This is a genomic window from Mariniphaga sediminis (assembly GCF_003573545.1).
Lineage (GTDB): Bacteria > Bacteroidota > Bacteroidia > Bacteroidales > Prolixibacteraceae > Mariniphaga > Mariniphaga sediminis.
Genome location: NZ_QWET01000011.1, coordinates 115,344 through 173,014, shown reverse-complemented (window position 1 = coordinate 173,014; position 57,671 = coordinate 115,344). Strand labels below are relative to the sequence as shown.

Sequence of the window (57,671 nt, the reverse complement as noted above, 5' to 3'; positions counted from 1 at the left end):
AGCTACCCTAAACAGAAAGAAAGCGACATTTCTAACACTCCTATTTGATTTCTAAAGGCAGAGCACATTAAAAATGTTAGTGGGATAAGAAGATTAAAGAATAATATGAATCAAAAGCTGAGATTCGCTGATCATCAAAAATTCAACCCACTTCGGGGTTGCATCTTTACCCCGCATTGCCTTCCCCGAGCTTCGCACGGGGCTATTTTTATTTATGTCCTTCGGACATTTCTTTATCCCGAAAGGGATTAAACAATAATAGCCACGGGTAAAACCCATGGGAATGAAGCGGGTATGAAAAGAACCCCGAAGTGGGTTCAACTCTTAATTTGCATGAATAGATCGATTTTCCTTACCGGGGGTCTTCATCTTTGCCCTGACGCAAAGACGAAGCAGAAAATTCAAGGCTGTTTTTCAGGTGAGCCGGAATTTCTCTAAAACCAGTTCAGTTTTCGGGTAGGAATACCCGTTTTACCCGGATAACGTGACCTGTTACTTTTTTCACTGCGGAGAATTTTATGTGAGTCATCATCACTTCTGCCTTATATTTACTGGTTATTTTTAATTTTGCCAGAGCCTCGGAAAAATGAAGAAATGATTGATAAAATATACTTTGTCGTAACAGCACTGGCCAGCGGCGGAGCATTGGTTTTAGGCCTCTGTTTTCTCTTTCTGTATATCCCCGAAAGTACGTTTTTAAATGGGTACCGGATTGCCCGTAAAACGGCGGCATCAGCATACCTGGGGCTATCCTTGCTTTATCTGGTCGAAATTATTTTTCATAATCCCGACATCAGTTATCCGCTTTCAAAATCAATCAAACTGATTGTGGGTTCTTTGCAGGCAGTGTTTTTTACCTACACTTTTATTTCCCTCATCAATACCCATTTTGTGAGCCGAAAAAAAATACTTTGGGAGATTGCCCCCATTTCAGCCTTCGTTGTTGCCTTGCTGGCAAGCCATATTTGGGCTGCCAATACGGCTGCCTTCCAAATAAGTTTCTACTTATTTTTGGGATATTACGTGTCGCTACTCATTCGTTACCTCATTTTATTTCTAAAAGAATACCGTGCATGTTTCAATAGGGCAGACAACTATTATTCCGGGGAAGAATCCCTGCGCCTGCGCTGGATCTACTACTCCTTCTTTGGTATGTTTACCGTAGGGTTAATGTTGCTGCTGTTGCTTATACTTCCGGAAAACGATTTTTTTTATTCCGTCTTCTTTTTAAGTTTCGTTCTGCTTTATTCGTATTTCGGGATAGGTTTTATCAACTATTCTTACCGTTATAAAATTATTGAACCGCTGGCCACTACCGAAAAGCCAAACGAAATTTCACCGGAAAACAGCAACGACAAAAAGAAACAAGCTGAAATGATAGGAGAAGCACTAACCCGTTGGGTTCTTCAGGAACGGTTCGTACAACAGGGACTTACCATTGAAGACCTGTCCACCGAACTAAACACCAACCGAACGTATCTTTCTGCATACATCAACCAGGTAGAACAGCAGTCGTTTCGCTCCTGGATTAACCGCCTGAAAATCAGGAAAGCCCAAAAATTACTGCTGAACCATCCGGAAATGCTGGTGGTTGAAGTAGCCGGCCTGGCCGGTTATTCCGACAGCAGTAACTTTAACAAGCAGTTTGTAAAAATAACGGGAAGCTCGGCCCAGGTTTGGAGAAAGCGAGAACTTTCAAAAAAACGGAGCTCGGCAAAGTAGCGGTGTAAGGGCTTCCGGGCTTTCTTGCAACGCTAAATCCGGAATCAAAGCTGTCTGCAGAACTTTGAACAGGTCCCTGCGTTGGCCAGCACACAAAAATGGCATGAATGTCCTCCTTCCCGGTTGGAGATAATAAGTGAGACCCCACCGCTTGTTTTCCGGTTTCGCCGCATCGGTATTCCCGTCTCAAAGTGAGCAGACAGTTGGGCAAAGTATGCCTCCTGTTTCTCTTGCCTGCTAAAATCATACTCACAGGCGATCAGGGCATTGCTGCTTCTACCCCCTGTATTTGCTGTTTTTACCCCGCATTTTTGTTGATTCAACCCTAATTATTTGTCATTCCTACCACTCCCCCAAACAGAGTTGCCCCTATTTTAGCATACATCTTTAATACGTTAAAATAATGTTAAAATCATTCACTAAACACCCGCTTCTCTTATACCAATTTGCTCTTCTCCCTGGCCATTTTCATTTACCTGTTTTAGTAAGAACAGATAGAAAAATAAACAGAAAGAGACGAGCTGTTTTGCTACCGTTCTTAAAAAGCTGCTGTGAAGATGAAAATCCTGTGCTGTGAAAAAAAATTCCTGTGCCGTGAAGATGAAAATCCCCTGCCGTGAAAAAAAAATCCGCACGGCAGAAAAATGAAAGGCGCAGGGGAAAGCATTCTGAACCGTCATCGCAAGCCAGTGATGACAAAGAATATCGGGAGAAACCGGATACTAGCCACAGGCTACCGAACTTCGAAACGCAAAAACTTTAAACATTAAATAATAATGAAACATATTTTACTTTTCTTCGCATTTATAATGGCTGTAACAGCCGTTAATGCACAACTGCCAATTTCCTACACTCTTTCCGGCCCTGAAGTTGAAATAGAGAATGGCTGTATAACGAGCTGTAAGCCATTGCCTGGTTTACTTATTAATCTCACCATTCCCAAAACAATATATAAAAACGGGCAGGCCATTACCATTACCAGTATAGCCGACAATGTGTTCAGTAACAAAAACTTAATAAGCCTCACACTTGCAAATAGTTTGATAAGTATTGGTGAAAACGCATTTGCCAATAATTACCTGGTAAGTGTAACACTTTCTGAGGCACTGAGGCACATTGGCAAGAGTGCATTTTACGGTAACAGCAACCTTACATCCATCAATTTGCCCAAACATACCTCAACCCCCGGCTTCGAAGGATGGATTGACGGCTTCGGGGATAAAATGCAACCAGACGAAAATGGCAACTATATCCTAAGCAATACTTTTCGTGCTTACGCTGCCATATTGCCGTATACCCTTACAGACGATGATGTTGAAGTGGTAAATGGCCACATCGTCAGTTGCAAAACCCTAAAAGGCACTAAAATAACCATCCCCCAAATACTAGACGGGCAAACAGTTACCGACATAAATGGCTACCAATTTGCCCGAAGGATGCTGGTAAGCGTAAATCTTCCCAATAGCATTATAAACATTGGCAGTAATGCATTCCTGGGTAACAGTTTAACAAGCATAACGCTTCCTGAAGGGGTGCTACGAATTGGAGCCTATGCGTTTGCCTTTAACAACTTAACAAGTGTAACACTTGGCGAAACAATTATAAGTATTGGAGAAAACGCATTTGCCAAGAATAATGATCTTTTGTCAATTAACCTGCCCAAACACGAGTCAACACCCGGTTTTGAAGGATGGATTGACAGCAACAGGCAGCAAGTTGCAAAAACCGAAGACGGCAACTATCCCATTAGCAATTTCGATATCTCTTACACTGCAATAGTACCCTATACCCTTACTTCCGACGACGTAACACTGGATAACGAGGGCTGCATTATAAGCTGTAAACCACTAACAGGCACCAAACTATACATACCAAAAACTTTAAATAAAAATGGGACAGAAATCACCATTACCGGGATAGGCCTGACTGTGTTTAGTAGCAGGGGGCTCATGGAGATTACGCTTCCAAACAGCGTAACAAGCATTAGCGAAAGCTCCTTCTTCAATAACAGCTTAACAAACCTAATTCTTCCTGAAGGGCTGATAAGTATCGGAGAATCTGCTTTTTCAGGAAACAAGTTAACAGAAGTAACATTCCCGAACAGCTTAACAAGCATCGGAAAAAGGGCATTTTATAATAATAACCTAACGAGCGTAAAGTTATCCGAATCGCTGACATTTATAGACGAATACGCTTTTTACAATAATCCCTTTGCATCCATGAACCTGCCCAAACATGCGGCAACTCCAGGATTTACAGGATGGGTTGACGGTATGGAGCAGCCGGTGCCGCTAACAGACAACAACTATACTGTAAACATTTTTTCAACCTCTTACACTGCCCAAATAAATTCTAACTTCTACACGCTTACAGCTGCCGATATTACAGTGGATGAAAACGGTGTGATTACATCCTGCAATATCACCGATTTTAATACCAAAGACTACGCATTTGGGAATATCGTTATCCCCCAAACCATCAATAAAGAGGGCGTTGATATAGCCATTACCGGCATTAACGATGCCGTTTTTATGCTTCGTAGTATGGCAAGTGTAGTAGTCCCCGAAGGAGTAAAAAGCATTGGAGATAAGGCTTTTTATAGCTGCCATTTAACCAGCGTTACACTTCCCGAAGGATTACAAAGCATTGGAAGCTGGGCATTCGGCTATAACGACTTAACAAGCGTAACGCTTCCTAACGGACTACTAAACATTTGCGACTACGCGTTTACCTATAACAAGTTAACAAGTGTAACTCTTTCGGGAACATTAATTATCATTGACGAAAGTGCATTCGCCAACAATACCAACCTTACATCAATTAATCTGCCCAGGCACGAGTCAACCCCCGGTTTCGAAGGATGGATTGACAGCAATAAGCAAAAGGTGACAAAGACCGAAGAGGGTAACTATACCATATCAAATTTCTATGTTCCCTACTACGCCATAATACCCTATACTCTTACTGCCGACGACGTAACAATTGACAACGAAGGGTGTATTGTAAGTTGCAATATACTGAAAGGCACAAAGCTAACCATACCCCAAACCCTAAATAAAAATGGGACGGAAATCACCATTACCGGGATAGGTAATAGTGTGTTTGAAAACAGGGGGCTGGTAAGTGTTGTGTTTCCGCACAGCATAACAAGCATTGGCAAAAACGCATTTGAAATAAACAACATAGCAAGCATAACACTTCCGTCCTCACTGACAAGCATTGAGTACCGGGCTTTTGCTTATAACTGGCTAACAAGCATAACCCTTTCTGAAACGGTAACAAGCATTGGCGAAAGCGCCTTTAGCAGTAACTTCTTAACAAGCGTAACGCTCTCTGAAAAACTGGTGAGCATGGGTGAAAACGCATTTGCTTATAATGGTAACCTGGCCTCCGTCAACCTGCCCAAGCACGATGCAACACCCGGTTTCACCGGATGGAAAGATGGCAACGGGTCGATGGTACCTCTAAACGGTGGTAATTATACCGTAAATGTTTTTACAACTTCGTACACCGCCTTAATCTCAGACCGCCCGGCCCCTGCTGCCCCAACTCTGGCAGGAAAAACACACAACACCATTACCCTTAATGCAGTAGAAGGTTGCGAATACAGTATGGATGGCGGAACAAACTGGCAGAGTGAAGTTTTGTTTGATGGGTTGGAAATCAATACAACCTATACCTTTGTGCAACGCTATTTCGAAACCAATACAGATTATGCGTCACCGGCAAGTGAACCACTGACTGTTGTAACCGACAAAGCGCAGCAAGCAACTCCTGCTGCTCCAACACTCGCTTCAAAAACCCAAAGTAGTATTACACTAAATGCTGTGGAAGGTTGCGAATACAGTATGGATGGCAGTGCAAACTGGCAGAGTGAAGTATTATTTGATGGGTTGGAAATCAGTACAGCCTATACGTTTGTACAACGCTATTTCGAAACCAATACAGATTATGCGTCCCCGGCAAGCGAACCACTGACCGTTGTAACCGACAAAGCACAGCAAGCAGCTCCTGCGGCACCCACACTCGCTTCAAAAACCGAAAACAGTATTACACTAAATGCAGTGACAGGTTGCGAATACAGTATAGATGGCGGTGCAACCTGGCAGAGTGAAGTTCTTTTCGATGGACTGGAAATCAATACAACCTATACCTTTGTACAACGCTATTTCGAAACCAATACAGATTATGCATCACCGGCAAGTGAACCACTGACCGTTGTAACCGACAAGACTCAGCAAGCAGCTCCTGCGGCACCCACACTCGCTTCAAAAACCGAAAACAGTATTACACTAAATGCAGTGACAGGTTGCGAATACAGTATAGATGGCGGTGCAACCTGGCAGAGTGAAGTTCTTTTCGATGGACTGGAAAGTGGCACATCGTATACTTTGCTGCAACGTTATGCAAAAACCAATACAAATGATGCGTCCCCGGCAAGTGAGCCATTAACCGTTGTCACAGATAAAGCTCAGCAAGCAGCTCCTGCGGCACCCACACTGGCAGGCAAAACCGACAGCAGCATTGTTCTGAACGTGCTGGAAGGGTGCGAGTACAGCATCGACAACGGAACAACATGGCAGGACACTCCTCTTTTTAAAGGATTAGATGATAATACGGAGTATATGCTTATCCAGCGCTATGCCGAAACGGCCACATCCAATGCTTCCCCGGCAAGCAAGCCCCTAATGGTAACAACCGATATCTCGACGGCAATTGACGAGCTTGAGACCGGAAGTATTAAGTTATATCCGAACCCTGCAAGCCATAAAATTACCATTGCCAATGCGCCAGAAGGTAGTTGCCTGATTATTTATAATATTTCAGGAGGAATAGTACTGCAAACAATCATAACCGATAACCTGCATCCAATCGATATAAGCGCTTTGAATACCGGCGTTTATCTTGTACAAGTTGGTACAATAACCCAAAAGCTGGTAGTCCGGAAATAAATATACGAACGGTTCACTTTGAACCGAATATAAAGTCCGCCTGAATGGCAGGGTTGCCTGCCAAAAAAGAGGTTACAAGTCAAAATGTAAAATAAACCACTATGGACTTTTATCCATAGTGGTTTATTCAATGGTACTGAGAACCTAAACAGAAGGGATGATTAAACACTTTTCGAATTGACAAAGAAAAGAAATTACAATAGTGAAGGCTTCCTTCAAACAAAGTGACACGGCTTTAAAGCCATGTCAAAAAGCTCCTACTTCTTCCTTATAATATCTCATATATTTTTTAAAACGTTCCAGGTATCCTTCCATATCCAGCAACTCCTCATCGTATATGAGGTAAGACATATCTGCTGTGCGAAATGCAAAATGGCGGGCGCGATCCTGTTGGAAAAAAAATTCCTTGTCAGGTGTTGACATTCCTTTGGGTAACCGAGTCTGTTCCCAGGTTTCAACCAAATCATTATAAACTTTTTCTCTTCGGTTTATACTTGTTTCAATAAGTTCCTGTGCCTGTTCCAGGTGCTGATAGGCCTGTTGTTTATCAATAAATGTAAGGCTATGCGCCCTGGTAATGGTATTTTCCAGTTCAGAAAGATCAATATATGTCAGGCAAGTATGTTCTATTAACTTGGCAAGAGTTCTGTATAATTCAAAATCATATACATTTTTTACACCTGCATTTTTATTGTTTTCAATGATAGACAGCGCCCTTTTCATTTTGCCAAGCATCTGCCTTGATTCCTGAATTTTCTCCGAATATTCTTTATTCCAATATGGATCATACTCGATATTATCGTTACGGGGAATATCAGGCAAATGTGTTTTTCCTATGGTACCATGGTGCCAAACATTCCTTTCCAATGTCCAGGCATAATAATAAGCCCCTTCATTGAGGAGACAATAAAGTTCTTCTAAGTCTATCGCTGAAGAACCATAATAATTTTTGTAAAAGGAATGTTCGAACTCTTCCAGGGTTGGTTTACTGCCACTCCATGAATATTCGGCAGAAGTAACAAAGCTAAGCATCCACATTTGGTTGTGTAATCCCGAATCATCCCAAGAAGTATTGATCATTCCATCGAATGCCCCAGACATGGCTGCAGAAGTTAAAAACTGATACGAATTTTCCAAACTTCCGGCAGTCTTGTTTCCAGCCTTGAACTTAAATTTATATGGAAGAAAAAGTGGCTCAATTCCCGGGTTTGGGTCATAAGCATAAACCTCATATCCCAATTCTTTAGACTCTTTAACATATTCAAAATTGGAGGTACCATAATTGTAGCTCTCGGTTAGCACTAATCCTTTGGCCAGATCGAAATTTTTCACCGGAGACGAATTTTGTTTCCATCCCATTGGGCGTTCCCATACCATCACTTTCCGGTTCAATTTCTGTAAGTGCTCTGCTGCTCTTTTTACAAATAAATGATATACTCCGCTTTTGCCAATCTCCTTTGCCCGAGCCTGACAATGCTCACAGGCAGCCAATTCATAAGTTTCATCCGAACCGATGTGTATATATTCAGAACCAGGAGTTGCTTCAATGGCTTCTTCCCAAAGATCAAAAAGCAAATTATAGGTACCTTCTTTTAGCGGACAAAACTCCCAGTTAGAATCTGCAATCTCCCTCAAATGCTTGTATTGTGCCCATTTTAATATAAAACTCACGTGCCCGAGGCCCTGAACAAGCGGAATAAGTTCAACATGATATTTTTTTGCATAACGGGTAATTTCCTGCATTTCGGCAATTGTGAACGCACCTGGGGCGCCAATTTCTGGATGCTTTTCATATGCCAGTTTGTCTTCCCACTCCCACACCAGTTGATTCATCTTGTATCTCGCTAAATCTTTTATAAAACTTTCAACATATGAGCGTTTATCCTGATGATGCTTGGTATCATAATGAGCTGCACGCTTTTTAATATCAGGCCAATCATTTATTTCCATACCGGGAACCTGAAATCCTTCCCTCACTTTTTTAATCAGCTGTAAAAAAGTTTGGGTACCATAAAACAATCCTGCTTCACTTTTTGCACTAATGAAAAGTTCATTGCCCGATGTTGTTATTCGATAACCTTGCTCTTTTAACGATGCAGAAGCGTGAGTACGCGACAAGACAATGGATTTCCTGCCTTTTTGGGTAGCAATTTTTGCATCAATACCCCACTCTTTTTTGAGATCACTAACCAATTCTTCAGCCGCAAAGCGGTCGGCTTCCGAATGGTTATTTTCGACAACAATCGTTAATTCTTCAGAAAAATTAAAATCGTCTCCTCCCAGCTGAACCTGCTGAGGATAAGGAATCACGTTCAGTTCTAGATCCTTAAGCTCACTGGAATAGATGTTAGTGCCCGAAAAGAAAAGGACCAAAAGAATCAATAATGTCTGTCTAAAGAGAAAAGCTACTGTTTGCATTTTGCCGGCAAAAATGTTCATCTTGTTTAAATTTAAGCGTTTATAAGTATCTATGTTAATCATTATTATCTTACCCAACGAAATGATAAAACCAAAGTAATTATTGACATCATGATAATTGTTTCTCTTACCCCAATAACTCAGCCCTAATAACTCATTAACTTCTAATACCAGAACCATAACTGCAAGAAGTGGCTCAAAAACCCTGCTATTTCAGCAACATGAATCCATCAGAAAAGCAAAAAAAATCAAACTCAAACCACTTATAAATCGAAAATCCACAGCTCCATTATAAGAAGCAAGGCCTTCCCTCTAATCTTACAGCTTCATTTTTAATGTCCTTTCTCCAGTGAGATGAAGAATTTCGGTTTTACTTTTGCCGTTATTCTCTACTTTTATTTCAAAAGGGCTAAGTTGTTCTTTTGTCAGTGCCGCCACCGTTTCCGACAATGAATGACGGTGTGTCCCTTTATTCCCGTAAAAAAAATAAGCAACCGGATATTTTTCAAGGGACGAATTATAATCTTCCTGAGAAAAAATGGTTGAGAAACATTCCGACAGAATAAACAATGCAACAATCATTGAAATTTTTATTGTAATATTCATATTGAAAGATATATAAATCCATATTAAAATACAAGTTAAATATACATCAAAAAAAATGCTACGAAACAACAAATATAAAAAATAAAACAAAATATAGTATTTTATAATTTCAATACAATAGTTTATTTTTCCATTTATTTCTATTAAAATCTATAACAAACTTAAATACACTCAGAAAGAAATCAAAAACCACAGCAAAAATCAACACAAAACACTAATAAACAACAACTTAAAAACAAGACATTCAAAATAATATAATTCCTTTGAAATATAAAATCAACAACCAACCAAAACAATTAAATCTTACGAAATCTTACTTAATTTAATCTAACAAAGAAACCGGCTTACTTTTAAACAGTAAAAATGCATTAATTAAATTCTCAGAAAACAATTCATTACTGATACAAGTAAGTTTGACAGAAGAAAGTTTGCCTTTATTGGACCTATTTCTGATGTAGATGTAGTTATTACTGATTCAGGACTAAAAGAAGAGGATAGAATAAGGCTTGAAAAAAATGAGGTTAAGGTTATTATTGCTTAGCAATGTCATTCAACCGCATTTCACTTCTCTTCTAACTATACCCTAACAACTGAAAACAGACAGCCCCCTCTCCCTTGTGCTATATATTAGCTTATTATTTTCTACGATTTGCTCTCTCATATTATTCAACGAAATTGTATATCATGAGCAATTCTTTCAAGTCTTCCTTAGTTTCTTTGCAATTGGCACAATTCAATAAAGTGGCCTGGCGTCATCCGGTAACTGTCTTCTGCTCTCACTTCTATAATCCGTTGTATTCTATTACTGAACATCCAGACAGTTGCAGGGCGCAAGTTCATTTCTCATTATAAATAACACCTCCAGTTTACTACTTGTTCCGTCTCCTTTTCACAATTCTTTTTACCACTTCTGACTCAATCATAAACCACATCAAGGTTTAATTCATCGTTTTTTGGTAACAACTCCTTTTAAATTGCCCGTTGAGCGAAAAGAATTCATTACTTTATGGCACCCCCTTCTCTTTTTTTACATTATTACTATAATACTAATAATCAAAAGCATGAACATTTTTCTCTTTAGACTGTTGGTACTTTGAAGACAATAAGCACAACTATATCACATTAAAAATCAAACAGTTAATCAATTATGCTTTTATAATTTGAAGTAGAAACAAAAAAATGTTAAAAAATGATAAGTTTGTACTTTTTGTTAATGGGGTAAGATAAAACAAGATGTCAGATAAAAAACTATGGTTAGACTTTTTATCAGGTAGCGACGAAGCATTTAGGCTAATCTATGATTCTCACGTACAACATTTATTTAAATACGGTTGTCATTTTACAAACGATGAGGAACTAATAAAGGACTGTATGCACGATATGTTTATCGATTTGCATTACTACCGCTCCAATCTTGGTACTATAGACAATATAAAAGGATACCTGCTGGTTTCGTTAAAACGAAAAATCATCAATAAACTTGACCAGAGAAAAAAAATCAAAACCATTAGTCTGGAAGACATTCCTTTCGATTTCATTTTTACTGGCGAAAATGACTTCGACAATGAAATAGAGAACGATAGAGCCAACCATCTAAAAAAAACAATGCAGGAACTTACCCCAAGACAACGGGAAGCTATTTTCCTTCGTTATATTTCCGGACTTGATTATCATGAACTATCCAACATACTCAAGGTAAACTACCAAGCCGCAAGAAATTTGGTTTACAGGGGGATGGAAAAGCTAAGAGAGAATATGAATAAAAATTCGCTTTTCCTTTGGTTTTTTCTGCAAAAATTAACCATGGGCAAAAAAAATTGAAATTTACTGATTACAAAATCGACATTTCTCTCTCATAGGTTTGTTTTATCATCCATTTGTATGAATCAGAAATCAAAATTTGATATCAATGCGCTCATCGATAACCAGGATTTCATAAATTGGATTCTTCATCCAGAAAAAGAATCCTCTTATGATTGGGAACAGATTATCGCAGATCATCCCGACAAAAAGGAAATAGACAAAGTTTTTTGGGTTGTAAAAAATCTTCAAAAAGAGGGAAGATCCCTGGACCAGCGCTCAGTATCACACTTGTGGAAAAGAATTGAAAAGCAAAGCATTGGCAAAAAGAAAATAAATTATTTTGCCAGATGGGTTGCAGCGGCCTCTGTAATACTTGCTTTATCAATTGGTGGAGTACTGTTGTATCAGCTTAAATTTTCCAATTCTTCCGGAATTGATTATCATTCAATTGCAAAGGTTGAACCAACCGGCAACGAAGTAAAGTTGATACTCTCGGATCAAAGTGAAAAACTTCTGAAGAGCAATGATGCAGAAATAAAATACGATAAGGATGGTAAAATTGAAATAAATGAAACAGAATCTATTTCGGATGAAGAGATTGATAAAGCAGCGAAAAAAGAACAATTGAACCAACTTGTTGTGCCCTTAGGTAAACGCTCTTCACTGACTCTTTCAGACGGCACAGTATTATACCTGAATTCAGGTTCCCGGGCTATATATCCTGTCGTCTTTACCCGGAAAGAACGGGAAATTTTTGTAGAAGGAGAGGCTTTTCTGGAAGTAGCTCATGACTCAGAAAAGCCGTTTTTCGTAGTAACAAACCACCTTAAGGTAAGAGTATTGGGTACAACATTTAATATAAGTGCCTATCCTGATGATTCAAAGACCTCTGTGGTACTGGTTGAGGGGAGCGTAGAGACCCTGTTTTCATCTGAAAAAGTGTTGATGAAAGAAAACCAGTTATTCACGCATGAAAACAGTACCGGTAGAACATCGTTGAAAGAAGCCAATGTCCTGGATTATATCTCCTGGAAGGATGGATGGATGTATTGCAATCAAAAGAAGATGGAAGATATTACGACCAAACTATCAAGGTATTACGATGTAACGATTAAGTATAAGGATGACAATGTTAAAGATATGACCATTACAGGGAAATTGGATCTGAAGAATAACTGTGAAGATGTTTTTAAAGTTATTCAATCTACTGCCCCTATCAAATATGAGATTAACAACGGAACATTCATCTTGTCAGAAAAACGATAAAACAGCCTGAATTTTTATGCCTATGGAAAAAAACGAAATCTAACCCAAGCAGATCTTAAACGAAAAGACAGGCTATAATGCCGTATAACCTGTCTCCGTGTTTAAATCGCAAATTACTTCTTCTAAGTTTATTTAAGTGCAATTTAAAATCAAAGACAAATTTATGAAAAAAAAAGTTGCTTGGGTACCTATAAACAGGTACCTGATGAAATTATTGCTAATTATGAGATTATTTTTGTTTCTGTTATTGGCCTTTGTTACTTCGGTAACTGCCAATGTTTATCCGCAAAGTACCAGGCTCTCGGTAGATCTTCAAGATGCTACTATCAGTCAGTTAATTAATGACATAGAGAAGCAGAGCGAGTTTATTTTTATTTACTATGATGGTGCAGTTGATCTGGGCAAACATATAACAGTTAAAGTATCAGATCAAACTGTGGATAAAATCCTCGATATAGTATTTGATTCGACCGATAACACATATGTCATTTTTGACAGGCAAATAGTTATTGGCAAAAAAGAATCACTACCTCCTTTGGAAACAATAAAAAAGCCGATTATAGAAGTTCTGGAACAGTTGAAAAAAGAGCTTCACGGGAGAGTTACAGACTCCTCAGGCCAACCCCTTCCGGGCGTTACCGTAGTAATTAAAGGCACCACCCAGGGGACTATTACCGATGCCGATGGGAATTATTCATTAACCAATATTTCTGATGATGTAACCTTGGTCTTCTCATTTGTTGGGATGAAAACCCAGGAAATATCAGTTGATGGAAAAACTTCTTTAAATGTTACATTGGATGCAGAAACCATCGGAATTGAAGAAGTGGTAACTGTAGCATATGGTACTCAGAAAAAGATTACTATTACGGGTGCCGTTGCTGCAATTAAAGGCGATGAACTGGTAAAATCTCCGGTACCCAACTTAACAAATGCGTTAACAGGTCGTGTAACAGGTATCACAACCATACAAAGCAGTGGTCAACCTGGTGACGATGACGCAACCCTAAGAATCAGGGGTATTGGTACCTTATCTAAAGATGCTGCCGCGCCGCTTATTTTGGTCGATGGGATTGAAAGATCTTTCAGTCAACTAGACCCAAATGAAATTGAGTCCATCTCTGTTCTTAAAGATGCCTCCTCAACGGCAGTGTATGGTATTCGTGGTGCAAATGGTGTTATTATTGTTACTACGAAAAAGGGGCAGGAAGGAAAAACACAGATTAGCTATAGTGGTAATTATTCTATACAAACCCCTACCCGACTCCCAAAATTTCTTGACGGATACACATTCGCAAAACTTTACAATGAAGCCCTTATTAATGATAACCCATTGACTAAGTTAACTTTTACCGACGACGAATTGCAAAAATTTAAAGATCAAAGTGACCCTTTGTTTTATCCTGATACGGACTGGTTAGATTTAATTATGAAAGATTATGCCGCTATGAATCAGCATAATTTAAGTATAAATGGTGGTACTAAACTGGCAAAATATTTCGTCTCTTTAGGATATTTAAATCAGGATGGTCTATATAATGAATTCCAGTCAACCAGTGGAATTAGTAACAATAACACCTATAAAAGATATAACATCCGATCAAACATTAACATTGATGTAACGAAAACTACTAAAATTGATTTTCAATTAGGCGGTATATACTCTCAAACAAATTCATCAAAAGGTGCGGAACACTACAATGTAAACATTTCAGGTTCAACCCCTTTATATCGGGGAATTTTAGATTCTGCGCCTACAGCTACTATTGGATATTATGATGGTAAAATCATTACGCTTGATCGCTCAGGAAACAGAAACATGATTCAGACTAGCCTGGCAAATGGTTTTGTTAATTTTATGGATAATAGCCTGAATGTAACTGTTGGAGTGAAGCAGAATCTAAGCTGGTTGCTCAAAGGATTATCAGCCAGAGCAAAAGTGGCTTATGACAATAAATATACGAGGACCAGAATATTTGACCGAAATGTGGAAACCTATACTCCTGTGCGGGTACATAATGAGGAGGGTGAAGAAGTTGTTGTATTACGCCAGAATGGAGAAGGAGCTGATATAATAAGCGCCCCATCGACCCGCTTTTCGAGAAACCGGCAATTTTATATGGATTGGGCACTTGAATATGCTAATTCATTCGAAAACCATAATGTTGGAGCTCTATTGCTTTATAACCAAAAGAAAAAATGGTATCATTCATCTTCTTATCCGGGCATCCCTTTAGGTTATCAGGATTGGGTTGGGCGTATTACCTATAATTATGCCCTAAAATATATATTGGAATTTAACCTGGGACGAAACGGTTCTGAGAATTTCCCAAAACACAATCGTTTTGGTTGGTTCCCCGCCTTATCTGCAGGATGGATTTTGACGGAGGAGCCATGGGTTAAAGAGAATGTTAATGCCGGTACTTTGTCCTATTTAAAATTGAGGGCTTCTTACGGTGAAGTTGGAAACGACAGGTTGGGCTCAGAACGATTCATGTATTTCCCGTCAGAGTATGAAGAGGGAAGTTACGGATATTTAGGAGAAGATCCTGTTAAATATATATCATTTATAGAAGGAAAAACCGGGAACCCCGATGTTACCTGGGAGAGGGCTAAAAAACTGGACATTGCACTCGATTTAAAAATGTTTAAAGATCAATTCTCTTTATCATTTGATTATTTCTATGAAAAGAGGGATAATATTTTGGCAAGCTTAAACACCGTTCCCTATTATGTTGCTATCCTGTTACAAGACGCTTATAATATTGGTATTGTTAAGAATAGAGGTGTTGAATTTGAAACAGAATGGAGAAGTAAAATCAACAAATTCAATTATTGGATAAATGGAAACTTCTCATTTGCCAGAAACAAAATTGAGTATATGGATGAAGCCAAAAATTTAGTCTACCCAAATTTGAACAGAACAGGTTTAAGAGTAGGTGAAAATTTTGGTTATGTATTCGATGGTTTCTTTAATACAGAGGAAGAAATATTAACTGCCCCTTTATATTTTGGTAAACTTCCATCATTAGGCGATACAAAATATAAAGACATTACTGGTGATGGCTATATTGATTCGAATGACCAGCAAGCTATAAAACACCCCTCTTTCCCCGAGATTTCTTATGGGTTCACATTTGGCTGGGAATACAAAAACTTTGATTTCAGCGTGTTATTTCAGGGGGCAACAAATTATGCAGTAATGGTTTCAGGCAGGGTATACGAACCTTTCGCAGCTTTTGGGTCAGCCATGGAATTAGTTGAAGGCAGATGGCATGCTGATTCACCAGATGGAAATGCAAATGCTACATTTCCTAAACTGTCTGTTAGTTATAGTGATCTTCAAAATTACTACAATTCAACATTGAATATTAAGGATGCTTCGTTCCTACGTGTTAAAAATATGGAACTTGGATATACCTTGAAAAAATCAAAGTTAGAACAATTTAAAATTTCGAGTTGCAGATTTTATCTCTCTGGTCAAAATCTTTATACCTGGGATAAGTTGAAGATAATCGACCCTGAAGGAAATCCGAATGCAAATCTGAAATATCCACAGTTAAAGGTTTTTAATATTGGATGTAGAGTACAATTTTAAAAAGAAAAAAGATGAAGATGAAGAATATAATATCCATACTTTTTCTGGTAAGTGCATCGTATTACTTTACTTCATGCGACGATTACCTGGAAATGCCGGCACAGACCAGTTTTAATCAAGACTCCGTGTTTGTAAACTATCGAAATGCAGAAACATATCTCTATTCATTATATGAAAGAGTACCTTCTATCGTTCTTGGGTGGACAGATATATTAAACGGACCCTCCCGGGTTTCTTTAACAGATGAGGCTGGCTCATTGGCTTTACAAAGTTCATACCGTTCCCATAAAGTATATGGGGGGAATGTTGACGCAACCTGGTTTACTACCAGTTTGGGGGAAGACTATTATTCGAGACATTGGACATCCATCCGAAGAAATTTTATAATGATTGAGAATATTGACAATGTCTCTGATATTACAACTACTGAGAAGGAACGAATAAAGGCTGAATGCAAAATTTTAATCGCTCTGGAATATTTTGAGTTGTTTAAGAGGTATGGAGGAGTACCCTTAGTGAAGGAGAGCCTGACTGCTGATTATCCTATTTTAGACAGGGAATCTATCGAAAACGTAGTAAACTATATTGTTGAACTATGCGATGAGGCCATTGCAAGCCCTAACCTTCCGGCAAAAGTTACCAGGTCTATAGAATTTGGAAGAGCAACCAAAGCTTTGGCTTATGGGCTGAAAGCAAGGACTCTCCTGTATGCTGCCAGTCCATTATTTAATACGGCAACTCCTTACATGAGTTTGGGAGAGAACAACAAATCTATTTGTTATACCAATTACGATAAAAACCGGTGGAAACTAGCAATGGATGCTGCTTCTGAAGCTATTAATTTCTGTGAAAGTAATGGTTATGCCATTGTTACGGATTATGGTATCGACAGAAATTATGTAGTGGCATGTTGTAAAAGACCAAAGGATGGAAATACTGAAATTATGTTTGGTACGATGAATTCAAATAGCAGCGCGACTGTTAGGTATACCTGGAGTTTCCGTGGCCGCCAAAGAGGGGCAGCTTGTAACTCACCTACACATAATGCCGTTGAATTTTATCAGAACAGAGATGGAAGCAAAGTAAACTGGGATCAGGTAATACGAACTTCTGCCGGAAACCCGGATGAACCATACGAAAATCTGGACCCTCGTTTTGATCAGACAATTGCCTACAACGGAAGTGTTTGGAGAACCAACCCGACAATGATTGTAGAGTTTTTTGATGCCGGGGAAGATGGTGTTACGGATGGTAAGGAAGGGAAAAAAACAGCAAAAACTGAATACTATTACGGCACACGAAAATACCTAAACGGCTATGAAGAAACCTCTTCCGGCTTCCTGCCAATGAGCCCCGTCATGCGTTTGGCTGAAATGTACTTTATATATGCAGAAGCATCAAACGAATACCAAGGGCCTAATGCAACTGCATTTGACCTTCTTGATGCAATTCGATTACGTTCCGGCATGCCCGAGGTTAATCGTTCATTTTCACAGGAAGAATTAAGGGATTTTATTGTGAATGAAAGGGCTGTCGAATTTTACGCTGAAGACCATCGCTATTTTGATGTGAAGAGATGGCTGGTACAAAATCCATTTGTAAATATCTACAATGTGAAGGTCTTAAAATGGGCTGATGATACTTACACATACGAGAAGTATTTGCACCAAGAAAGAGCCTGGTATGACCATTGGTACTTGCATCCGTTTCCGCAAGCAGAGATCAACAAAAACTATGGTTTAATTCAAAATCCCGGATGGTAATCGGTATTTGTAAATTTAAAATTGATTAAGAATGAATCAACAATATATATATGCCAAATATCCAAGGATTGTTTTGTACACCTTGCTTATTTTCATTGCTACAAATGCATATTCTTTTGGCGGTAAAAAAACAACTATTCAGGAAATATCAGATCCTGATAGCGTAACAGTTAAAGATGAAGTTATTTTACCAGATAGCAATCATGAAATAATTTCATACAACACGGTACGAAATGATGACATAATAAAAAGTTCTACTTATACAGTTGGAAATGCCCTTTTTGGTCTGATCCCGGGATTGATTGTGAGGCAAGGATCCGGCGAACCGGGAGTTGACTCTCCTAACATCACGATAAGGGGGTATGGAACCTTTGGAAATTCGAATGCACCATTGGTTTTAGTTGATGGATTTGAGCATGACCTTAATTCAATCTCCATTGAGGATATTGAGTCAATAACGGTATTAAAAGATGCCTCTGCTGCTATTTTGTATGGTGGCCGGGCTGCAAATGGAGTGATTGCTGTCACAACCAAACGCGGTAAAATAGATAGATCTAACATTGAAGTTAATGTGTTGCAGGGAGTACAGACCCCTCTTTATTTACCTGAGTTTGTTGGCTCCGCCGATTATGCCACTATTTATAACCAGGCGTTGATAAATGATGGTCTACCTGCATTGTATACAAATGAAGAAATTCAGAACTACAAAACAGGTGATCCCATATATTATCCAAGTACAAACTGGCTTGACAAGATGGTTAAAAACGTTACACCCGCAACCAAGCTAAATGTTAATGCAACAGGGGGAAATGATAAAATTCAATACTATGCATCCATTGGCTATTTAAGTAATACCGGAATTTATAACCATACAGAAAAGCATGAAGGATATTCTACAAATATCAAGTATGAAAGTTTATCATTTCGTTCTAATTTGGATATAAAATTAAATGATGAGTGGAATGTTAAAATTGATATGCAGGGAAAGCTAGACAATAAAAATGCGCCGGTTGATTCAACCAGCAGTATTTGGAACGCTTTATATAAGTATCCAACATATATCCCTGTTTATGCAAAAGATGGCCTCTTGGGAGGAACCTCCTATTATCCTGAAAATCCAATGGGCCTTATAAATGAAAAAGGACATATGAATATCCATAAACGGCACCTTTTAACAAATATCACTACAGAATATAATTTAGAAAGACTTGTTAAGGGGCTAAAGATTGGAGGTCGTTTTGGGTATGATAATTATTATACGGTTACCGATGGATGGCAAAAAAGTTTTGACTCTTACTCAGTATTGGGTAAAGATGAAATTACCGGTGAACCGATACTTAGTTCGGCCTATGGTGCTAAAACCGTTCTGACTTATTTTGAACCGGAAGACGAGAGGCAGTCTTTACGGTTAAATGTTCAGGGATATATAGATTACTCGACTGAACTGGGAAGTTCCAATCAGCTAAATGCCAAAGTACTGTATCATCAGGATGAATTAACCTTAGGCTCTGAAAGTCCATATTACACCCAATCAATTGGTGGTATTATTGATTATAGTATAAAGGATACTTACTTTGCCAAAGCAGGGATGACTTACAGTGGAAGTGAGGCATTTAAGAAGGGGAATAGGTTTGCATTATTTCCAAGTATATCAGCAGGATGGATACTATCAAATGAATCGTTCTTAAAAGATAGTAAAGTAATTGACTATCTGAAACTAAGAGCATCAGCCGGAACGGTTGGCCGAAGTGATTTAGGTTTAAGATTTGCGTATCGGGATTACTACAAATACTTCGGGAGCTACTCATTTGGCACAAGTGGTATTTACGGCGGTGGCCTTATACAGAGTGATGCTTCCAATCCGGATTTAACCTTTGAAAAGGCCGATAAATTTGAAATAAGTTTTGAATCCGTAATACTTAAAAATGTAAACTTTTCTGCCACTTACTTCCTGGATAATAGAAGAAATATACTGGTAAGCCGAAATAATATTGCCCCTTCAATTATCGGAATAGAATTTCGTGATGTGAATGCAGGGGAGGCAAAAAGTTACGGACTGGAATTGTCATTGGGAATTAATAAATCAACGAATAACGGAGGATATTTTGCCCAGTTGAATTATACCTTAATGGGAAGTGAAGTTCTTTACAATGCAGAGTTGCCTGTTCCGGAAGGAAGTGAATATTATTACAGAACAGGGAATCAAATAGGACAGGCATTCGGACTTGAGTTCGCAGGGTTCTTTGATTCCCATGAAGATATCGCCAATAGCCCTGTACAGCAATTTGGAGAAGTAAATCCTGGTGATATGAAGTATAAGGATAAAAACAATGATGGCTATGTAAATGAATATGATAAAGGGCCCATCGGAGATACCGGTTTAAAATCAGAGTTTGGACTTATATTGGGGTCCAACTACAAAGGCTTTGATATTCAAGCCGTGATACAAGGTCGGTTAGGAAGCTCAATGTATATGGGGGGATACTCCCAAATATACTGGCCATTAATTAATGAAAATGGCGTTTCAACTTATATTTTGGACCAAACACCCTGGACAGAGTCCGATAAGGCTCATGCCAATTATCCAAAATTAACAACTGTAGCCAGTTCAAATAATTACCGGTCTTCTTCATTTTGGTATAAAGATGCAGATTTTGCCAGGTTACGTTCAGCAGAGTTAGGTTATAACTTTTCAGAATCTTTAGCATCAAGATGTAAGGCAGAAAAAATTCGCGTGTTTTTGAGAGGTACCAATCTTTTCACTCTTACCAATCTTGAATATGGCGATCCTGAAAGGATGACAAGTTATCCGGCAATGAAAACCTATAATGTGGGGGTTAATGTTCAGTTTTAGCTATATGAATAGAATATTAATGCATATCATGAGTAGGTATAACAATAGGGAAATGTTGTTTTCTTCAATAAAAGAAAAACTAAAGCTTGAAAGAATGAAAAATATCAAATATTCAATTTTAATTATTTTACTGGCATTTGCATCTTCCTGTAACTTTGTTGATCCGGAAGAATTTACCATAAGGTCAGAAGATCAGATTGCAGGGAACTGGGACTATATAAGAAGTCTGCATATGACCCCTTATAGTTTTATGCCAAAGGGATACAATACAATAAGTAATTCATGGCTGGCTTCAGCATCTGATGAGGCGGAGGAAGTTGATGAGAATAAATCTATTCAAAGATTTAATGTAGGAAACTGGAATCAATACAGCAATCCGGATGATCGCTGGGAAGATATGTATAAAGGAATAAGGGCAGCACATGATTTTATTCGGCTAACAGATACTATTACCTGGAAATCATATCGTTTAAGTGATCCAAGTAAATACAGCGACAGGGTTTACTATACTAAAATGTACAGGAAGGAGATGTTCTTTTTACGTGCATTCTTCTATTTTGAATTAATAAAGAGATATGGAGGAGTACCCCTGGTTACAAAAAAACTGGACGTACAAGACTTAGATGATGTCAAAAGTTTACAACGGGACAGTTTTTCGGATTGCGTTGACTACATTGTAAATCAATGCGATACAGCGGCCAGATATTTATTAACTACGCAAAATTCATCCGATTATGGTGTACCAACCAAAGGGGCTGCCCTGGCATTAAAAGCAAGAACCTTGTTATATGCTGCCAGCGATTTGTACAATAAAAGCGGAAATACCGATCCAACCTTGGGATATACAGATGACAATAGAAGTGAAAGATGGTTGAAAGCCGCTGAAGCATGTAAAGAGGTATTGGATATGTCTCCGGGTGTATATACTCTAAATGGAAGTTACTCTGATTTGTTTCTTTTAGGTTCAGCCTTTAATAAAGAAGTGATTTTTGAAAGACGTTATGGTTTCAGAAACAGTTTCGAAACATTAAATTACTCTGTTGGGTTTAATGGTGGAAAAACAGGGACTTGTCCAAGCCAGAACCTGATTGATGCTTACGAAATGAGTGATGGCTCCGCTTTTGACTGGTCAAATCCAACGCACAGTGAAAATCCATATTTAAATCGGGATCCTCGATTGGCCATGACCATTGTTACCAATAATTCAACATTTAATAGTCGTACAATGGAAATGTGGAACGGCGGACTGGACGGACCTCCCATTGACCATGTTACAAAAACAGGTTATTATTTAAAAAAGCACCTGGTCGAAAATCTTGATTTATCAAAAGATCAAACTGCCTTTCATCAATGGATCTTCTTCCGTTTAGCAGAATTTTATCTAAACTATGCTGAAGCGATGAATGAAGTATATGGCCCGGATGACAATGGTGGCATGGAACTTACAGCAAGAGAAGCTGTAAATATAGTACGTTCACGTTCCGGTGTTAATATGCCTGAATTCCCATTAGGTATGACACAATCTAATTTTAGAGAAAGATTAAGAAATGAAAGAAGAGTGGAACTTGCGTTTGAAGATCACAGATATTGGGATGTACGCAGATGGGGCATCGCATCTTCTACTTTGGGTGCCGACATTAAAGGTGTTAATGTTACAAAAGGAAGTGATGGCGTGATGTCTTATGAGCCTTTTACGCTGGAAAGCAGAACGTATTCATCCAAAATGGATTTTTATCCTATTCCTGAAAAAGAAGTTCTGAAATCGGATGGGAATATTACTCAAAACCCCGGATGGTAGAATAGTAGCTATGATTTTATTTGCAATTCAAAAATAAAAGTGATGAAGAATATAAAACAAATAATAAAAGGAATTATACCCCTATTCATTATGGCTGGTGTAATTTCCTGCGAAGTACTTGAGATGGAGCTTCCCCAATTTGCAAAGTCCGTTGCATATTTTGGAAATCAATCACCTCTTAGAACCTTGATCCTGGGAAATACCAACGATTTTGATAATACGAACGATAATAACCTCAATGTGTCAGTTACTGTTTGGCTTGGTGGTGTATCTGAAAATACCGAAGACCGAAAAGTTGAATATACGATTGACGAAAGCCTGGTTCAAAATCTGTACTCAAGTGATGGCGCCGAATTGGTTGTAATGCCTGAGTCATATTATAATATTGAAAATCTGGGATCGGTAATAATTCCGGCCGGAAGTATGCAAAGTGAAATTGTGATTCAGTTAACTGAATCATTTCTTGATGATGCAGAGGCATTCAAAGATAAGTATGTGATACCATTCAGAATAACCAATGCTGAAACTGATTCTATTTTAATGGGGGAAGCGAAAGTGGATAATCCCGATATCCGGGTGAAAGATGATTGGAGTGTTGCCCCTCAAAATTATGCTTTGTATATGATTAAATATATTAATGAATACCATGGAAATTATTACTATTCAGGCAGTGCCACAATTATTGATGCCGATGGAAATGAAACGATGGTAGTTGATTACGGCAATGCCGATGTAACAAGTAATACCGAAATGGCGGTGGATATGATAAGCAAAAATGCTGTTTCATTTACCACTCCTGTTCAGATTATTAATTCCAGCCCCGATACCTTATATCTGGATTTAGCAATTGATAGTGATGGTTCAGTCACTCTTCAGAAAAGTGAAGGAGCGGACATTGAAATTACAGGTACAGGAAAATATATTGAAGGTGGTAATCAAAGAGAAGGGAAACAATACAATATGATTACCCTTGATTACAATTATGAGTATGATTTCTACCTTGAACCTGTAATTACCAAGTACAACAACACAGAAGCCTCCTATACTGGAACCTGGAATCATAACAATGAGAGTGGAAACTACAATAATGACCGGTCTTACTGTAAAACGAAGGGAGATTTTTTAGAATTGGAATTCTTTGGCAATAAAATTTCTGTATTTGTAAAAGCAGGCCCAAATTATGGTTCTTTTGATGTTTATATTGATGACGAGTTAATTGCCGAAGATGTATCGTGTTCATTTACCAGTGGTTATCAAACAAAAGCATTTGAGCTGATCGATTTAGAAAATACGTATCATACATTAAAATGTGTAATCCATACTGACGGGAAATGGTGTATTTTTGACTATTTTGAAACACAGGCAGATGGTGTTATTCCAAATGGTAAATATACTTGGAATGTAAAAGATACTTTGATTGTAAAAGATCGCGGTGTTTCTCCGGTTAACACGTTTACTCCTGTTGTAAATTAATCTCATTTCAGTATAAGTATGCTAACGAGTTGTTGAGACTATTTTTTTATGGTTTCAACAACTCTCTTATTAAAGTCATAATTATGAAATTATTCAATTATTCAGTGATTAAAGGAGTGCTATTAATAATTGCATTATCGTTTAGTACTTATGCATTTTCTACTGTGTACTATATTAGCAACACCGGAAATGATGCTAACAGTGGATTAACCAAACAGGAAGCCTGGCAAACTTTGGATAAGGTAAATGAGCTAAGTCTTCAGCCTGGAGATAAAATCCTTTTAAAAAGAGGTGATACATTTTATGGCTCAATTATTATCAATCAGGAAGGAAATCAGGAAAATCCGATAGTAGTGGGGGCTTATGGAGATGGAGATAAGCCATTAATTACAGGCTTTAAGAAAATTGAATCATGGACATCATTGGATGGAAATTTATGGGAAAGCACTGATTCCATTTCAAGCTTAAGCTCATGCAATATGGTATTAATTGATGGTGAAAATACACCTATGGGAAGAATTCCTAATACAGATTATCTTACCTATTATGCCCATTCTGAAAAAAATCAGATTTCTACATATAGTCTTTCATCTTCCGTAAATAATTGGACAGGTGCTGATATAGTAATAAGAACAAATCATTATGTGTGGGATAGAAGGGTCATTACTTCTCATGTTGGAGGGACTCTTGGTTTTGAAAACCTCATGTATCAGTTAAATGATGGTTTTGGTTTTTTTATCCAAAATGATATTCGTACTGTAAATGTCCAAAATGAATGGTACTACAATCCTGAAACCGGGAAGATAACTGTTTTTAGTGCATCAGAACCTTCTGATTTAAAAATGACGACTATTGATTATCTGATCGTACCAAACGGAAGCTACATCGTAATTGAAGATCTTGCTCTCTCGGGGGCCAACGATTGTGGAATTTATAATTACTTATCCAATACAGCACATCACATTACCGTAAAAAATTGTGATATTAACTATTCGGGAAAAAATGGGATTAGCTTAAGAAAATATTTTCTGATTATAGAAAATAACAAAGTATATAACTCCAATGTCAACGGTATTGTGGTTAAAAATTGCAAATATGGGTCCTTTGTTCGTGGCAATGATATTCAAAATAGCGGTTTGTTCCCCGGTATTGGCGATGGTGCTGAGTTCTGCGGGATTAGGGCTGGGAACCATAATGGGTTAACTGTTGAAAACAATACAATAATTAATTCAGGTTATTGTGGAATTACGTTTAGGGGAGATTCAATGACAGTAAAAAATAATTATATAGAAGGTTTTTGTTTTATCACGGATGATGGTGGAGGTATTTATACACATTCAAAAAATCTGAAATATGGAAATAAAATTATTGGGAATATTGTAACCGGGACAAGCAATAATGCTAATAAAGGGACTAATAATACATTGGAGTATAGCTGGACTAACGGAATCTATTTAGACCAATCATCTACTGATTATGAGGTTGCATACAATACTGCATTTGAATGTGGAGAAAAAGGTGTATTTTGGGGTAATTCAGGAAGAATAAATTTTCATCACAATACCCTTTATAACAGTAGTGTGCAATTTCAGATTTCCAGAGGTGGAGAAGAGTGTAAAGACAATACTATAAAACACAATATTTTTTGTGCCAAAACTACAGATCAGAAAATGGTAAAATACCATTCACCAATGGAGGCTGCAGGTAATCCCATTTATAATGCAGCAGAGATAGATAGTAATATCTATGCTCGCCCAATTGATGATTATGCTGCAAGACCACTGGGCTATAATGAAGGAATTTTGACCTCTCAAAGAATTAATGGCAATCCTGAAAATATATTCAGACCATTATCGGCATCTTATGCGTATAGTTGGCAGTCATATTCAAATAAAGATCAAAACTCAAAAATGTCTCCTCAGGGAATTGATAATTTATCAGATATTTCAATTTTGATTAATCCATCTGATTCGGTTCTTACCGTCAATTTAGAATATCCTGTTATTGACATTGAAGGTGAAAAGTTCAGCGGAACATTACAACTGGATCCATATACTTCTAAGATTATTTTGAAAGATTATAATGCTACCGGTGTATTGAATCTTAATGATTTAAAGGATGTAAAAATATTTCCTAATCCATGTTCCGGTAAACTTAGTATTCAATTATCAAATTTAAAGGAAAGCGTTTCTGTTGATATTTATGATTTGACAGGAAAAAAAATAATTAGTCAGTTAATTAATAATCAATTGGATGAAATGAATTTAGATGGATTGGATAATGGAGTTTATATAGTTCGTATTAATCAAGGAGAGAAAATTTTATCTTTAAAACTAATTAAAACGTGATTATTTGATTTTATGAATGATATCAGAGAGTAACACCATTTTCGAATTACAAAAAGATGAAAATATGAAAATAAAATATCTATTAATTATTTATTTGGTAATAGGGTGCTTAACTGCAAATTCTCAATCTATTTTGATTGAAGCTGAAAGTTTTACAAATACAGGAGGTTGGGTAATCGACCAGCAAAGTATGGATCAAATGGGATCTCCATATATGATGGCACACGGGTTGGGAATTCCTGTCGAAAACGCCCAAACAAGGGTTGAAGTGGCAAAAAGAGGGAAATACCGGGTTTGGGTACGCACCCGCAACTGGGTTGCTCCATGGAACGTTCCGGGAGCCCCGGGAAAATTTCAGTTGCTGTTTGACAAAACCCCCTTAAAAACAACATTCGGAACAACAGGAGCAGAATGGCACTGGCAGGATGGAGGAACGGTTCAGCTAAACAGGAGGAAGGTCGATATTGAACTCCACGATTTAACCGGGTTTAATGGTCGTTGTGATGCTATTGTCCTGACAAAAGATGCAGATTTTATTCCACCCAATGAGAGTGATGCATTGGCCCGGTTCCGCGCAACCCATTCAAATCTTCCCAAAAAACCAACGTTGGCAGGCGAATTCGACTTGGTAGTAGTAGGCGGCGGAATGGCCGGAGTTACTTCAGCGGTTAGCGCTGCCAGGCTTGGATGCAAAGTGGCGTTGATTCAAAACAGGCCGGTACTCGGTGGCAACAACAGTTCTGAAGTACGTGTAGGACTGTCCGGACTCATTTTTCAGAAACCGTATCCAAATCTCGGAAAACTGGTTGATGAAATCGGACCTGTCGGTTACTGGCCATTATGGGAAGCCCAACGTGATCCGGAAGCTGAAAGAAGTAAAAAAATTCTGGAGGTAATAGAAAACAACCCGGAAAAGAAAATTCACAATGCTGGCCCCAAAAGTAATTATGCCGACGATAAAAAACAGCAAATGGTTGAAGCAGAAGAAAACATCGAGTTGTTTTTGAATACACATGTTTTTGATGCCGAAAGTTCAGGGGGCAAAATTATCTCAGTTACTGGCAGAAACATTGTAACCGGCAAAGAAGTGAAATTTAAAGGTCAGTTTTTTGCGGACTGCACAGGTGACGGAAACCTGGGATTTTTGGCTGGTGCTGATTTTAGGATGGGAAGAGAAAGCCGGGCTGAAACCAGTGAGCCCAGTGCACCGGAAAATCCCGACGATCTGGTTATGGGAACTTCAGTACAATGGTATGCTGAAACGCCGGGGAAATCCTCTTTCCCTGAATGCCCCTGGGCCGTCCAATTTACAGAAGAAACCTGTCAATATCTTACCCGCGGCGACTGGGATTGGGAAACCGGTTTTTACTGGAATCAAATAGAAGATATTGAATACATCAGGGACTACGGTCTTCGGGCTCTTTTTGGAAACTGGGCATTTCTTAAAAATGAAAGTAAAGAAAAAGATACGTACAAAAATTATCAATTAAAGTGGGCTGCCTATATTGGCGGAAAGCGTGAATCGCGAAGGCTTATGGGAGATGTAATTCTGAAGGAGCAGGATTTGCGCGAAAAAACTGCTTTTCCAGATGCCAGTTTTACAACTACCTGGACTATCGACCTTCATTATCCGGTTGCACTGGAAGGGTTTAACGAAGAACCTTTTCTTTCAGAAGCAAAACATGTTAAAATAGAGCCTTACGCAGTTCCTTACAGGTGTTTATACTCCAGAAATATTGAGAACCTCTTTATGGCCGGAAGGAATATTAGTGTAACACATGTTGCACTGGGTACGGTGCGTGTTATGCGTACAACAGGAATGATGGGCGAAGTGGTTGGAATGGCTGCATCTTTGGCCAAAAAGCACGGAACCAATCCCAGAGGGGTATATCAAAATCATTTGAACGAACTAAAATCGTTAATGCAGAAAGGGGTTGGAAGAAACTGGTATAAATAAAATTAGGTTACAGATGAAAAAATGACTTAATAATCAGAGCCGCTATAATCTGACATTTTTTCTTTAGTTTCTCTGATTTATATACTTTAATACATATCATAATTTTCAAATAAAAGTACGACAACGCTCCGCCAGAAGTCAGAAGTTTGGTCTGAATACAAAAAGCCTCTTACCGGGAAGCTTTTTGTATTCAGACTTTAAACTTTTTTTACGCACCCATGTTTAAAACTCAGATATCTGAATCAAACGAAATGTCGAATGCAAATTTGAGAATGGTTAAATTTTGCAACAGCAATTCAAGGAATATTTCAACCGGGTTAATGGCTCATGCCGGGCTTAAAGCAGCCTGGTTGGATGTTTCGAAAAACGATTATTTATTTTAGCCGGTCTTTAATGCGGCTAAAAATAATCATGCTTACGCGATAAATATAATTAGGGAAGCGCCACAACATAAAATGATGGAATGGAAAAACTGAAACCTACAGAAAAAACAATTGCCGTACTTCCGTTTGTGAATATGAGTGGCAGCGAGGATATAGAATATTTTAGCGACGGAATTACGGAAGAAATAATCAATGCGCTGGCCCGTATTGAACACCTGAGAGTTACCTCCAGAACGTCTTCCTTTTATTTCAAAAATAAAAATATTCCCATCCGGCAAATTGCCAAAGAGTTGCATGCAGCAACTATTTTGGAAGGGAGTGTTCGTCTGGCAGCCAAAACCATCCGGATCACAGCCCAGTTAATTCATGCAGAAGAGGACTTTCATTTTTGGTCGGAAACCTGGGATCGGAAACTGGAGAATATTTTCGAAATCCAGGATGAAATTAGCCTGTTAATTGCCGATAAGCTCAGGGAACAGTACGGTCACTTTGAAATTCAGGATCACCTGGTAGAAAAGAAAACCACAAGTTTTGATGCTTATGAATACTTTTTGAAGGCCCGGTATCATTTTAACAAATGGAACCCGCAGGATGCACAAAAAGCCATCGAATTGTATGAAAAAGCCATTGCCCTTGACCCCAACCATACTGATTCGTATGTGGGACTGGCCGATGCTTACAGCTTTTTTGCCGTAACGGAACTAATGCCCGGGGAACAAGCCTGGCAGATATCGCGGGAATATACCGACAAAGCATATTCGCTGAATCCTGAAAATGCGGGCGTACATTACCTGCTGGCCAATATTGCTTTTTTCTACGATGCTGATTTTCAAAAAGCGTTAAAACACGTCCTGCACTCGGTCGAATTAAAACCAAACTACCCGGAAGCCCAACAGTTTTTGACCCTGCTTTATGTAATTTCCGGAGAAATGGAAAAAGCAAAACAACATTTGGAAATGGCATACAGTATTGACCCGCTTTCGCAGGAAACGTTGTTTTTCCGTGCATATTTTCATTACCGAACAGAAAACTATTCTGACGCCTTAAAATTGTTTGACGAATGCCTGGAGAAAAATCCCTACAACATTCCGGCTTACATTGTACGGAGTTACTGTCTTCTGAAGATGGAACAGTATGACAAAACCTTAGATTTTCTGGGAAGAATGCCCAAAGAAATTGTGGTTGACGATGAACGGTTGGGAATAATTTGCCTGGCAAACATCCTTAAAAAAGATGACGCTGAAACAAAAAAATACTTCGCCCGGTTACATAAAAAAGCACAAGAACCAACTGCTTTTCAGGCCCACTCCTACCTTTACCTGGCTTATGCCAGCATGGGAAAAGCAAACGAAGCTTTTACCTGGCTCGATGAAGCAGTTAAACTAAAATCATCGGTTTTATTACTTAGTTACACTGACCCATTGGCAAATGCATTGAAAAACGATTCCCGATACGAAACGTATAAAAATCAATTTTATCTCCAACCGGGAGAGCCGGCAAAACCGACACAGGAAAAACTGCCTCTTTTAGATTCCAAAACAGCAGACGTTCTCGAAGAAAGTTTATATCGGTTTATCCTTGAAGAAGAGCCATTTTTGGTTCCCGGTCTTTCACTCCGTTCACTTGCCGGGCAGGTAGAAATTCATCCGAATAAATTATCCTGGCTGCTCAATGAGCGCATGGGAAAAAACTTCAATGAGTTTATCAATTATTACCGGATTGAATATTTTAAAAAGCTCGCACTCGATCCGGAGAACAGCCACATTTCTCTGATTGGCCTGGCCTATGAAAGCGGCTTTAATTCAAAAACCGTTTTTAACACCTACTTTAAGAAAGAGGTAGGAATGACACCAAAGGAGTTTTTAAAACAGAATACTCCATCGTAAGATGAAACGTTTTCAACATAAACTCCGGATGTTACGATGGAAGTTGAAAAGAAATCAACGGGTATTTTAAGGGAGATGTAAAATATGATACGAGACATTATTGACATCAACGATTTTACCATCCTGCTGGAGGCAGCAAACTCTGAGGAGCCCTCCGTTGATTCATGTTTTTTTGAGGAACCCATAATTGCGGTTGCGTTTTATGGAGCAGGAAATGTTGATCTTACGGTAAAGTATGGCGACAACCAAAAAAAGTTTAACTATACGAAAGGACTGACACTCTCTTTTTATGCCGATAAAAATGTTGAATTTGTACATTCCGTTTCGGCTTCGAAACCGTTAGAATGTATTGTGATTGCAACCACCCTTCGTAACATCGATAAGTTGCCCAACCAGGAGGGAGAGCTATTTGGAGAAATGCTGAACCAGTTGGTTTTTCCAACCGACCATTATGTGGAAGGGCCCGGCTTTTTTATGACACACGAAATGCAACAAATTGTTGACCAGGTCTTTCATTCAAAATATGAAGGCAAGGCGAAAATGATGTTTTTCAGAAGTCAGATGACCTTGTTGCTCGCCCACTTTTTTGGCCAGCTTTCTGCTATGTCTGAAGAAACTATTCCCGGAGAAGAAAGAAAAAAGTTGCAACTGGCAAGAGAAATACTTGCCAAAAACCTGGAAACCCCACCTTCCTTGTCCGAACTCTCCAAACAAATCGGGCTAAATACATTTAAGCTGAAAAAAGAATTTAAAGAATTGTTTGGGGTCCCTGTGTTCAAATACCTTCAGAATGAACGGTTAAATACGGCACACGATATTATCAGAAAAAAGAAGATGACTATTCAGGAAGCAGCCTGGCATGTGGGCTACGACAGCCTGAGCTCCTTTTCAAATGCGTTTGCCAAAAAATTTGGTTTTCGCCCCAGCGAAATAAAAGGTTAATCCTTTTCGAACAAATCATACTCCCTTTCGAACAAATCCCTCACAGCGGGAAGCCACATCTTTGTCTCATAAACTTTTAATGAGCAACGATATGGAAATTTCAATACAAACAATTACACTCTTTACAGCCGTTATACTGACCGGCCTCTCTGCAGGATTTTTTTACTCATGGTCGGTATCTGTAATTCCAGGTACGCGGAAAGTATCCGCTCTCACCTACTTGCAAACCATGCAATCTATTAACCGTGCCATTCTAAACCCTGCTTTTTTTCTGATATTTTTTGGAAGCCTGGTATTGTTGGCTATTAGTACCGTGCAACAATATCAAACGGTGTTCTCATTCTGGTTCTTATTTTCAGCGGGGCTGACTTACCTCATTGGCACATTCGGAGTAACAGCTTTTGGGAATGTACCTCTAAACAATAAACTTGACGCGCTAAACATCAACAGTTTAAACTCCGGGCAACTATCTGTTTTCAGGCACAGTTATGAAATAAAATGGAACAGGCTGCATTTAGTCAGAACTGCATTTGCGGTACTTTCATTTCTGTTCTCACTCCTTGCCATTTTTTTCCATTCAAAATCCTTATAACACACACCTTTCAACAGAAAACACAATCATTTAATATTCATTTGAAATACATGTTATTATGAAAACAAACATTTTGGTAATTGGGGGAACCGGGAAAACCGGCCGCAAAGTGGTAGAAAAACTTCAATCGAAAAATCATCGGGTTCGGGTGGGCTCCCGAAATGCCAATCCTCCATTCGACTGGCAAGATTCAAATACCTGGCAGGCGGCATTGGCCGGGATTGAAAAAGTTTATGTGACTTTTCAGCCAGACTTGGCCGTTCCGGGAGCGGCGGATACCATCGAAGCGTTAACTAGGCAGGCCCAAAAAAGTGGAACAAAAAAAGTAGTGCTTCTTTCCGGCAAAGGAGAGAGAGAAGCAGAACGTTGCGAGCAGGTTGTTATCCATTCGGGGTTGGATTATACCATTGTCCGTGCCAACTGGTTTAACCAGAACTTTAGCGAAAGTTTCTTTTTAGAGCCGATTTTGGCTGGTCATGTAATGCTTCCCAAACCAGAAACAAAAGTTCCTTATGTTGACACAGATGACATTGCTGATGTTGTTGTGGAAACGTTACTAAATGAAAAACACAACGGCAAAATCTACGAACTGACCGGGCCCCGTTTATTAACCTTCAAAGACGTAATAAAAGAAATATCAACCGCCACAGGCCGAAATATTCAATTTACCCCGGTTTCACTATCTGCCTACTCCCAAACGTTGAAAGATGCAGGCGTTCCGGATGATTATATCTGGTTAATCAATTACCTGTTCACCGAAGTACTTGATGCTAAAGGCAACAATATTATCTCCAACGACATAGAAAAAATACTGGCCAGACAACCGAAAGATTTTGCTGAATATGTCGAAGAAACCGCAAAAACCGGGGTTTGGAACCCCTGACCTGCCCCTGGCACAAATAAATATTCCCCTGCGGTAAGCCCTTTTTCCTGTAAGACCTTCAATGTTTTAAAAACATTGAAGGTCTTTTTCATAAATTCATACTTTCTTGTCCGTAATTATAATTCCGAACATCTGCACTGTTTTTCCGAACTTTTAGCCGCTCCTCCTCCCCTACCTTTGTTTCATGATTTCGTTGAAAATCAATTAAAAGAATTTCAAACAATAAAAATAAATGATAATGAAAGAAATGATGAAAGCAATTGTTGCCACAGGATACGGAGCGCCGGATGTGCTAAAAATCCGACAAGTGGCCAAACCACACCCCAAAGAAAATGAGGTACTGGTAAAAGTAAATGCATCGTCAGCCACCACAGCAGATGGTATGATGCGCACAGGAAAGCCCTATTTTGCAAGGTTAATGACCGGGCTGCGCAAACCCAAACACCCTGTTCCGGGAACCGGGTTTGCCGGAATTGTGGAAACTGCCGGTAAAAATGTAAAAACATTCAAACCGGGCGATCGTGTTTTTGGAGAAACCACTCTCGGGTTTAGCACTAATGCCGAATATGTTACCATACCCGAAAACGGAGTGATTTTGCCCATGCCTGATAGTATGCCTTATGCCGAAGGCGCCACTTTTGGCGACGGGCATGTAACTTCGTTCAATTTTCTGAAAGAAATAGCCAAAATAAAACCCGGGCAAAAAGTATTAATTAACGGGGCCTCCGGGAGCCTGGGAACCGCTGCCGTACAACTGGCAAAATATTTTGGTGCGGAAGTAACCGGTGTAAGCAGCACCCGGAATGTGGGCCTGGTAAAATCGCTCGGAGCTGACCATGTTATTGACTACACAAAAAAAGATTTTACCAAAGTAAAAGAAACTTACGATGTGGTTTACGATACCATCGGGAAAAGCTCCTATTCAAAAAGTAAAAATATACTTACAGAAGACGGATTGTATCTATCACCCGTACTCAGGTTTTCGCTGCTTTTACAAATGATGCGGACGTCTGTTTTCAGCAGGAAGAAAGCCAAATTTGCCGCTACCGGATTGCGTTCCGACAAAGAGCTGAAAAATATGTTGGCCGAGTTGATAGAAATCTTTAAAGAAGGCCGCCTGAAAACAGTTATCGACCGCCAGTACCCGCTGGAGAAAGTGGCCGAAGCACACACCTACATTGCTTCCGGGCATAAAAAAGGAAATGTCGTAATTATTGTTGAACCAGAAAATTAACTGAAATGACAACCAACAGAAAGTATGCGTTAATAGCGGGTATCACCTTACTTTTTATGGCAGCGGCGGCAATATTAACTTTTGGTATTATCCATACTATGCTTATAGTTCCCGGAGACCCGGAAGCCACAACGGAAAATCTAACTTCAAACGGTGGGCTCTTCCGTACCGAAGTTTCAGGATGGTATTTTATTCTCGTATGCGATGTTGTGGTTGCCTGGGCGCTCTTCATCTTTTTCAAAAATGAAAATAAAAAGCTTTCACTTCTCACTGCGGCATTGCGAATCATTTTTGTGTCCATTTTTGGAATCGCCCTGTTTCATTTGATAAATGTCCTTAAAATTATAAACGGAAATATTACCGAAGTACAAATGTCAGGGGAACAAATTATGGACTCTATAGAATCGTTTGAAACCACCTGGTCGTTTGGGCTGATAATTTTTGGATTTCACCTGTTGTTGCTGGGAGTTCTGGCTCTGAAATCAAAAAGTATCCACAACTTCTGGGGGATAACGTTGGTTGTTGCCGCGGTTTCTTACATCATCGTTCACAGCACCAAATTTCTTTATCCCGAATTTGAGAGCCAGATAGCCACTGCTGAGATGGCACTCAGTGTACCCATGGCATTTGGCGAAATTGGTTTTGCCTTTTGGCTGATTATGCGGGGAGGAAAACCCAAAATAATTTACAAAACAATTTCCATCTGAGTTACCCAAAGTCCTTAAACACACATTCCCAGGAAATAAACTGGCTTTTACCGGAACAATTCCGGGAACACAACTCGCTTGACAACATTCCGCGTTACAACTGAAATACTCATACTCAGGCGGATTCAGTTTTACACTCCTCGGAGCTTTTGGAAACAAAACACTAAAAACAGAAAAATGAAAACAATGTTACAAACAGAAAACAAATTACTCTTAATCTTCATGTTGCTGCTGACATCAACCGCTCCCGTTTTTGCGGATGACAACATAACCATAAGCGGCTATGTGAAAAGCGCTGAAACAGGCGAAGGACTGATTGGCTCCACCATTTATGTGGAGGAACTGAAAACCGGTACAGCAACCAATTCCTATGGATTTTATTCGCTCACAATACCCAAAGGGAACTACACAGTTCGGTATTCGTACATCGGCTATGAGAATATTTCGGTTCCCACAGAACTTCTGTCCGATAGTACTAAAAATATCGAATTGCACCCGGCTTCTGCAGAAATGGATGAAATTGTCATTCGAAGTGAAGCGGAGGACAAAAATATCCGCAAGGCACAAATGGGAGTTACCAAACTTAACCCCAGGGAAACCAAAGTGATTCCCGTTATTCTGGGGGAACAGGATATTCTGAAAACCATTCAGCTCTTGCCCGGCGTAAGCTCAGGAACCGAAGGAACCACCGGGTTTTATGTACGGGGTGGCGGCGCCGACCAAAACCTGATTATTCTGGATGAAGCACCGGTTTACAGCGCATCACATTTAATGGGGTTTTTCTCGGTATTTAATTCCGATGCCATTAAAGATATCGAATTGTATAAAGGAAATGCGCCGGCAAATTATGGCGGCCGCTTATCTTCCATCCTTGACATTCAAATGAATGATGGCAATTCCAAAAAGTTTGCCATGTCGGGAGGACTGGGGTTATTGTCTTCCCGTTTAACCCTTGAATCGCCCATAAAAAAAGATAAAGGCTCTTTTATTATCTCCGGTAGAAGGAGTTACGCTGATATGTTTCTTATATTCTCAAAAAACAGAACCCGGCAAAAAACGGATCTCTATTTCTACGATTTGAATGCCAAAGCCAATTACAAAATAAACGACAACAACCGCATTTATTTATCGGGATATTTTGGCCGCGACGTGTTTAACATCGAAGACCTGTTTGCCCTGAAATGGGGAAATAAAACCGGAACCTTCCGCTGGAACCATGTGTTTAACAACCGCCTGTTCCTGAACAGTTCCCTTATTTACAGCAACTACGATTACGGATTTGGGTACAATTTCTCGAACAACATGATTTACATTCAGTCTGACATCAGGGATTTGAACTGGAAAGAAGATTTTCAGTACTACATCAACACAAACAACACACTGAAGTTCGGATTTAATGCTATTTACCACACCTACAGTCCGGGTGAAATAGATGCAGAAAACAATGATGTATTCAATTCTGTATTTATGGGACAGAAACAGGCTTTTGAAGGCGCCGCTTACATCTCGCACGAATTGAATATTTCCGATCATTTTAATGTAACATACGGTTTGCGGTATTCCGGTTTTATGGCAGTTGGTCCGGATACTGTTTTCACATACAATGCAGCCGACGAAATCACAAATACGGAATTTTTCTCCCAAGGCGATATCGTTCAAAAATATACCGCACTTGAACCACGGGCAACCTTCAATTTTATGCTGAACAAACAGAACTCAGTCAAGTTTTCGTATGCACGAAATACCCAATACGTACATTTGCTGTCGAACTCGTCAGCATCGCTTCCTACCGATGTCTGGATTCCGAGCAGCAAAAATGTTAAGCCCGAAATTGCCGACCAACTGGCAGCCGGGTTCTTTCGAAACTTCAACAAAAACATGTTTGAAACATCGGTGGAGGTCTATTATAAAAGCCTGAAAAACCAGATTGATTACCAGAACGGAGCAGAAATTTTGCTGAATAAAAATGTGGAATCGCAACTGGTTTTTGGGAAAGGCCGTGCTTATGGTGCAGAACTTTACATTAAAAAACGTACGGGAAAACTCACCGGCTGGTTGGGTTACACGCTCTCCAGAACCGAAAAATCGATGCCGGCAATTGACAACGATGACTGGTTCCCGGCAAAGCAGGATCGCACACACGACATTTCGGTGGTGGCTATGTACCAGTTAAATGAAAAGTGGAATGTATCGGGCAACTGGGTTTTTAACACCGGAAATGCGGTTACATTCCCCAGCGGGAAATATAGGGTGGACGGCTTTACCGTTCCGGTTTACACCAAACGAAACGGCTACCGGATGCCCGATTACCACCGTTTGGATGTTGGCGCCACTTACACGCCCAAAAAGAAAAGAAGGTTTGAATCGAGCTGGAATTTCTCCATCTACAATGCGTATGGAAGGCGAAATGCTTTTTCCATCACCTTCCGGGAAAACGAAAATAATCCGGCTCAAACAGAAGCTGTCCGCCTGTCCCTGTTCCAAATGATTCCATCCGTTACTTACAATTTTAAATTTTAATCGCAATGAAACCAATTAAAAAACTCACGGTTATATTTAGTTTAATCGTTCTCATTTCCGCATGTCAGGATGTTATTGAAATTGACCTTGATTCTATAGACCCCAAATGGGTTATCGATGCAACAGTCAGCGACTCCATTGTTGTTAAAGTATCCAAATCGACCGACTATTTCGAGCCGGGGAATTATCTGCCAGGTTCAGGTGCCGTTGTTACCGTAACCGAAAATTCGGGAAACCCGGTTCTGCTTGAAGAAACCAGTCCGGGCACCTACATCATAAATTCAATGGGAATGGAAGGAGTCGGGTATATTTTAAATGTCGAAATTGAAGGGGAAAACTACACCGGAAGTGTGGAAATGCCCCATAAAGTTGGCATTGATTCCACTTCAACGGAACCGACCCCGGATTACATGGAATTTTCGGGGGGCTACCTGGTTAGCGCACACCTCTCCGACCCTGCTGCTACCAAAAACTATTACCGGCTGAAAGTGTCGAAAATGAATGATTCCACCAACCAGGAAAAGGTTTTGTATGTGTTTGACGATGCCTTTGTAGATGGGAATAAAATTTCGATGCAGTGGGATAATGAGCAGTTCTTTGAACAGGATACGGTTGTAATTGAGTTGCAAACTTTAGCAAAATCTACTTATGACTACTACCGAACATTATCCTCACTTTTTGAAGATGGAATGATTGGCAATGCAAGTCCTTCCAATCCAATTACCAACCTGTCAAACGGCGCACTCGGCTATTTTGGCGCCTATACCATTAGCCGCGATACCCTGATTATTTCAAAGTAAACTATAAAATTAAATGTTATGAAAACAATGCAATCACTCCAAATTATGAAAACCAATGCCCGGACTGCCGGCATTTTATACCTGATAATTATAATATCGGGGTTATTTAGCGAGATGTTTGTCCGTTCGGGAATCATTGTCCCGGGAGACGCCGCAGCAACTGCAGGTAACATTACAACCCATTCCTTTTTATTTCGGGTGGGTTTTATCAGCGATTTGGTCATGGTTATGAGCGATGTGGGAGTTGCCCTGCTGTTATATCTGCTTTTAAAGCCTGTCAACCAGGGGCTTTCCATGCTGGCAGCCTTTTTCAGGCTGGCGCAGGCTACCGTGATTGGCATCAACCTGCTGAACTTTTATTTGCCATTACTCCTTTTAGGCGAAGGGGATTACCTCAGCAGCTTTTCAGGCGAGCAGCTAAACGCACTCTCGCTTCTTTTTCTGAATGCCCATTCGTATGGCTACCTGATTAGTGGCGTATTTTTCGGGATCAGTTGTATATTTCTTGGCCACCTGATTTTCCGAGCCGAATATTTCCCCAAATGGCTGGGGGCTTTAGTAGTTGCTGCCGGAATCAGCTATTTAATCGACTGTGTAGTCAACTTCCTTTTTCCGGAACTTGCCTCAACAAGTGAGATTCTGGTTATTACGGTTGCCGTAATTTCAGAATTATCGCTTTGCTTATTCTTACTGATAAAAGGAGTAAAAACAACCGTTTTGCTAAAATAACTTGTGCCCCACAGATGCACCGGGTGACCCGACATTTGGGAAATTTACCATACAACTCCCTCCTCGCAGCTACGAGGAGGGAGTGCTGGAAACGGACAAACTTAATCTTTAACGACTTTACCAATTATCAGGTTCTTTTTCCCATTAACCGATAGGTATAAACACCCGGCGTTAAATCTTCCGTTTTGACAGTATGCAGGTTCTCTCCGCTAATTAATGAAACCTCTGTTGTTTTCATTGTATTACCCAACATATCATATATTTCGATTCTCATTTTTTCGGCGGTACTGCACGTAATGTTAAACGATATCGTATTTTGAAATGGCCACCATTCCCAAAAAAAACTTTTACACTGCCGCACCCGGCCAAACCAGGGAAAGAAAAGTACATTATTTTACAAGAATCAGTACACTAAAGAATACTGTTGTCATGTCAACTTCAGAATGTCATTTCGATCCCAGGGAGAAATCTGCTACAACATTGAGATTTCTCATCTTCGTGCCTCAGATTCGAAATGACAGTACGAGACAATTTATCTTTGACATGACACTACGTACCTTCTGCTAACAGTTTATCAAAATATTGGATAGTTTGCACCAGTCCTTCGCGCAGTGGCACCGATGGCTCCCATCCTCCCAGTTTTTCGCGGGCCAGCCGGATATCAGGTTGCCGTTGCACCGGATCGTCTTCGGGCAAAGGGAGGTAAACAATTTTCGATTTGGAGCCGGTGATATCGAGAATTTCCCGGGCAAGCTGCAGCATGGTAAACTCTCCCGGGTTTCCAATATTTACAGGGCCGGTAAATTCCTCTTCGGTATTCATCATTCGCACCATTCCTTCCACCAAGTCGCTCACGTACTGAAAACTGCGCGTTTGGGTTCCGTCACCAAAAATGGTAATATCTTTATCTTGCAGCGCCTGTACAATAAAATTGGAGACAACCCTGCCGTCGTCCGGTTCCATTTTGGGGCCGTAAGTATTGAAAATCCGAACAATTTTTATTCTGACTTTATTTTGCTTGTGGTAATTTACAAACAACGATTCGGCACAGCGTTTCCCTTCGTCATAACAAGACCTGACACCGATCGGGTTTACATTTCCCCAGTAACTTTCGGGCTGAGGATGTACCTCAGGATCACCGTAAACCTCGCTGGTGGAGGCCTGTAGTATTTTCGCTTTAATACGCTTTGCCAGTCCCAGCATATTAATAGCCCCCATCACAGAAGTTTTAATGGTTTTGATAGGATTGTACTGGTAATGAACCGGCGACGCAGGGCAGGCCAGGTTATAAATTTCATCTACTTCGATGTAGTAAGGCATTGTTACATCATGTCTTACCAACTCGAACCAGGGATTACCGATGAGGTGGACAATCTTTTGTTTCTTCCCTGTAAAATAATTATCGAGGCAGATTACTTCGTTTCCCTGTTTCAGGAGGTACTCACACAAGTGAGATCCCACAAAGCCGGCTCCTCCGGTTACCAGAATCCGTTTCATATCCTAACTTTTTACTGATTTTCGACCAATAGGATAGTATGTAAAGGAGAGTTCCTGTAGTTCGGAGGGGTCGTAAATATTCCGCCCGTCAAAAATCAATTTGTCTTTTAGGAGTCGTTCCAACACTTTAAAATTGGGTAGCCTAAACTCGGGCCATTCTGTTATAAGCACCAGGCCATCGGCATCAATGCAGGCTTCGTACTCATCTTTGGCAAATGTAATTTTGTCACCCAAAATCCGTCGGGCTTCATCCATGGCCACCGGGTCATAAGCGGTAACAGTTGCTCCGGCCTGCAGCAGTTTTTCTATAACCACAAGAGACGGCGCTTCCCGCATATCATCTGTTTTTGGTTTGAATGCCAGTCCCCATAAGGCAAACCTGCGTCCTTTTAAATCACCGTTAAAATGACTGTATATTTTATGAAATAGTACAGATTTTTGGCGATCATTCACTTTTTCAACGGCTTTCAGAATATCGAGCGAATGGCCGTGTTCATCGGCCGTGCGGATAAGCGCCTGTACATCTTTTGGGAAACAGGAGCCCCCGTAACCCGTTCCGGGATACAAAAACTTATTTCCAATACGGGGATCGGAGCCGATTCCCTTTCGAACGGCATCAATATCAGCGCCCATTATTTCGCATAAATTGGCAATGTCGTTGATAAAGCTAATACGGGTAGCCAGCATGGAGTTGGCCGCATATTTGGTCATTTCAGCGGATGTGATGTCCATAAATAAAATTGGATGGCCATTCAGCAAAAAAGGTTTGTATAACCGCTTCATCACCTTTTGGGCTTTTTCCGATTCGGTTCCGATAACAATACGGTCGGGACGAAGAAAATCTTCTACCGCACTCCCTTCCTTTAAAAATTCCGGGTTTGAAGCCACATCAAAAGGAATATCAACCTTTCTCTTTTTCAGTTCTTCCAGAATGGCTTCCTTTACCTTAACCGAAGTACCGACAGGCACCGTACTTTTGGTGGCAACCACCATGTAATGATCCATGTTTTGTCCGATTTCACGCGCCACCGCAAGTACATATTTCAGATCGGCGCTACCATCTTCGTCTGGCGGGGTACCAACAGCAATAAAAACGGCTTCTGTATCCTGCAGACTATCTGCCAGGCCGGTGGTAAATTTCAGCCTTCCTTTTTCCACATTTCGTTTGTAAATATCATCCAGGCCGGGCTCGTATATGGGAATCTGACCGTTATTCAGCATATCAATTTTCCGCTGATCTACATCAACACAAACCACATCAACACCTGTTTCGGCAAAGCAGGTCCCCGAAACCAATCCTACATAGCCGGTACCTATCACTGAAATCTTCATACAAAAATGCGTTTTTTGAAAGTTTAAAATTTTTCAAAAGTACCATTTTTTAAGAGGCAGCACATAATTTTTCAACGAAAATGAACAATCTTCAATTTTAAAAGATAACTTGTACTGACTTTCCAAAAATTATGTATTTTAATCGCTGTAAAAATAGATATGCGCGTATTGTGTCAAGGTAAAGAGTGTGTATATCCCTTCCTTTCTCCTTCAATGTTGAACGGGGAAACGGCACAGGGTTTATTTTCAGTTCAGAGGAACGGCGGAATATATCATCTAATACAACACGACACTCTATCCAATTGCTGACAAATCCTGCATTGAATAAAAACGGGGAGCTAAAGAACATAGAAAAGGGGACTAATATGAATAAAAAAACTGATCAGAATAATTCTGATCTGGCAAGAGAAATTGCTGCAAGAAAATTAGCTGAGGAAAAGTTGGCAACCCTCAAAAATAAATGGGAAAGCCGGGAAAAAGGATATAATAAGCTACTTCATTCTTTTAAGGATATCGTATTATTTTTTAAAAGTGATGGCCGTATCAATACTGTTAAACCACATGAAAATAGCAAGCTATTCAAAAAAAACATACCACAAGGGGACCTTTCCATTTATACCGCTTTTAATGAAGAGCTGACTGAAAAATTTTCCCATGCCATAAAAGAATGCCTCGTTCATAAAGATTTCACTTTTGTGTTTCAGCAATCAATCTCTAAAAATATATTGCATTTTGAAGCCCGGTTGTCTAAAATAGCCCCGGATGAGGTACTGGCAATTATCAGAGACACAACTCAACTGGCTCAAAATAAAAAAGAGCTGGAGAAGGCCAAAGCCAATGAGGAGACCGCACTCCGCTCAAGATCCGAATTTCTGACCAGTGTATCGCACGAAATACGTACGCCGTTGAATGCGATTCTTGGTTTTAGTCAGTGGCTGTATGAAAACACACATGATCCTCAACATTTGGAATACCTCCAGACTATTTTACAAAGTGCGCGAAACCTGCTCAACCTGCTCAACGATATTCTCGATCTCTCCAAAATAGAATCGGGGAAAATGGATATCGATATTAATCCCATGAATTACCATGAGGTAATAAATGATATTAAACTGGTATTTCAGCGTAAAGTAGAAGAGAAAGGACTGACACTGAAAATAACTACCGACAGTACCGTGCCCGGCTTTATTTGTATGGATGAATTACGGTTTTACCAGATTATTTTCAACCTGGTTAGTAATGCGGTAAAATTTACAGACAAAGGGCATGTCCACATTTCGGCACATGCTGTGCAAACAGAAGACAAAGACGAGGTAAATCTTATTATTTCCATAGAAGATACGGGGATTGGAATAAAGGAAAACCGGCAAAAAAACATATTTGATTCATTTACCCAACAAAGTGCACAAAACAACAAGACTTACGAAGGTACCGGCCTGGGACTGGCAATTGTGCAGGGATTGCTGAAAAAACTCAATGGAACCATTGACCTTCAAAGTAAACCCGGAAAAGGTTCGGTTTTTACAGTAACATTTTTTAAGGTAAAAGTCGATCGCACAGAAAATATACGCGTAGAAACAATAAAAGAAGGGGCTGCCATGAAACTGGCTCCATGCACCATCATGATTGCCGATGATATAAACTACAATACCCTGGTACTAAAACAACTAATCAGCTCTGACCAGGTTACCTATATTGAAGCAAGCGACGGTACCGAGGCCCTTGCCAAACTGAAAACCGAAAGGCCGGACATTATTTTTATGGACATTCGTATGCCGGGGATCAGCGGGTTCGATGCCACCGAGCTAATAAAACAGGACAACGAACTGAAACACATTCCGGTAATTGCGTTTACCGCTTCTACGCTGAAAGATCAGAACAGCCGGATAAACAGTCTTTTTGACGGGTTCCTGCAAAAGCCGGTATTCAAAAAAGACCTCGAAGCCCTTCTTAAAAGGTTCCTGAAATTCAGTTATGTGGAAGAGGAACAAAAAACGCCCAAAGAAAACTATCCGGAATTACCGGAAGAATGCAAAAAAAACCTGCCATTTATTCTGAAGGCCTGTCAAACTTCTTTTTACAAAAAATGGGAACAGATAAAGGATAACCTGATAATTTTTGAAATCAAAGGTTTTAAAAATGAACTGGGGAAAATGGCCTCGAAAAGAGCCTGTACCCCAATTCTCGACTATTGCGCTGAACTTGAGTCCGGCCTGAAATCATTCGACGTTGAATTAATAAAAAGAAAATTAAACGAATTTCCGGAACTGATTAAAGTGCTGGAGACCCTTAATAAAAAATGATTCGTTAATTTTGCATATTGTGAAAATTGAAAGAAATAAAATTATTTCGAAGCTACTGGATTATACCCGGCCTGGGAAACTGAAGAACGATCGTCAGATTATAGTTTTTGCAATATGTGTGCTTATTGCAACCGTACTTTGGTTTTTAAATGCGTTGGAAAAAGACTACTCCTCCACATTAACCTATTCAGTAAAATATGTCAATCCGCCGGAGGAGTTGTTCCTTGCCAACACGCCCCCTTCCAAACTCGAACTAAATGTGCAGGCACATGGTTTTACCCTGCTGCGTCATAAGTTGGCCTTCTCCTTCTCCCCCATTGTTATTGATTTAACCGAAATTAGAAATAACATGGAAAACGGAGGAAATACAGTTAGAATGTCAACGGAAAACCTGGTCAAGCTTGCCAATAACCAGGTAAGCAAAGAGATTTCCGTTGTGGACGTTTCGCCCCAAACGATTTCCCTGATTTTCGACAGTCTGGCTACCAAATCAGTTTCAGTCCTTCCGCAGGTGACTTCCGGGTTCAAACCTCAGTTTTACCAGAAAGGGGAAATATCAGTAAAACCCGAAAGCCTGCTTATTTCCGGGCCATCGGCCATTCTCGACACCATTTATTCACTGCATACCGAACTGAAAACGTTTAGCGGATTGGATGCCACCGTCGAGAGCCGGGTCAGGGTGGTACATCCCGATAATATTAAAATTTCGCCCAACGAAGTGTTGCTTCACATACCGGTGGAAAAATTTACGGAAAAAGAACTTTCATTGCCGGTACAGGTAATAAATATGCCCGAAGGATTGGGATTAAAATTATTCCCCGCCCAAATTTCTGTTCTGTTTTTGGTGGGCCTCAGCGATTATGAAAATATTTCGCCCACTGATTTCAGGGTGGTGGTTGATTATCAGAAAATTTCTTCGGGCCATGAAACCCTTGATGTGGCTATCGATGTTAAACCACCTTTTATTCAACTATTAAAGGTTTCGCCTGAGGAGGTTGAGTTTTTAATTGAAACCGAATAACGTAAAATCCCGGAAATGACATTAATTGTGGGTATTACAGGAGGAATAGGCAGTGGAAAGTCGACAGTATGCCGTGTTTTTAAGTTGCTGGGAGTCCCGGTTTTTGAAGCTGACCTGGCAGCTAAAAAACTTTACGATACGAATGAAGAGCTAAAACATGGTTTGATTCGCCTGTTTGGAGAAAAGATTTACACCCCCGATGGCAGGCTTGACCGAAAAAAACTTGCTTCCGTCATCTTCAACAACGACCTTCACCTGGCCAGGGTGAACGAATTGGTTCATCCGATTGTTAGAAACGAATTCAGCAAGTGGCTGAAAAACTACAAAAGTTCGCCTTATGTGATACATGAAGCAGCCATTTTGTTCGAAAGCGGGTTCTACAAAATGATGGATTTTTCCATCCTGGTTTCTGCTCCGGAAGAACAGCGTCTGGAAAGGGTTATTGCCCGCGACGGGGCTACAAAAGAGATGATCAAAAAACGAATGGAAAAACAGTGGCCCGATGAAAAAAAACAAAAACTGGCCGACAGGGTATTGATAAATGACAATAAAAATTTGATAATTCCTGAAATTATTCAGATAGATAAAAGGTTAAAAAAATATGGCAAAATTTGGTAAATGGATTGGCGGAGGATTAGGATGGGCAGTAGGAGGCCCGATTGGCGCTATTTTTGGATTTGTTGTGGGCTCCATTTTCGACGGAAGCACTGGTGAAATGCAAGTGGGAAAAACCACGGGGTATTCGGGCCGCACTACCACCGGCGGATATGTAATGAGCCTGTTGGTTTTGGTTGCCGCCGTTATGAAAGCCGATGGAAAAGTAATGAAATCGGAGCTGGACTATGTCAAAATATTTATGAGGAACAACTTTGGAGAAGCTTCGGCACAGGAAGCCGTGAAACTCCTTCGCGATCTTCTGAAACAGACTATCCCTGTCAATGAGGTGTGTCGTCAGATAAAACAAAATATGAACTATTCTGCCCGGTTGCAACTGCTCCATTTTTTATTTGGTATTGCGCAGGCTGATGGGCATGTAGAAGAAAAAGAACGGCAGCTTATTGAAGTAATAGCCCGGGAAATGGGTTTAGGAAACAGCGATTTTGAATCCATACAGGCTATGTTTGTCCGGAACATCAACGCCGACTATAAAATCCTTGAAATTGAGCCAACCGCTTCCAATGAGGATCTGAAAAAGGCTTACCGGAAAATGGCGATGAAATACCATCCGGACAAAGTGAGCCACCTGGGCGATGATTTCCAAAAAGCGGCTAAAGACAAATTCCAGATGGTAAACCAGGCCTACGAGAACATAAAAAAAGAAAGGAAGATTGCCTGATTCAGGCCGACTTTGCCGGCTCTGTGGCGCAACCCTCGCGGTATTCGGCAATGATTTGCTTCACCTGGGTTGGCGATACCCTTCCGAAAACTTTTTCTCCAACCATTACTACTGGCGCTAAGCCACAGGCACCCACGCAACGCAGGCAGTTGAGCGAAAATTTACCATCGCCGGTCGATTCGCCCACTTCCACCTTCAGTTGCCGTTTAAATTCACTTAAAACCTGCTCCGCTCCGCGCACATAACAAGCAGTGCCCATACAAATGGAAATGGGAAATTCCCCTTTGGGAACCATGGTAAAAAAGCTATAAAATGTAACTACCCCGTACACTTTAGCCACCGAGGTTTTCAGCTCCCTGGCAATTACTTCCTGCACCTCCGCCGGTAAATATCCCAACGTATGCTGAACTTTATGCAACACATTTATCAATTCACCTTCACTATGGTTAAATTCGGAACAAATATCTTTTATAATCTGAATGGTATTTTCTGCAAGTTTTATTTTTGGCATGACCTATGTTTTTATATGTCTCTCGTTTAAAAAAGTTTGATAATATTATTCAAAAGAACGGCAACCAGCGCCAATCTTTCAAGTTCTGTCAAAATACTTGGTATGCAGCAAATGGTGAGCTTTTTCGCTCATTGGTTTTTCCAAAAATTCTTCATATAACTGAATGATGAATGGATTTTCATGCGACTTGCGAATTTTTTTGTTGCTGTCTTCCTGGTAAAGGGCCATCTGACGTTTTTTCAGAATTTCCGCGTTTCCATGATGATAAGGTTGACCTCCGCCACCAATACATCCACCGGGACAGCTCATTATTTCAATAGCATGAAATTCACTTTCGCCCGATTCTATCTTTTCAAGCAGACGGCGTGCGTTCCCTAAACCGTGTGCAATACCAATCTTTAATGGAAACCCTGCAAAATCGATGGTTGCCTGCCGGATGCCATCCATGCCGCGCAGTTCATGGAAATCAAGCTTTGGTAACGGTTTTTTGGTGTACAATTCATAAGCGGTACGCACTGCAGCTTCAATGACCCCGCCGGTGGTACCAAAAATAACCGCCGCGCCGGTAGATTCACCTAAGGGCATATCAAAATCTTCATTAGGCAGCCGGTCAAAACTAATGTTGGCCAGTTTGATCAGATTCGCCAGCTCGCGGGTAGTAATGGCATAATCCACATCGGGATTTCCATCCACTTTAAACTCATCCCGCCCGCATTCATATTTTTTTGCCACACAGGGCATAATGGAAACCACAATCAAATTGTCACGTTCCACCCCCATCTTTTCAGCAAAATAGGTTTTGGCAATGCTGCCGAACATCTGCTGTGGCGAACGCGCTGTAGAAGGAATATCTTTCAGTTGCGGAAACTGGTGTTCAAAAAATTTCACCCAGGCCGGGCAGCATGAAGTCAGAATGGGCAATTTTACGCTTTCGTCCCCCTCCAAAAAGCGCGACAGCCGGTTTAGCATTTCAGTTCCTTCCTCCATAATGGTCAGGTCGGCTCCAAAATCAGTATCGAATACATAATCGAACCCAAGGCGCCGCAATGCTGAAACCATTTTACCGGTAACCAGCGTTCCGGGTTCCAGCCCAAACTCTTCTCCCAAAGCAGCACGCACAGCTGGTGCCGTTTGTACAATCACGGTTTTATCCGGGTCTGAAAGCGCGCGAACAACATGAGCCGTTTGATCCACTTCGGTTAAAGCCCCGGTAGGACAAACAGCAACGCACTGCCCGCAATAAGTGCAAACCGAGTGGTCGAGGTTCATTTCAAAAGCCGGTGAAACCACGGCATTAAACCCACGGTTAATGGCAGACAGAACGCCCACTGTTTGCACCTCGTTGCACATCATCTCGCAACGACGGCACATAATACACTTGTCCACATCGCGGATAATGGCCGGCGAAGTATCTTCCCGGTAAGTAGATTGTTCTCCTTTATAATGAATCTCCCGTATTCCGAGTTGATGAGCCATATCCTGCAATTCGCAATTACCGGACTTTGCACATATCAGACAATCCGCCGGATGGTCTGAAAGAATTAATTCCAACACGGTTTGCCGGGCATTTATCACCCGGATTGAATGGGAATTAACAACCATCCCCTCAGCAACTTCCGTACAGCAGGCAGGCGCCAGGTTTCTCCGACCTTCTACCTCCACCACACAAATGCGGCACCCTCCGGGTTTGTTTTCAATGTTCAGGTCATCCAGTTTCATGTGGCAAAGTGTTGGAATATGAACCCCCGCACTTGTTGCCGCTTCCAGAACGGTAATCCCTTTTTTTACGACTACCGGTTTATTATCTATGGTTAATTGTACTGTATCCATCGTTTCTGAATTTCTTCTCTATGAAAGTTTAATTGCATTGAATTTGCATTTCTCGTAACACGCGCCGCACTTAATACAAAGCGACTGGTCGATGTAATGCGGTTGCCTTCGCTCGCCCGTAATAGCGCCCACCGGACAGTTGCGGAAACACAACGTACAGCCGGTGCACAAATCTTCGATGATTTCATATTTCAGTAGCGCTTTGCACTGTCCCGACGGACATCTTTGTTCCTGTACATGGGCCAGGTATTCATCTTCAAAATTGGCAATGGTAGACAAAACCGGGTTGGGCGACGATTGCCCGAGGCCGCACAAAGAGGTATCTTTAATTACGTTACTCAACAGTTTCAAACGTTCGATATCCTTCTCCTCACCATATCCTTTGGTAATTTTTTCAAGAATCTCATGCAACCGTTTGTTTCCAATACGGCAGGGCGAACATTTTCCGCAGGATTCTTCCAGCGTAAATTCGAGGTAAAACTTGGCAATGGAAACCATACAGTCGTCTTCGTCCATCACAATCATACCGCCCGACCCCATCATTGAACCCGCAGCCAGAAGATTATCGTAATCAATGGGTGTATCCAGAAAATCTTTGGTAAGGCATCCCCCCGAAGGGCCTCCGGTCTGAACAGACTTAAACTCCTTCCCGTCTTTAATGCCGCCACCAATATCGTAAATCACTTCGCGCAACGTTGTTCCCATCGGAACTTCAATCAGTCCTACATTATTGATTTTTCCGGCCAGGGCAAAAACCTTGGTACCTTTCGATTTTTCAGTCCCTATTTCACTGAACCAGGCAGCGCCTTTGTTTATGATGACCGGAATATTGGCAAAGGTTTCTACATTGTTCACATTGGTGGGTTTACCCAGGTAACCGGCCACCGACGGGAATGGCGGCTTAAAAGTTGGTTCGCCCCGCAACCCTTCCATGGAATGGATAAGCGCTGTTTCTTCACCACACACAAACGCTCCGGCTCCGAGCCGAATGTCAATTTCAAAATTAAAACCAGTACCCAAAATGTCATTGCCCAAAAGTCCGTATTCCCGTGCATGTCTGAGAGCTGTTGTCAGGCGCTCGATAGCCAGGGGGTATTCAGCCCTGATATAAACCAGGCCTTTATCTGCACCGATACAATAACCGCAAATGGCCATGGCTTCGATTACAGAATGCGGATCGCCTTCCAAAATTGAACGGTCCATAAAAGCGCCGGGATCCCCTTCATCTGCATTACAAACCACATACTTTTGATCAGCCTCTGAATTACGGGTAATTTCCCATTTCAAACCGGTTGGAAAACCGCCGCCTCCGCGCCCGCGAAGACCGGAATCCTTTACCTCCTTTATCGTCTCTTCGGGAGTTAGTTCCGTCAAACATTTTCCTAATGCCATGTACCCGTCACGGGAAATATATTCATGAATACTTTCCGGGTTAATAAAACCACAATTCCGCAAGGCAATGCGCATCTGTTTCTTGTAAAAATCCATTCCTTTGGAATCGCTGATTTGCTGATTGGTATGCGGATCTTTGTAAAGCAACCGTTGAACCGGTCTCCCTTTCAGCAAATGCTCTTTTACAATTTCCTCGGCATCAGAAGGCTTAACCTCTACATAAAAGGTATTGTCGGGCAACACTTTAACGATGGGTCCTTTTTCACAAAAGCCAAAGCAGCCGGTAAGTACCACCTGAGCTTCTTCTTTCAGGTTTGCCTCATCAATCCAGTACTTCAACGATTTTTTAATTTCATCACTCTCTGATGATTTACAGCCTGTCCCGCCGCAAATCAGAAGGTGTATTTTATAGTCGGTCATAATTGATCAGTTGAATATTCTTAATCGTCAATTGTCCTAAAAGTCAATGGGATAACGCCATCAATAAGTTCCCCCCGTTTGATGTAAACATCAATAATTTCTTCCGCTTTTTCTTTATCCACGAAGCCAAAAATCACAGGTTCCTTTCCCGGGAGAGTAATCTCCACAGTTGGTTCGGCATAACAGTATCCCATACATCCGGTTTGCGTTACCACAGCGTCAATGGCCTGCTGTTCCAGCTCGTCCATAAAATACTTCATGGTTTCTTTGGCACCGGAAGCAATCCCGCAAGTTGCCATGCCGACCTTAACCTGGACCACCTGCTCAGGATGGTCGCTGTTTTCACGTAATCTGATTTTGGACTGAACCTCATCCCTTATTTTTCGGAGATCTGCCAGTGTCTTTATTTTTGTCATAGTTGAAACGGTTTTTATTTTGGTTACTTGCTTGCTTTTATCTCGACAAGATTGTTTTTCATCATCTCAACAAGGGCCTTTCTCACCTCTTTGTGTTGAAGGGAAACCCCTTCAAACATCTCCCTTATTTCCTGTGAATCTATTTCAAATGAGTCCTTCCCCACCCGATGACGGTATATCAGTCGAATTCCGGGATTACTCAAAAGAATTAACAGCCAACTGTCCCAAACATCTCCCAGCGGTGGCCGGTCCAGGTGTTCAAGCTGAAAGACAGCCCGCACCTGCGTCCCTTTCCCCGGCTCTGATTGAATTTGAAACGAACCGCCCGCCGTTTCCGCATTTTGTTTTAACAGGGGCAATCCCAGGCCTACTTTCCGGGTAGTTCGGGATGTAAAGAACGGATTAACTGCCTGCTCCAAAACCTCCCTGCTCATTCCTTCTCCATTGTCGTTTACCGACAAGGTATAAAGGTTATTCTTTTTGTCCTCATCAACCATGACTTCAATCAATGTTGCCTTTGCCCTCACTGAATTCTGCACAATATCAAGTACATGCTCAGAGATGGTTTTCATACTATTTCACAAAATCGTTTATCCTGTTGATTCAGCGCCTTTTTTATTTCAGAGAAGCTGATTTCTTCCATGTTAAAGACAGTGTAAATGTCGCCAATTTGTTCCAGAAAATGGGCATCAGAATTGCGAATAAGGGTCGTTTTATTTTGTAAAACATATTGTTTTTTAACATGTTTTTCTGAACCATGTCTTGAAAGGCCTAACGCATCGTATTTTAAACCTGGCGGGATAAAGCCCAACTGGCTTATTATTCCATTCACCGGCCGGTCGATATGGGCCGGGATAAAAATGCCATTCAGCTTTTCCACCGTTTGCTGAAGGGAGTGGATATCGGTTTTAAGCGCCGCCGGAAGATAGTATGGCACCAGCTCGAGGATATTCTCCTGTTCATCAATTACCGGTTGGTAACCAAAATAATTTTCAGTGTTCGGAATACGGGTTATATTTTCATCGATAAAATCCTGAAATTGGTGCAGTTGTTCCTGTTCGGCAAAAAAAGCAAGGCAATGTACCTCTTCTTTCGTAGTGACTTCAGCCCCGGTCAGCGTAAAAATTCCTGTTTCTTCCGCTATTTTTTTTACCAGCAAAGCATGTTTTGTAGCGTTATGATCCGTAATGCCAATAATATGTAAACCGCTTGCCCGGGCCTTTTTCACAATGTTATTGGGGGTCATTTCCAAATCAGCACAGGGCGACAACAAAGTATGGATATGTAAATCAGCCCTGTATTTTTTCATGATGATTTTAACTCGTTGAATAGCACTCCGGCCATTTCAAAAGTTCCCCTGTTTGTCCCAAGCAACGGAATACCTTCTTCCCTGCTCCGCGCTAATGTGTCATCATCCGGTTCCAGGCCTTTCACCAGGATAACCGCCGCCAGGTCTTTCAAGGAAGCAATGGCCATTACATTCTGGTGGGTCTGCAATGTTATCCAAACTTCATTCTCTTTGGCATGCCCCATCACATCGCTTAAAAGGTCGGAAACATAGCCTCCGGAAATCTCTTTTCCCAGGCTTTCCTGGCCCGCAAATACCTTCAAGCCATATTTTTCAACCAAATCAGAAACCTTCATTTCTTCCTCCTTTCTTATTGCAATCGGCCTCAAAACGCTTTTTACCCCAGATTCTTTCCAGGTTAGCGCAAGCCTTGTCCGGTTTTACTTTTAGTTCTTTTATAAATTTATTCTGAAGGAAAATACAATCTGTCATCCGGGCTTTTCCCTGCACAATATCTTCTGCCAATGCGTGGCAGTTTGGCGCCCCGCACCCGGCACAGTCAATACCCGGCAAATGGCAAAGAATGTTATTAATCTTCTTCATCTTTTCCAGGGCGCGGGTGCGATCCTGATCCAAAACAAAAACAGGACGTGGCTCTACATTATCCGAGATCAGCTTTTTCTGCACAGTTTCCTTCCTGACTCCTTCGGGATTGATTTGAGAAGCTTTGGGATACCGTAATGCTCTTTTTTGCAAGCGCTCCACGGTAAGAAACCGGTTACCGGTAAGCAGAATTCCCCCGGCACAACCCTGGTTGCACGACTTCAACTCCAGAAAATCGAGTTTTGGAACCTCATCATTTTCCAGGCGTTCCAGAAACTTCACCACATTATGAATGCCGTCGATAGCCATCGATCGTTTTTTGAACCAGGAAGCTTCGCCACGTGGGAGGCTCCACAAAATGCCTTCCCGGCTCAGGTACTGCCTGAAACCGGAAGTGTCAGTTGTTTCATTTGCCGGAAGCAGCCTCATTATCCGGTTATACAAATCCTTCATATTAATAACTCCGGTAACAATCGATTCCTTTTCGGCTACCGGCTGGTTAACAGCCGCCATTTTTGCCGAGCACGGTGAAACATAAAAAATACCGATTTCACTTTCGTTGGCTCCCTGCATTTTTAATTGCTCTATGGCAAAATGAGCCGCTAAATCATGAGGGGCTTTTCGCGGGGCAATATTCCGGGTCAGCGAAGGATATTTGGATTGAATCAACCGTACGATGGCCGGACAGAAGGAAGAAATAAGTGGCCCTTCGGCCAACTCCTGACTGCTTTCCTTGATTGATTCCATTAGCCATAAGGCAGGCTGCTCCACTTCAAAAATATGTGTAAATCCCAAACGAAGCAACGCCTCATAAATACGCCCTTCTGAATAAATCTCGGAAAACTGGCCGATAAAAACCGAGGGAAACAAAACCACGCGGTATTTAAAATCTTCAATATGGCTCAGTTGATTCTGTTCAACATAAAACGCATCTACCGGACAGGCACGCAAACAGTTTCCACAATCTACACAACGGTATTGATCGATGGTAGCAACCCCGTCCACAATGCGGATGGCTTCGGTAGGACAAATCTTCATACAATGGGTACAGCCAAAACACTTTTCGGTATCCACTTTCAATGCATGATATTTTGTTTTCCCTTTCATGAATAATTGCACCTGAACGTTAAAATTGTCCCTTTTCCCACTTCACTTTCAATATGTAAATTATCTGTGTTTTTTGCTATGTTGGACAATCCCATTCCCGCTCCAAACCCCATTTCCCGCACCTCTTTCGAAGCGGTGGAATAACCAGGTTGCATAGCCTGTTCAATATTTTCGATACCAGGTCCCTGGTCGGTAACAACTACCTCAACTTCCGTTTCACCAAACAGCGCCTTCACCTGCCCCCGGTGAGCATGAGCCGCCACATTTACCTCCGCTTCGTACACGGCAACAACAACCCGTTTTATGATCCGCGTGTCAATATTCAATTGTTTCAACACCTTTTTTATCTGGCTCGAAGCTTTTCCAGCGTTGGAAAAATCACCTCCTTCTATTTGAAAAACCAATTCGAGTGCCATCAGTAAACTTCTTTTAATCCATTAGAATACAGTATGCCACTGGCTTTATAAATAGAAAAAGGAGTTTCCAGAATAATGAGATTATTTTCGTTTGCCAGCTCAATCATTTCCGGAGAAGCCTGCTTTCCGCGGGCAAGCAGTACCGCCTGGATATCGGCCATTTCGGCCGTACGAACCAGTTGAAGGTTTGAAAGCCCGGTAATTAATAAAATATTTTCTTCGTCGAGGGTAAGCACATCGCTCATTAAGTCGGAACTGAAACCTTTTTCCAGGTCCTTGTCATTTTCCGGGTTACCTGTAACAACAGATGCTTCGGTATATTTAATAATTTCACTGATCTTCACGGTCGGTAGTTGATATTGATTTTTGAAATCTTTTCAGCAAATATACAGGAAGATTCAAACCCATATACTGTCAAATATCAAAAAATCCTGTTTTTAAATAGATTTAAAATGAATGTAAATAAGGTTTTTATTCATTACATTTCGGACTGATTGTATTCCTGAAAAAAAATAAAAATGATTTACGACAAAAAATCTTTCCTGCCCGGGAATATCGAAGATCCGGAATTTTATCAGAAAATTTTCGATGCATTGCCGATTCCTATATTTTACCGGGACTTAAAAGGCGTTTACCAAATGTGTAATAAAGCCCACGAAGAATTTTCCGGAAGGCCAAGAGCGCAAATCATTGGCCAGTCAGTATTTGAAATTCACACAAAACACATGGCTGAAATTTATTATCACAAAGATCAGGATCTGCTGGCCAACCCTGACATTCAAATTTATGAAACAAAGGTAAAACAAAGAGACGGGTCGCGACTGGATGTGGTAATCAACAAGGCAGTTATCCGGAATAATGACGGCAAAATTGTTGGAATTGTTGGTTCCATAAACGATGTAACCAAATTGAAAAAAACCGAAAAGAGGCTGGAAAAAGCCCAGGAGTCGATGGAAATTTCATCGCACATGTTACATAAAATAAATGTGGGTATTTTAATGATGGACGAAAACCAAAAGGTGGTCGACTCCAACGAAAGTTTTGCCCGGTTGATGGGTGAAGAAACAGCAGAACTTTTCGATACAATTCCCGGACTGAAAGGCGCTGACGTGGAAGAGCTTGTGCCGGAGGTTATTTTCAAAATGCTCTCAAGCATCCTCTCCTCGGGAGAAGATATACTGGAACGCGACATTAAATACAGCGAAAAACTGCTGCATGTTTCGGTAGTTACCCTTTACAAACAAAAAGTGGTGGGGGCGGTTATCCGCGACATGTCGGCACCACTGCTGGTACGCGATGAGATTATTAACCGGGCCCAGCGTATTAAGGAACAAAACATTGAAACCGTACAAAAAATTGCCTACCTGCTGGGTGAAAATGCAGCCGAAACAGAAGAATTACTTAACTCAATTGTAGAATCATACCGATATGGTAACGACCACTAACCTGAATTACCACGTTGAAATAGACGTTCAGCAAAAACGTCCCAAAGGCGAAATTGCCTGCGGAGATGTTTTTATGTCCGATATTTTTAAAGAAGAAGGTCGCACCATTCTGGTTTTGAGTGACGGAATCGGGCATGGGATAAAGGCCAGTGTTTTGGCTACACTTACCGCTACCATGGCGCTGAAATATACCCGCTTTCATACCAAGCCGGAAATTTCAGCGAAAATTATTATGGAGGCACTTCCTAAAAGCAGTGACGGAAAAGAAAGCTACGCCACGTTTACTATTATTGAACTGGAAACCGACGGACGGGTGCGCATCATTAATTATGACAATCCACCGGTACTCATCATTAGAAACGGACAACTTTTTGAACCACGCGAATACGAACTGGAAATACGAGGCCGGGAAAATGTGGGTAAACTTCTGAGATGCCGGGAATTTATTGCTCGCAAAGAAGACAGGATAGTATTTCTGAGCGATGGTGTGGTACAATCGGGGCTCGGAAACAAAAGATATCCGATGGGCTGGGGAGTTGAAAATATTTATGATTTTGCCCTGAACCAGGTTAACCGCATGCCTGATATTTCGGCGGCAAAACTGGGCCGGAAAATTATCAACCAGGCAGTAATAAACGATAATTTCGAGATGAAAGATGACACCACCTGCGGAGTTATTTATTTCAGGGAACCGCGAAAGTTTATGCTAATTACCGGACCTCCATTTTACAAAATAAAAGATTATGATTTTGCTGACCGGATCAAAAGCTTTAACGGAAAAAAAATTATCTGCGGTGGAACCACTGCCGAAATCATTGCTCGCGAATTAGACATCGAAGTTGAGATCCAGCACATTGCAAAAAATCCGGAAATGTTGCCCCCTGTGGCCAATATGGACGGTTTTGAAATGGTAACAGAAGGGATACTCACGCTGGGAAAAGTAGAAGAGATACTGGAAAACTACAACAGCGACACCCGGTTGCAGGATAGTCCGGCAGAAAAGGTGGTAAAACTTTTGCTTCAGCACGACAGCATTGAGATTATCCTGGGAACCCGTATCAACTGGGCCCATCAGGATCCGGAACAACCGCTTGAACTGGAACTTCGGAAATTTGTGGTCAAACGTATTGTCAAAATCCTGACCAACAAATTTTTCAAGCACGTAGAAGTAGAATATTTGTAGCACAAAAAAACTACCGCAAATTTTACGGTAGTTCTTTTTTTAAGCGCCCTTACCTTCTCTCACGAATCCTTCTTATTTTACCTTCCCAGGCTCGCTCATTCAACTTCACCATTCTTAGGGTTTGTAATGGAAAATTAATTACTGAATTGAGTTTCCCTTCATCGTATTTTTAATATTTTTTTATCGTGTTTTCTATTTGTTAATCACATAACAAATTAAACCATAATAATTGATATACAACCAATTCCGGAAACTGATAAGCAAGGTTACATTTTCTGAAAGTCCGGTTCAAAGTTACCTACCCGGAAAGAAAAGAATACAGAACTTCCATCTAAGA

At 40.6% G+C, this 57,671-nt stretch carries 41 protein-coding genes; 26 read left to right on the top strand and 15 right to left on the bottom strand.

What is annotated here, in order from left to right; all coding sequences use genetic code 11:
• Window positions 1-594 precede the first annotated feature (594 nt).
• Together D1164_RS15225 and D1164_RS15215 are read left to right on the top strand one after the other, a co-directional pair.
• Window positions 595-1,722, top strand: coding sequence for a helix-turn-helix domain-containing protein (locus tag D1164_RS15225; protein ID WP_119350862.1), 1,128 nt, complete (start codon window positions 595-597; stop codon window positions 1,720-1,722).
• A 776-nt stretch (window positions 1,723-2,498) separates the two neighbouring features.
• Entirely contained in the window at window positions 2,499-6,674 is a 4,176-nt protein-coding gene (locus tag D1164_RS15215; RefSeq protein WP_119350860.1) for a leucine-rich repeat protein, read from the top strand.
• A gap of 246 nt (window positions 6,675-6,920) precedes the next feature.
• Here the strand turns inward: D1164_RS15215 and D1164_RS15210 are convergent, their stop codons facing one another.
• Entirely contained in the window at window positions 6,921-9,113 is a 2,193-nt protein-coding gene (locus D1164_RS15210) for a beta-N-acetylhexosaminidase (protein ID WP_172594484.1), read from the bottom strand.
• Window positions 9,114-9,410: 297 nt separating this feature from the next.
• Window positions 9,411-9,698 (bottom strand): hypothetical protein, encoded by a 288-nt coding sequence (locus tag D1164_RS15205; RefSeq protein WP_119350858.1) that lies wholly within the window; start codon window positions 9,696-9,698, stop codon window positions 9,411-9,413.
• A 1,233-nt stretch (window positions 9,699-10,931) separates the two neighbouring features.
• Between D1164_RS15205 and D1164_RS15200 the strand changes: the two genes are divergently transcribed.
• The 18 genes from D1164_RS15200 to D1164_RS15115 all read left to right on the top strand — a co-directional run bounded on the left by D1164_RS15200 (window position 10,932) and on the right by D1164_RS15115 (window position 39,234).
• Entirely contained in the window at window positions 10,932-11,519 is a 588-nt protein-coding gene (locus D1164_RS15200; RefSeq protein WP_119350857.1) for an RNA polymerase sigma factor, read from the top strand.
• A gap of 60 nt (window positions 11,520-11,579) precedes the next feature.
• A complete protein-coding gene (locus D1164_RS15195) occupies window positions 11,580-12,767 on the top strand; it encodes a FecR family protein (protein ID WP_119350856.1) in 1,188 nt (395 codons plus the stop codon).
• 163 nt (window positions 12,768-12,930) lie between these two features.
• Window positions 12,931-16,365: a TonB-dependent receptor gene (locus D1164_RS15190; RefSeq protein ID WP_119350855.1), complete on the top strand. Its 3,435-nt coding sequence runs from the start codon at window positions 12,931-12,933 to the stop codon at window positions 16,363-16,365.
• A 17-nt stretch (window positions 16,366-16,382) separates the two neighbouring features.
• Window positions 16,383-18,128 (top strand): RagB/SusD family nutrient uptake outer membrane protein, encoded by a 1,746-nt coding sequence (locus D1164_RS15185; protein WP_172594483.1) that lies wholly within the window; start codon window positions 16,383-16,385, stop codon window positions 18,126-18,128.
• A 31-nt stretch (window positions 18,129-18,159) separates the two neighbouring features.
• Window positions 18,160-20,982 carry a SusC/RagA family TonB-linked outer membrane protein gene (locus tag D1164_RS15180; RefSeq protein WP_119350853.1) on the top strand — a complete coding sequence of 941 codons (2,823 nt, stop codon included), beginning with the start codon at window positions 18,160-18,162 and terminating at the stop codon, window positions 20,980-20,982.
• Window positions 20,983-21,076: 94 nt separating this feature from the next.
• A complete protein-coding gene (locus D1164_RS15175; protein WP_172594482.1) occupies window positions 21,077-22,780 on the top strand; it encodes a RagB/SusD family nutrient uptake outer membrane protein in 1,704 nt (567 codons plus the stop codon).
• 42 nt (window positions 22,781-22,822) lie between these two features.
• Complete coding sequence (locus D1164_RS15170; RefSeq protein ID WP_119350851.1) at window positions 22,823-24,253, top strand: BT_3987 domain-containing protein; 1,431 nt, start codon at window positions 22,823-22,825, stop codon at window positions 24,251-24,253.
• Window positions 24,254-24,336: 83 nt separating this feature from the next.
• Complete coding sequence (locus D1164_RS15165; protein ID WP_119350850.1) at window positions 24,337-26,601, top strand: right-handed parallel beta-helix repeat-containing protein; 2,265 nt, start codon at window positions 24,337-24,339, stop codon at window positions 26,599-26,601.
• Between the two features lie 64 nt (window positions 26,602-26,665).
• Window positions 26,666-28,558 (top strand): FAD-dependent oxidoreductase, encoded by a 1,893-nt coding sequence (locus D1164_RS15160; RefSeq protein ID WP_119350878.1) that lies wholly within the window; start codon window positions 26,666-26,668, stop codon window positions 28,556-28,558.
• Between the two features lie 463 nt (window positions 28,559-29,021).
• Window positions 29,022-30,827: a helix-turn-helix domain-containing protein gene (locus tag D1164_RS15155; protein WP_119350849.1), complete on the top strand. Its 1,806-nt coding sequence runs from the start codon at window positions 29,022-29,024 to the stop codon at window positions 30,825-30,827.
• A gap of 84 nt (window positions 30,828-30,911) precedes the next feature.
• Window positions 30,912-31,769, top strand: a complete 858-nt coding sequence (locus D1164_RS15150; protein WP_119350848.1) for a helix-turn-helix domain-containing protein — start codon at window positions 30,912-30,914, stop codon at window positions 31,767-31,769.
• A 91-nt stretch (window positions 31,770-31,860) separates the two neighbouring features.
• Window positions 31,861-32,361 (top strand): anthrone oxygenase family protein, encoded by a 501-nt coding sequence (locus D1164_RS15145; protein ID WP_119350877.1) that lies wholly within the window; start codon window positions 31,861-31,863, stop codon window positions 32,359-32,361.
• A gap of 58 nt (window positions 32,362-32,419) precedes the next feature.
• The gene (locus D1164_RS15140) at window positions 32,420-33,244 is read left to right on the top strand and encodes an SDR family oxidoreductase (RefSeq protein ID WP_119350847.1); all 825 of its coding nucleotides are present in this window, start codon (window positions 32,420-32,422) and stop codon (window positions 33,242-33,244) included.
• Window positions 33,245-33,482: 238 nt separating this feature from the next.
• Complete coding sequence (locus tag D1164_RS15135; protein WP_206611027.1) at window positions 33,483-34,478, top strand: NAD(P)-dependent alcohol dehydrogenase; 996 nt, start codon at window positions 33,483-33,485, stop codon at window positions 34,476-34,478.
• Window positions 34,479-34,483: 5 nt separating this feature from the next.
• A complete protein-coding gene (locus tag D1164_RS15130; protein WP_119350846.1) occupies window positions 34,484-35,185 on the top strand; it encodes a DUF4386 domain-containing protein in 702 nt (233 codons plus the stop codon).
• A gap of 177 nt (window positions 35,186-35,362) precedes the next feature.
• Entirely contained in the window at window positions 35,363-37,705 is a 2,343-nt protein-coding gene (locus D1164_RS15125; RefSeq protein ID WP_206611026.1) for a TonB-dependent receptor, read from the top strand.
• 5 nt (window positions 37,706-37,710) lie between these two features.
• The gene (locus tag D1164_RS15120; protein ID WP_119350845.1) at window positions 37,711-38,505 is read left to right on the top strand and encodes a DUF4249 domain-containing protein; all 795 of its coding nucleotides are present in this window, start codon (window positions 37,711-37,713) and stop codon (window positions 38,503-38,505) included.
• An 18-nt stretch (window positions 38,506-38,523) separates the two neighbouring features.
• Entirely contained in the window at window positions 38,524-39,234 is a 711-nt protein-coding gene (locus D1164_RS15115; protein WP_206611025.1) for a DUF4386 domain-containing protein, read from the top strand.
• A 127-nt stretch (window positions 39,235-39,361) separates the two neighbouring features.
• Here the strand turns inward: D1164_RS15115 and D1164_RS24115 are convergent, their stop codons facing one another.
• The 3 genes from D1164_RS24115 to D1164_RS15100 form a co-directional block, all read right to left on the bottom strand.
• A complete protein-coding gene (locus D1164_RS24115; RefSeq protein ID WP_119350844.1) occupies window positions 39,362-39,595 on the bottom strand; it encodes a T9SS type A sorting domain-containing protein in 234 nt (77 codons plus the stop codon).
• 188 nt (window positions 39,596-39,783) lie between these two features.
• A complete protein-coding gene (locus D1164_RS15105) occupies window positions 39,784-40,731 on the bottom strand; it encodes a UDP-glucuronic acid decarboxylase family protein (RefSeq protein WP_119350843.1) in 948 nt (315 codons plus the stop codon).
• Between the two features lie 3 nt (window positions 40,732-40,734).
• The gene (locus D1164_RS15100) at window positions 40,735-42,063 is read right to left on the bottom strand and encodes a UDP-glucose dehydrogenase family protein (protein ID WP_119350842.1); all 1,329 of its coding nucleotides are present in this window, start codon (window positions 42,061-42,063) and stop codon (window positions 40,735-40,737) included.
• A 365-nt stretch (window positions 42,064-42,428) separates the two neighbouring features.
• Here D1164_RS15100 and D1164_RS15095 point away from each other — a divergent pair, with 365 nt between their 5' ends.
• Genes D1164_RS15095 through D1164_RS15080 form a run of 4 tightly spaced genes read left to right on the top strand, consistent with a single transcriptional unit; the run spans window position 42,429 to window position 46,723 of the window.
• Window positions 42,429-44,366: an ATP-binding protein gene (locus D1164_RS15095; protein WP_147372200.1), complete on the top strand. Its 1,938-nt coding sequence runs from the start codon at window positions 42,429-42,431 to the stop codon at window positions 44,364-44,366.
• Between the two features lie 19 nt (window positions 44,367-44,385).
• On the top strand, window positions 44,386-45,387 hold the full coding sequence (locus D1164_RS15090; protein ID WP_119350840.1) for a CdaR family protein: 1,002 nt from the start codon (window positions 44,386-44,388) through the stop codon (window positions 45,385-45,387).
• 15 nt (window positions 45,388-45,402) lie between these two features.
• On the top strand, window positions 45,403-46,005 hold the full coding sequence (gene coaE / locus D1164_RS15085; RefSeq protein ID WP_119350839.1) for a dephospho-CoA kinase: 603 nt from the start codon (window positions 45,403-45,405) through the stop codon (window positions 46,003-46,005).
• A complete protein-coding gene (locus D1164_RS15080) occupies window positions 45,989-46,723 on the top strand; it encodes a TerB family tellurite resistance protein (protein ID WP_119350838.1) in 735 nt (244 codons plus the stop codon). Before coaE ends, D1164_RS15080 begins: the two co-directional genes overlap by 17 nt.
• A 1-nt stretch (window position 46,724) precedes the next feature.
• Here the strand turns inward: D1164_RS15080 and D1164_RS15075 are convergent, their stop codons facing one another.
• From D1164_RS15075 to D1164_RS15030, 10 genes are all read right to left on the bottom strand, one after another.
• On the bottom strand, window positions 46,725-47,234 hold the full coding sequence (locus D1164_RS15075; protein ID WP_119350837.1) for an NADH-quinone oxidoreductase subunit NuoE family protein: 510 nt from the start codon (window positions 47,232-47,234) through the stop codon (window positions 46,725-46,727).
• A gap of 78 nt (window positions 47,235-47,312) precedes the next feature.
• Entirely contained in the window at window positions 47,313-49,064 is a 1,752-nt protein-coding gene (locus D1164_RS15070; RefSeq protein ID WP_119350836.1) for an NADH-dependent [FeFe] hydrogenase, group A6, read from the bottom strand.
• A gap of 18 nt (window positions 49,065-49,082) precedes the next feature.
• Window positions 49,083-50,876: an NADH-quinone oxidoreductase subunit NuoF gene (locus D1164_RS15065; RefSeq protein WP_119350835.1), complete on the bottom strand. Its 1,794-nt coding sequence runs from the start codon at window positions 50,874-50,876 to the stop codon at window positions 49,083-49,085.
• Window positions 50,877-50,896: 20 nt separating this feature from the next.
• A complete protein-coding gene (locus tag D1164_RS15060) occupies window positions 50,897-51,292 on the bottom strand; it encodes a (2Fe-2S) ferredoxin domain-containing protein (RefSeq protein WP_119350834.1) in 396 nt (131 codons plus the stop codon).
• A 23-nt stretch (window positions 51,293-51,315) separates the two neighbouring features.
• A complete protein-coding gene (locus D1164_RS15055) occupies window positions 51,316-51,864 on the bottom strand; it encodes an ATP-binding protein (RefSeq protein WP_119350833.1) in 549 nt (182 codons plus the stop codon).
• Entirely contained in the window at window positions 51,861-52,601 is a 741-nt protein-coding gene (locus tag D1164_RS15050) for a PHP domain-containing protein (RefSeq protein WP_119350832.1), read from the bottom strand. The genes D1164_RS15055 and D1164_RS15050 overlap by 4 nt, the downstream gene beginning before the upstream one ends.
• Window positions 52,598-52,936 carry a DRTGG domain-containing protein gene (locus tag D1164_RS15045; RefSeq protein WP_119350831.1) on the bottom strand — a complete coding sequence of 113 codons (339 nt, stop codon included), beginning with the start codon at window positions 52,934-52,936 and terminating at the stop codon, window positions 52,598-52,600. The genes D1164_RS15050 and D1164_RS15045 overlap by 4 nt, the downstream gene beginning before the upstream one ends.
• Window positions 52,923-54,290 (bottom strand): [Fe-Fe] hydrogenase large subunit C-terminal domain-containing protein, encoded by a 1,368-nt coding sequence (locus D1164_RS15040; RefSeq protein ID WP_119350830.1) that lies wholly within the window; start codon window positions 54,288-54,290, stop codon window positions 52,923-52,925. The genes D1164_RS15045 and D1164_RS15040 overlap by 14 nt, the downstream gene beginning before the upstream one ends.
• Window positions 54,287-54,706: an ATP-binding protein gene (locus tag D1164_RS15035; protein WP_119350829.1), complete on the bottom strand. Its 420-nt coding sequence runs from the start codon at window positions 54,704-54,706 to the stop codon at window positions 54,287-54,289. The genes D1164_RS15040 and D1164_RS15035 overlap by 4 nt, the downstream gene beginning before the upstream one ends.
• The gene (locus tag D1164_RS15030) at window positions 54,706-55,050 is read right to left on the bottom strand and encodes a DRTGG domain-containing protein (protein ID WP_119350828.1); all 345 of its coding nucleotides are present in this window, start codon (window positions 55,048-55,050) and stop codon (window positions 54,706-54,708) included. Before D1164_RS15030 ends, D1164_RS15035 begins: the two co-directional genes overlap by 1 nt.
• 174 nt (window positions 55,051-55,224) lie before the next feature.
• On the opposite strand from D1164_RS15030, the gene D1164_RS15025 reads away from it, so the two are divergent.
• A complete protein-coding gene (locus D1164_RS15025; protein WP_119350827.1) occupies window positions 55,225-56,151 on the top strand; it encodes a PAS domain-containing protein in 927 nt (308 codons plus the stop codon).
• Window positions 56,135-57,334, top strand: a complete 1,200-nt coding sequence (locus D1164_RS15020) for a SpoIIE family protein phosphatase (RefSeq protein ID WP_119350826.1) — start codon at window positions 56,135-56,137, stop codon at window positions 57,332-57,334. The genes D1164_RS15025 and D1164_RS15020 overlap by 17 nt, the downstream gene beginning before the upstream one ends.
• The last annotated feature ends 337 nt before the right edge of the window (window positions 57,335-57,671 follow it).

What these genes read in the sequence shown, in the direction of transcription:
- D1164_RS15070 (WP_119350836.1), bottom strand. Translation starts at nt 49,064, where the DNA reads ATGGATACAGTACAATTAACCATAGATAATAAACCGGTAGTCGTAAAA.
- coaE (WP_119350839.1), top strand. Translation starts at nt 45,403, where the DNA reads ATGACATTAATTGTGGGTATTACAGGAGGAATAGGCAGTGGAAAGTCG.
- D1164_RS15035 (WP_119350829.1), bottom strand. Translation starts at nt 54,706, where the DNA reads ATGGCACTCGAATTGGTTTTTCAAATAGAAGGAGGTGATTTTTCCAAC.
- D1164_RS15175 (WP_172594482.1), top strand. Translation starts at nt 21,077, where the DNA reads ATGAAAAATATCAAATATTCAATTTTAATTATTTTACTGGCATTTGCA.
- D1164_RS15215 (WP_119350860.1), top strand. Translation starts at nt 2,499, where the DNA reads ATGAAACATATTTTACTTTTCTTCGCATTTATAATGGCTGTAACAGCC.
- D1164_RS15155 (WP_119350849.1), top strand. Translation starts at nt 29,022, where the DNA reads ATGGAAAAACTGAAACCTACAGAAAAAACAATTGCCGTACTTCCGTTT.
- D1164_RS15105 (WP_119350843.1), bottom strand. Translation starts at nt 40,731, where the DNA reads ATGAAACGGATTCTGGTAACCGGAGGAGCCGGCTTTGTGGGATCTCAC.
- D1164_RS15145 (WP_119350877.1), top strand. Translation starts at nt 31,861, where the DNA reads ATGGAAATTTCAATACAAACAATTACACTCTTTACAGCCGTTATACTG.
- D1164_RS15040 (WP_119350830.1), bottom strand. Translation starts at nt 54,290, where the DNA reads ATGAAAGGGAAAACAAAATATCATGCATTGAAAGTGGATACCGAAAAG.
- D1164_RS15115 (WP_206611025.1), top strand. Translation starts at nt 38,524, where the DNA reads ATGAAAACAATGCAATCACTCCAAATTATGAAAACCAATGCCCGGACT.
- D1164_RS15130 (WP_119350846.1), top strand. Translation starts at nt 34,484, where the DNA reads ATGACAACCAACAGAAAGTATGCGTTAATAGCGGGTATCACCTTACTT.
- D1164_RS15095 (WP_147372200.1), top strand. Translation starts at nt 42,429, where the DNA reads ATGAATAAAAAAACTGATCAGAATAATTCTGATCTGGCAAGAGAAATT.
- D1164_RS15170 (WP_119350851.1), top strand. Translation starts at nt 22,823, where the DNA reads ATGAAGAATATAAAACAAATAATAAAAGGAATTATACCCCTATTCATT.
- D1164_RS15045 (WP_119350831.1), bottom strand. Translation starts at nt 52,936, where the DNA reads ATGAAGGTTTCTGATTTGGTTGAAAAATATGGCTTGAAGGTATTTGCG.
- D1164_RS15140 (WP_119350847.1), top strand. Translation starts at nt 32,420, where the DNA reads ATGAAAACAAACATTTTGGTAATTGGGGGAACCGGGAAAACCGGCCGC.
- D1164_RS15165 (WP_119350850.1), top strand. Translation starts at nt 24,337, where the DNA reads ATGAAATTATTCAATTATTCAGTGATTAAAGGAGTGCTATTAATAATT.
- D1164_RS15120 (WP_119350845.1), top strand. Translation starts at nt 37,711, where the DNA reads ATGAAACCAATTAAAAAACTCACGGTTATATTTAGTTTAATCGTTCTC.
- D1164_RS15065 (WP_119350835.1), bottom strand. Translation starts at nt 50,876, where the DNA reads ATGACCGACTATAAAATACACCTTCTGATTTGCGGCGGGACAGGCTGT.
- D1164_RS15025 (WP_119350827.1), top strand. Translation starts at nt 55,225, where the DNA reads ATGATTTACGACAAAAAATCTTTCCTGCCCGGGAATATCGAAGATCCG.
- D1164_RS15210 (WP_172594484.1), bottom strand. Translation starts at nt 9,113, where the DNA reads ATGAACATTTTTGCCGGCAAAATGCAAACAGTAGCTTTTCTCTTTAGA.
- D1164_RS15100 (WP_119350842.1), bottom strand. Translation starts at nt 42,063, where the DNA reads ATGAAGATTTCAGTGATAGGTACCGGCTATGTAGGATTGGTTTCGGGG.
- D1164_RS15195 (WP_119350856.1), top strand. Translation starts at nt 11,580, where the DNA reads ATGAATCAGAAATCAAAATTTGATATCAATGCGCTCATCGATAACCAG.
- D1164_RS15205 (WP_119350858.1), bottom strand. Translation starts at nt 9,698, where the DNA reads ATGAATATTACAATAAAAATTTCAATGATTGTTGCATTGTTTATTCTG.
- D1164_RS15020 (WP_119350826.1), top strand. Translation starts at nt 56,135, where the DNA reads ATGGTAACGACCACTAACCTGAATTACCACGTTGAAATAGACGTTCAG.
- D1164_RS15055 (WP_119350833.1), bottom strand. Translation starts at nt 51,864, where the DNA reads ATGAAAACCATCTCTGAGCATGTACTTGATATTGTGCAGAATTCAGTG.
- D1164_RS15160 (WP_119350878.1), top strand. Translation starts at nt 26,666, where the DNA reads ATGAAAATAAAATATCTATTAATTATTTATTTGGTAATAGGGTGCTTA.
- D1164_RS15060 (WP_119350834.1), bottom strand. Translation starts at nt 51,292, where the DNA reads ATGACAAAAATAAAGACACTGGCAGATCTCCGAAAAATAAGGGATGAG.
- D1164_RS15050 (WP_119350832.1), bottom strand. Translation starts at nt 52,601, where the DNA reads ATGAAAAAATACAGGGCTGATTTACATATCCATACTTTGTTGTCGCCC.
- D1164_RS15075 (WP_119350837.1), bottom strand. Translation starts at nt 47,234, where the DNA reads ATGCCAAAAATAAAACTTGCAGAAAATACCATTCAGATTATAAAAGAT.
- D1164_RS15180 (WP_119350853.1), top strand. Translation starts at nt 18,160, where the DNA reads ATGAATCAACAATATATATATGCCAAATATCCAAGGATTGTTTTGTAC.
- D1164_RS15150 (WP_119350848.1), top strand. Translation starts at nt 30,912, where the DNA reads ATGATACGAGACATTATTGACATCAACGATTTTACCATCCTGCTGGAG.
- D1164_RS15080 (WP_119350838.1), top strand. Translation starts at nt 45,989, where the DNA reads ATGGCAAAATTTGGTAAATGGATTGGCGGAGGATTAGGATGGGCAGTA.
- D1164_RS15225 (WP_119350862.1), top strand. Translation starts at nt 595, where the DNA reads ATGATTGATAAAATATACTTTGTCGTAACAGCACTGGCCAGCGGCGGA.
- D1164_RS15185 (WP_172594483.1), top strand. Translation starts at nt 16,383, where the DNA reads ATGAAGAATATAATATCCATACTTTTTCTGGTAAGTGCATCGTATTAC.
- D1164_RS15125 (WP_206611026.1), top strand. Translation starts at nt 35,363, where the DNA reads ATGAAAACAATGTTACAAACAGAAAACAAATTACTCTTAATCTTCATG.
- D1164_RS15200 (WP_119350857.1), top strand. Translation starts at nt 10,932, where the DNA reads ATGTCAGATAAAAAACTATGGTTAGACTTTTTATCAGGTAGCGACGAA.
- D1164_RS15135 (WP_206611027.1), top strand. Translation starts at nt 33,483, where the DNA reads ATGAAAGAAATGATGAAAGCAATTGTTGCCACAGGATACGGAGCGCCG.
- D1164_RS15190 (WP_119350855.1), top strand. Translation starts at nt 12,931, where the DNA reads ATGAAAAAAAAAGTTGCTTGGGTACCTATAAACAGGTACCTGATGAAA.